At 60.4% G+C, this 55,961-nt stretch carries 54 protein-coding genes (2 of these 54 only partly in view); 21 read left to right on the top strand and 33 right to left on the bottom strand.

Going from position 1 to position 55,961, the window contains the following annotated elements; all coding sequences use genetic code 11:
* Positions 1-1,111, top strand: partial view of a serine hydroxymethyltransferase gene (glyA, locus tag ACSSVC_RS29715; protein WP_492611798.1) — the 3' portion only. Its footprint begins 245 nt before the window's first position; 1,111 of the gene's 1,356 nt are visible here — the last part of the coding sequence; the start codon falls outside the window, past its left edge; the stop codon is at positions 1,109-1,111.
* Positions 1,112-1,216: 105 nt separating this feature from the next.
* Here glyA and ACSSVC_RS29710 read toward each other — a convergent pair whose 3' ends face one another.
* The 9 genes from ACSSVC_RS29710 to ACSSVC_RS29670 all read right to left on the bottom strand — a co-directional run bounded on the left by ACSSVC_RS29710 (position 1,217) and on the right by ACSSVC_RS29670 (position 9,790).
* Entirely contained in the window at positions 1,217-1,918 is a 702-nt protein-coding gene (locus tag ACSSVC_RS29710; protein WP_123724742.1) for a hypothetical protein, read from the bottom strand.
* Between the two features lie 187 nt (positions 1,919-2,105).
* Positions 2,106-2,603: a hypothetical protein gene (locus ACSSVC_RS29705; protein WP_346633890.1), complete on the bottom strand. Its 498-nt coding sequence runs from the start codon at positions 2,601-2,603 to the stop codon at positions 2,106-2,108.
* A gap of 85 nt (positions 2,604-2,688) precedes the next feature.
* On the bottom strand, positions 2,689-3,615 hold the full coding sequence (locus ACSSVC_RS29700) for a CobW family GTP-binding protein (protein WP_492611797.1): 927 nt from the start codon (positions 3,613-3,615) through the stop codon (positions 2,689-2,691).
* Positions 3,615-5,360 (bottom strand): amidohydrolase, encoded by a 1,746-nt coding sequence (locus ACSSVC_RS29695; protein ID WP_404937612.1) that lies wholly within the window; start codon positions 5,358-5,360, stop codon positions 3,615-3,617. The genes ACSSVC_RS29700 and ACSSVC_RS29695 overlap by 1 nt, the downstream gene beginning before the upstream one ends.
* Positions 5,361-5,468: 108 nt before the next feature.
* Entirely contained in the window at positions 5,469-6,650 is a 1,182-nt protein-coding gene (locus ACSSVC_RS29690; RefSeq protein WP_346633893.1) for a pyridoxal phosphate-dependent aminotransferase, read from the bottom strand.
* A 43-nt stretch (positions 6,651-6,693) separates the two neighbouring features.
* Complete coding sequence (locus ACSSVC_RS29685; protein WP_346633894.1) at positions 6,694-7,398, bottom strand: ABC transporter permease; 705 nt, start codon at positions 7,396-7,398, stop codon at positions 6,694-6,696.
* Positions 7,399-7,407: 9 nt separating this feature from the next.
* Positions 7,408-8,121: an ABC transporter permease gene (locus ACSSVC_RS29680; RefSeq protein WP_011063272.1), complete on the bottom strand. Its 714-nt coding sequence runs from the start codon at positions 8,119-8,121 to the stop codon at positions 7,408-7,410.
* Between the two features lie 51 nt (positions 8,122-8,172).
* Positions 8,173-8,946, bottom strand: coding sequence for a transporter substrate-binding domain-containing protein (locus ACSSVC_RS29675; RefSeq protein WP_346633895.1), 774 nt, complete (start codon positions 8,944-8,946; stop codon positions 8,173-8,175).
* A gap of 49 nt (positions 8,947-8,995) precedes the next feature.
* A complete protein-coding gene (locus tag ACSSVC_RS29670) occupies positions 8,996-9,790 on the bottom strand; it encodes an ABC transporter ATP-binding protein (RefSeq protein WP_404937611.1) in 795 nt (264 codons plus the stop codon).
* A gap of 225 nt (positions 9,791-10,015) precedes the next feature.
* Between ACSSVC_RS29670 and ACSSVC_RS29665 the strand changes: the two genes are divergently transcribed.
* The 4 genes from ACSSVC_RS29665 (at position 10,016) to ACSSVC_RS29650 (ending at position 14,070) form a co-directional block, all read left to right on the top strand.
* Entirely contained in the window at positions 10,016-10,936 is a 921-nt protein-coding gene (locus ACSSVC_RS29665) for a LysR substrate-binding domain-containing protein (RefSeq protein WP_492611796.1), read from the top strand.
* A gap of 124 nt (positions 10,937-11,060) precedes the next feature.
* Entirely contained in the window at positions 11,061-12,668 is a 1,608-nt protein-coding gene (locus tag ACSSVC_RS29660) for a 5-guanidino-2-oxopentanoate decarboxylase (protein WP_492611795.1), read from the top strand.
* Positions 12,669-12,794: 126 nt separating this feature from the next.
* Positions 12,795-13,271, top strand: coding sequence for an HIT family protein (locus tag ACSSVC_RS29655; RefSeq protein ID WP_346633898.1), 477 nt, complete (start codon positions 12,795-12,797; stop codon positions 13,269-13,271).
* Position 13,272: 1 nt separating this feature from the next.
* Positions 13,273-14,070 carry a GNAT family N-acetyltransferase gene (locus ACSSVC_RS29650; RefSeq protein ID WP_346633899.1) on the top strand — a complete coding sequence of 266 codons (798 nt, stop codon included), beginning with the start codon at positions 13,273-13,275 and terminating at the stop codon, positions 14,068-14,070.
* Here ACSSVC_RS29650 and ACSSVC_RS29645 read toward each other — a convergent pair.
* The 14 genes from ACSSVC_RS29645 to wbpA all read right to left on the bottom strand — a co-directional run bounded on the left by ACSSVC_RS29645 (position 14,067) and on the right by wbpA (position 31,031).
* Positions 14,067-14,936 (bottom strand): DUF4087 domain-containing protein, encoded by an 870-nt coding sequence (locus ACSSVC_RS29645; protein WP_346633900.1) that lies wholly within the window; start codon positions 14,934-14,936, stop codon positions 14,067-14,069. The genes ACSSVC_RS29650 and ACSSVC_RS29645 overlap by 4 nt on opposite strands.
* A 78-nt stretch (positions 14,937-15,014) precedes the next feature.
* Positions 15,015-15,641, bottom strand: coding sequence for an SMI1/KNR4 family protein (locus ACSSVC_RS29640; RefSeq protein ID WP_492611794.1), 627 nt, complete (start codon positions 15,639-15,641; stop codon positions 15,015-15,017).
* Between the two features lie 246 nt (positions 15,642-15,887).
* A complete protein-coding gene (locus tag ACSSVC_RS29635; RefSeq protein WP_346633902.1) occupies positions 15,888-17,171 on the bottom strand; it encodes a glycosyltransferase in 1,284 nt (427 codons plus the stop codon).
* A 249-nt stretch (positions 17,172-17,420) separates the two neighbouring features.
* Positions 17,421-17,978, bottom strand: coding sequence for an acyltransferase (locus ACSSVC_RS29630; protein ID WP_346633903.1), 558 nt, complete (start codon positions 17,976-17,978; stop codon positions 17,421-17,423).
* A 79-nt stretch (positions 17,979-18,057) separates the two neighbouring features.
* Entirely contained in the window at positions 18,058-19,950 is a 1,893-nt protein-coding gene (asnB, locus tag ACSSVC_RS29625; protein ID WP_346633904.1) for an asparagine synthase (glutamine-hydrolyzing), read from the bottom strand.
* Positions 19,951-19,953: 3 nt separating this feature from the next.
* Positions 19,954-21,417 (bottom strand): oligosaccharide flippase family protein, encoded by a 1,464-nt coding sequence (locus ACSSVC_RS29620; RefSeq protein WP_346633905.1) that lies wholly within the window; start codon positions 21,415-21,417, stop codon positions 19,954-19,956.
* A gap of 14 nt (positions 21,418-21,431) precedes the next feature.
* Positions 21,432-22,700, bottom strand: coding sequence for a glycosyltransferase family protein (locus tag ACSSVC_RS29615; protein ID WP_346633906.1), 1,269 nt, complete (start codon positions 22,698-22,700; stop codon positions 21,432-21,434).
* A 140-nt stretch (positions 22,701-22,840) separates the two neighbouring features.
* Positions 22,841-24,721, bottom strand: coding sequence for an asparagine synthase (glutamine-hydrolyzing) (gene asnB / locus ACSSVC_RS29610; protein WP_346633907.1), 1,881 nt, complete (start codon positions 24,719-24,721; stop codon positions 22,841-22,843).
* Positions 24,722-24,838: 117 nt separating this feature from the next.
* Positions 24,839-25,984 (bottom strand): DegT/DnrJ/EryC1/StrS family aminotransferase, encoded by a 1,146-nt coding sequence (locus ACSSVC_RS29605; protein WP_346633908.1) that lies wholly within the window; start codon positions 25,982-25,984, stop codon positions 24,839-24,841.
* Between the two features lie 5 nt (positions 25,985-25,989).
* The gene (locus ACSSVC_RS29600) at positions 25,990-26,964 is read right to left on the bottom strand and encodes an NAD-dependent epimerase/dehydratase family protein (protein ID WP_346633909.1); all 975 of its coding nucleotides are present in this window, start codon (positions 26,962-26,964) and stop codon (positions 25,990-25,992) included.
* A gap of 13 nt (positions 26,965-26,977) precedes the next feature.
* Positions 26,978-28,069: a DegT/DnrJ/EryC1/StrS family aminotransferase gene (locus ACSSVC_RS29595; protein ID WP_346633910.1), complete on the bottom strand. Its 1,092-nt coding sequence runs from the start codon at positions 28,067-28,069 to the stop codon at positions 26,978-26,980.
* Positions 28,070-28,654, bottom strand: coding sequence for a UDP-2-acetamido-3-amino-2,3-dideoxy-D-glucuronate N-acetyltransferase (wbpD, locus tag ACSSVC_RS29590; protein ID WP_346633911.1), 585 nt, complete (start codon positions 28,652-28,654; stop codon positions 28,070-28,072).
* Between the two features lie 5 nt (positions 28,655-28,659).
* Complete coding sequence (locus tag ACSSVC_RS29585; protein ID WP_346633912.1) at positions 28,660-29,607, bottom strand: Gfo/Idh/MocA family protein; 948 nt, start codon at positions 29,605-29,607, stop codon at positions 28,660-28,662.
* A 110-nt stretch (positions 29,608-29,717) separates the two neighbouring features.
* A complete protein-coding gene (gene wbpA, locus ACSSVC_RS29580) occupies positions 29,718-31,031 on the bottom strand; it encodes a UDP-N-acetyl-D-glucosamine 6-dehydrogenase (RefSeq protein WP_346633913.1) in 1,314 nt (437 codons plus the stop codon).
* Positions 31,032-31,598: 567 nt separating this feature from the next.
* Between wbpA and ACSSVC_RS29575 the strand changes: the two genes are divergently transcribed.
* The 7 genes from ACSSVC_RS29575 to ACSSVC_RS29545 all read left to right on the top strand — a co-directional run bounded on the left by ACSSVC_RS29575 (position 31,599) and on the right by ACSSVC_RS29545 (position 38,130).
* Positions 31,599-32,810, top strand: coding sequence for a glycosyltransferase family 4 protein (locus tag ACSSVC_RS29575; RefSeq protein WP_492612595.1), 1,212 nt, complete (start codon positions 31,599-31,601; stop codon positions 32,808-32,810).
* A 159-nt stretch (positions 32,811-32,969) separates the two neighbouring features.
* Entirely contained in the window at positions 32,970-33,827 is an 858-nt protein-coding gene (locus tag ACSSVC_RS29570) for a dTDP-4-dehydrorhamnose reductase family protein (RefSeq protein ID WP_346633914.1), read from the top strand.
* A gap of 18 nt (positions 33,828-33,845) precedes the next feature.
* On the top strand, positions 33,846-34,856 hold the full coding sequence (locus ACSSVC_RS29565; protein ID WP_072450892.1) for a polysaccharide biosynthesis protein: 1,011 nt from the start codon (positions 33,846-33,848) through the stop codon (positions 34,854-34,856).
* Positions 34,849-35,976, top strand: a complete 1,128-nt coding sequence (wecB, locus tag ACSSVC_RS29560; protein ID WP_346633915.1) for a non-hydrolyzing UDP-N-acetylglucosamine 2-epimerase — start codon at positions 34,849-34,851, stop codon at positions 35,974-35,976. Before ACSSVC_RS29565 ends, wecB begins: the two co-directional genes overlap by 8 nt.
* A gap of 169 nt (positions 35,977-36,145) precedes the next feature.
* On the top strand, positions 36,146-36,976 hold the full coding sequence (locus ACSSVC_RS29555; RefSeq protein WP_492611793.1) for an amidohydrolase family protein: 831 nt from the start codon (positions 36,146-36,148) through the stop codon (positions 36,974-36,976).
* A 124-nt stretch (positions 36,977-37,100) separates the two neighbouring features.
* Positions 37,101-37,541 carry a DUF3592 domain-containing protein gene (locus ACSSVC_RS29550; RefSeq protein ID WP_346633917.1) on the top strand — a complete coding sequence of 147 codons (441 nt, stop codon included), beginning with the start codon at positions 37,101-37,103 and terminating at the stop codon, positions 37,539-37,541.
* Positions 37,542-37,545: 4 nt separating this feature from the next.
* Positions 37,546-38,130 carry a hypothetical protein gene (locus ACSSVC_RS29545; protein ID WP_346633918.1) on the top strand — a complete coding sequence of 195 codons (585 nt, stop codon included), beginning with the start codon at positions 37,546-37,548 and terminating at the stop codon, positions 38,128-38,130.
* A gap of 24 nt (positions 38,131-38,154) precedes the next feature.
* On the opposite strand, the gene ACSSVC_RS29540 is transcribed toward ACSSVC_RS29545, so the two are convergent.
* Positions 38,155-39,402, bottom strand: a complete 1,248-nt coding sequence (locus ACSSVC_RS29540) for a 2-aminoadipate transaminase (protein WP_346633919.1) — start codon at positions 39,400-39,402, stop codon at positions 38,155-38,157.
* A 120-nt stretch (positions 39,403-39,522) separates the two neighbouring features.
* Positions 39,523-40,104 carry a DedA family protein gene (locus ACSSVC_RS29535; RefSeq protein WP_346633920.1) on the bottom strand — a complete coding sequence of 194 codons (582 nt, stop codon included), beginning with the start codon at positions 40,102-40,104 and terminating at the stop codon, positions 39,523-39,525.
* 181 nt (positions 40,105-40,285) lie between these two features.
* Here ACSSVC_RS29535 and vapB point away from each other — a divergent pair, with 181 nt between their 5' ends.
* The gene (gene vapB, locus ACSSVC_RS29530) at positions 40,286-40,519 is read left to right on the top strand and encodes a type II toxin-antitoxin system VapB family antitoxin (RefSeq protein WP_102860368.1); all 234 of its coding nucleotides are present in this window, start codon (positions 40,286-40,288) and stop codon (positions 40,517-40,519) included.
* The gene (gene vapC / locus ACSSVC_RS29525; RefSeq protein ID WP_446439144.1) at positions 40,519-40,917 is read left to right on the top strand and encodes a type II toxin-antitoxin system tRNA(fMet)-specific endonuclease VapC; all 399 of its coding nucleotides are present in this window, start codon (positions 40,519-40,521) and stop codon (positions 40,915-40,917) included. The genes vapB and vapC overlap by 1 nt, the downstream gene beginning before the upstream one ends.
* A 22-nt stretch (positions 40,918-40,939) precedes the next feature.
* Here vapC and ACSSVC_RS29520 read toward each other — a convergent pair whose 3' ends face one another.
* Positions 40,940-41,449: a DUF2938 domain-containing protein gene (locus ACSSVC_RS29520; protein WP_346633922.1), complete on the bottom strand. Its 510-nt coding sequence runs from the start codon at positions 41,447-41,449 to the stop codon at positions 40,940-40,942.
* 107 nt (positions 41,450-41,556) lie between these two features.
* Between ACSSVC_RS29520 and ACSSVC_RS29515 the strand changes: the two genes are divergently transcribed.
* The 3 genes from ACSSVC_RS29515 to ACSSVC_RS29505 all read left to right on the top strand — a co-directional run bounded on the left by ACSSVC_RS29515 (position 41,557) and on the right by ACSSVC_RS29505 (position 45,190).
* Positions 41,557-42,222 carry an ArsR/SmtB family transcription factor gene (locus tag ACSSVC_RS29515; RefSeq protein WP_346633923.1) on the top strand — a complete coding sequence of 222 codons (666 nt, stop codon included), beginning with the start codon at positions 41,557-41,559 and terminating at the stop codon, positions 42,220-42,222.
* 214 nt (positions 42,223-42,436) lie between these two features.
* Positions 42,437-44,485, top strand: coding sequence for a c-type cytochrome (locus ACSSVC_RS29510; protein ID WP_492611792.1), 2,049 nt, complete (start codon positions 42,437-42,439; stop codon positions 44,483-44,485).
* A gap of 135 nt (positions 44,486-44,620) precedes the next feature.
* Positions 44,621-45,190, top strand: a complete 570-nt coding sequence (locus ACSSVC_RS29505) for a hypothetical protein (RefSeq protein ID WP_404937605.1) — start codon at positions 44,621-44,623, stop codon at positions 45,188-45,190.
* A gap of 171 nt (positions 45,191-45,361) precedes the next feature.
* Here the strand turns inward: ACSSVC_RS29505 and ACSSVC_RS29500 are convergent, their stop codons facing one another.
* The 4 genes from ACSSVC_RS29500 to gcvA all read right to left on the bottom strand — a co-directional run bounded on the left by ACSSVC_RS29500 (position 45,362) and on the right by gcvA (position 49,562).
* On the bottom strand, positions 45,362-45,829 hold the full coding sequence (locus tag ACSSVC_RS29500; RefSeq protein WP_346633926.1) for a hypothetical protein: 468 nt from the start codon (positions 45,827-45,829) through the stop codon (positions 45,362-45,364).
* A 37-nt stretch (positions 45,830-45,866) separates the two neighbouring features.
* Positions 45,867-47,795, bottom strand: coding sequence for an alkaline phosphatase D family protein (locus ACSSVC_RS29495; protein WP_492612594.1), 1,929 nt, complete (start codon positions 47,793-47,795; stop codon positions 45,867-45,869).
* 103 nt (positions 47,796-47,898) lie between these two features.
* Positions 47,899-48,507 carry a LysE family translocator gene (locus ACSSVC_RS29490; protein ID WP_492611791.1) on the bottom strand — a complete coding sequence of 203 codons (609 nt, stop codon included), beginning with the start codon at positions 48,505-48,507 and terminating at the stop codon, positions 47,899-47,901.
* Positions 48,508-48,632: 125 nt separating this feature from the next.
* Positions 48,633-49,562 (bottom strand): transcriptional regulator GcvA, encoded by a 930-nt coding sequence (gcvA, locus tag ACSSVC_RS29485; protein WP_492611790.1) that lies wholly within the window; start codon positions 49,560-49,562, stop codon positions 48,633-48,635.
* Between the two features lie 100 nt (positions 49,563-49,662).
* Between gcvA and ACSSVC_RS29480 the strand changes: the two genes are divergently transcribed.
* Positions 49,663-50,823: an MFS transporter gene (locus ACSSVC_RS29480; RefSeq protein ID WP_492611789.1), complete on the top strand. Its 1,161-nt coding sequence runs from the start codon at positions 49,663-49,665 to the stop codon at positions 50,821-50,823.
* A gap of 160 nt (positions 50,824-50,983) precedes the next feature.
* Here the strand turns inward: ACSSVC_RS29480 and ACSSVC_RS29475 are convergent, their stop codons facing one another.
* Positions 50,984-51,256 (bottom strand): hypothetical protein, encoded by a 273-nt coding sequence (locus ACSSVC_RS29475; protein ID WP_346633930.1) that lies wholly within the window; start codon positions 51,254-51,256, stop codon positions 50,984-50,986.
* A gap of 224 nt (positions 51,257-51,480) precedes the next feature.
* Between ACSSVC_RS29475 and ACSSVC_RS29470 the strand changes: the two genes are divergently transcribed.
* Both ACSSVC_RS29470 and ACSSVC_RS29465 read left to right on the top strand, forming a co-directional pair.
* Positions 51,481-52,191, top strand: a complete 711-nt coding sequence (locus ACSSVC_RS29470; protein ID WP_346633931.1) for a response regulator — start codon at positions 51,481-51,483, stop codon at positions 52,189-52,191.
* Positions 52,188-53,528: a sensor histidine kinase gene (locus tag ACSSVC_RS29465; RefSeq protein ID WP_404937600.1), complete on the top strand. Its 1,341-nt coding sequence runs from the start codon at positions 52,188-52,190 to the stop codon at positions 53,526-53,528. Before ACSSVC_RS29470 ends, ACSSVC_RS29465 begins: the two co-directional genes overlap by 4 nt.
* 113 nt (positions 53,529-53,641) lie before the next feature.
* Here ACSSVC_RS29465 and ACSSVC_RS29460 read toward each other — a convergent pair whose 3' ends face one another.
* Together ACSSVC_RS29460 and ACSSVC_RS29455 are read right to left on the bottom strand one after the other, a co-directional pair.
* Positions 53,642-54,379: a hypothetical protein gene (locus ACSSVC_RS29460; RefSeq protein WP_404937599.1), complete on the bottom strand. Its 738-nt coding sequence runs from the start codon at positions 54,377-54,379 to the stop codon at positions 53,642-53,644.
* Positions 54,380-54,430: 51 nt separating this feature from the next.
* A complete protein-coding gene (locus ACSSVC_RS29455; protein ID WP_346633934.1) occupies positions 54,431-55,276 on the bottom strand; it encodes a helix-turn-helix domain-containing protein in 846 nt (281 codons plus the stop codon).
* An 84-nt stretch (positions 55,277-55,360) separates the two neighbouring features.
* Here ACSSVC_RS29455 and ACSSVC_RS29450 point away from each other — a divergent pair, with 84 nt between their 5' ends.
* On the top strand, positions 55,361-55,961 hold the 5' portion of the coding sequence (locus ACSSVC_RS29450; RefSeq protein ID WP_123724719.1) for a glutathione S-transferase family protein. 23 nt of this gene lie beyond the right edge of the window; only the first 601 of its 624 coding nucleotides appear in the window; it begins with the start codon at positions 55,361-55,363; the stop codon falls past the right edge of the window.

The raw sequence follows: 55,961 nt of genomic DNA, 5'->3' as shown, positions 1-55,961 counted from the left end.
CGAGAACGCCGATCGGGTTGAATCCCTGGCGATTCGTCGGGCCCAGGAACTGTTCGCTGCCCAATATGCCGGTGTGCAGTCGCACTCGGCCTCCAATGCCAACTACCAAGTGCTCACAGCCCTGGCCGAGCCAGGGGATACGATCCTCAGCATGGCCCTCGATCATGGCGGGCACCTCACCCACAGTAGCGCTCTCGCCTTCACGGGGGCCAACTACAAGGCGATTCGTTACGGCACCACATCCCAGGGCGTCATTGACTACGATGAGGTGCGCAAGCTGGCGCTCGCCCATCGTCCGCGCATCATCATCTGCGGTGCGACTGCCTATTCGCGGGCCCTGGATTTTCAGCGATTCCGTGCAATCGCCGATGAAGCCGGGGCGATCCTGCTCGCGGACATTTCACATATCGCCGGTCTGGTGGCCACGGGGCGGCATCCAAGCCCCATCGACGCGGCACACGTCACTACGACCTGCACCCACAAGCAGCTCGCGGGGCCGCGCGGAGGCCTGATTCTGTCGGGGCGCGATGCGGACACCAAGGTTCCCGGCTTGAGGTCAACTTTCCGCGTTGTCCTCGACCAAGCCGTATTCCCGGGAATACAGGGGGCACCGGCGGTCAACATGATTGCGGCCAAGGCAGCCGCGCTGGGTTATGCCATGTCTCCCCGATTCGATGCCTGCATGGGCCGGGTTCGGAGCACCGCGGATGAAATGGCCAGCGCGTTCATGGCCCAGACCTATGAGGTCGTGGGCGACGGGACGGAGAACCACACGATTCTGCTTCAGTTGCGAGGGGGCATCACCGGCTCCATTGCTGAGTCGGCATTGGAGGCGTGCGGCATCATCGTGAACAAAAAACGCGCGCCGGGGGAAACCCGATCGTCCTTTGTCGGTGATGGTTTGTGCATCGGCGCCGGTTCTATCGCCCAACGCCACATCGATTCCCAAGGGTGCCGCCAGGTCGTCGATCTGGTTTGCCGGATCCTGGACAAGGTGGCGCCCCTCGGCGAGCACAAGTACAGCCTCGCGCCGGCGTTGCAGGAGATGTTCCGTCTAGAGGTGGAGGCGTTGTGCTTGCGGTATCCCATTGCGGATTATCGGGATAGCTGAGGAGCAGGCCAAAAAAAGCCCCGACTTCAGGTTGAAGCGCGGGGCTTTTTTTGGCCGTTCAGGCAGGGCTGGCGGCTTCGCGAGCAAGCTCGCTACAGGGCCGGGTTACAGCTGTTGTTGCGCGCTGTAGCCGGCAAATGCGGTCTGCTGTTGGATCGCGGTGACGATGTTCTTGCGGGTCGCTTGCTGTTCGTTGCCGTTGCTGTCGAGGAAGGTCTCGCTTTCCAGCTCCGCCTCGTCGCCTTCACCCACAAAGCTGAAGCCGAGAAACTCAAAGGCTTCACGGTCGACGTTGGCCTTGGAGCGCGGGCGCATCGGCAGGGTGACGCTGATGCCGTCCTTGCTGATGGCAAACACTTCCATTTCCTTCTTCGGCCGTGCCTTGCTCTTGCCGCCGCTGGGGTTGCTGATGGCCTGGTGAGTCTGGTTCAGCACTTTCAGGGCCAGGCCGTAGACCAGCTCCTGGAAGTCCGGGTCGTCCTTGTAGCTGGAGAGGATCCGGCTGATGGGGAATTTCTTGCTCAGGTCTTCCAGGGCGGCCAGGTCGGCGGCCTCGGCGTCTTTGAGTTGCTTGAGCTGGCCCATGAGTTCATAGGCAGTGTCGTCGTCAAAGCGGTCGTGGGCCTGGCGAATCGCAGCACGCAGTTCGCGAATCTGGTCACTTTCTTTCGAGCTGTGGAAGGCGTCGAGCACCATCTCGCTGATGGTCTTGGCCTGGGACACGTGCTGGGAAAGATGAATGGCGTTTTCGTATTCGGCCTTGTTGGACAGGGCGATCACGGATTCTTCGGTGTTGGAATCAGGCATTGAACATCCACTACTTGGTTTAACAGGTTTGAGGCGCGAAAGGCCCAGGGGGATTTTCGGGGGCGCCTAATCTATTGGACCCGGGGCCTATTGTCACGGACCAAGCGACCAGCCAACCGCGCTGTCCCTAAAGACCGGCATTTGCGAGGAAGATTCCCCAGCGTCCGCCGCCGTTCTCCCGGCGCCTTCAGGCCTTGACCTGGAGGGTTAGCCAGTGGCGGTACAACTTCAGGGCCCGGCCGCAGAACAGACCCACGGTGAAGCCCGCCGCAGCGCCGCTGATGCTCAGCATCTGGACGCTGGCAACGTGCTCGGGGTGCACTGCGGTCTGATAGCCGATCCAGTATTTAACCGCGAAGAACAGTAGTGAGATGCCAAGGATCTTCAGGGTGCCGGGAACCAGAATGGCCTCGCCGCCCGACTCCAGTATCACCCCGGCGCTGGAAAACAGCAGCATGGCCAGCAGGCTGCCCAACACGGCACCACCGATCCAGGCTCCCAGTGCGAGTAACGGGTGCAGGCCAAGGTTCACTGACCACAGCGACCAGATCAGCAGAATCACCGGGGCAATCATCAGCGAGCGGCGACTCTCACGGGTGGTGGCTCTTGCGCGAAGGCCGTAATAACAGATCAGGGCGAAGACGGCGTACACCCAAAGGGGCGTGCCTTGGAGGATGTCGAGCATGTGCTGCGTCCTTGCTTCAGCGGAAAACGGGCGGCTCATGATGCGCCAGGCCCGTCGTGCCGTGAAGCTTCCCGGTGCTCGCCGTTTACATCACTTGGGTATCGCTGACCCCGGCCTCCAGTTCCTGGCGCAGATCGCTGCCCCGGCGAGCGATGAACACCAGCTGCGCGGCATTCTCGGTGGGCTGATCGGCCGCCAGGGTGAACTGGCTGCGGTTGCCCACATGCTGCAACCAATAGGGTTGTTCATTGCCTTCCAGGCGCACCAGGCCCTTGAGGCGCAGCAGGTCGGCGGGCAGGCGCGCCAGCCAGTCCCGCAGGGCCTTGGGTTGCAGCGGCCGCGAGCTTTTCCACACCCAGCTTTCGAACAACTGGTCGTGAGCCTGGGGCAGGGCCTTGAACAGCACCTCGGTGGAACGCACCGGCGGGGTCAGCAGCAACTCCGCCGGCAGCTCGGCTTGCACCGTATCGAACACCGGGGCGCGGCCGCCGAGGCTGGCGCGAATGCTCTGCAACTGCTCGGCACTCACCAGGTCGGCCTTGTTCAGCAGCACCCAGTCGGCGCAGGCCACCTGGGCCCGGGACAGCCGAGCCATTTCCCCTTCCAGTTCCTGGTAGCCGCTGGCGTCCACCAGGGTGATCACTGCGTCCAGGTGCAGGCGGTTGCGCAGTTGCGGGTAGCCGATGGTCTGCACGATGCGCTGCGGGTCGGAGACACCGCTGCACTCGATGACGATCCGTTCCAGGGCCGGGCGCAGCTTGGACAGGCTCACCAGCTGCGCCAGCAGGTCCTCCTGCACGGTGCAGCAGATGCAGCCGTTCTGCAGGCTGTACACCGCGTCGGTGACCTCGGCGATGATCGCCGCATCGATGTTCAGCTCACCGAAATCGTTGACGATCACTGCCAGTCGGCCGCTGTCGGCGCGCTGCACCATGCGGTTGAGCAGGGTGGTCTTGCCGGCGCCGAGAAAGCCGGCAACCACGGTCACTGGAATGCTCGGGGTGCTGTTCATTATTCCTTGCCCTCGATCACTGGCGGCAGGCCTTCCCAGACCGCTTGCAGCGGTGTGTCGCTGAAGGTGCCCTGGCGGTCGTAGACCAGTTGCCCTTCGACGAAGGTCAGTTGCACCTGGGTGTGGTGGATGTAGTTGCGCGCACCCTGGGCGAACAGGTCACGGTCGAGGACGATCAGGTCCGCCGACTTGCCGGTCTCCAGGCTGCCGGTCAGGTGTTCCAGGCCCATGGCATGGGCGCCGTTGAGGGTCGCCACTTGCAGGGCCTGTTCCAGGCTGATGGGATCGCCGAAGGTATCGGGTTCCTGGTTCCACGGGTTCTGCCGGGTAACCATGGTTTCCAGGGCCAGCCACGGGTCGATGGACGCCACCGGCCAGTCGGTGCCGAACACCGCGATGCCACCGGCTGCCAGTACGCCCTTGAAGTCATAGATGCGCTTGAGGCGCTCCTGGCCGTAGCCGGAGCGGGCACCGCTGGCGAATGGGGTCGGATACCAGGCCGCCGGGGAGAACTCGGCAATCACGTCCAGGCTCTGGAAGCGCTTGAGGTTGCCCGGGTGCAGCAGGGTACTGTGGGCGCATTGGTGACGGATACCGCTGTTGCCGTTGCGCCGACGGGCTTCGGCCACGGCGTCGAGGAACACGTCGGAGGCGCCGTCGCCGGTGCAGTGGGCGATCACTCGCAGGCCGCGCTTGTCCATGTCCACCACCATGTCGGTGATGTGTTCCGGGGTCAGGTTGAGCTTGCCGCGCCAGCTCGACTCTTCCGGCCAGGGCGTCAGCAGATAGGAAGACTTGGGCTCCACGGTGCCGTCGAAGTGGAACTTCACCGCGTTGGCGCTCAGGCGGGCGCTGCGATAGAAATGCCGTTCGCCGCTGAGCAGCTCCCAGCGCCGACGCACCGGGAAGATATCGTCCTGCCAACTGATGGCGGCTTCTACTCGCAGGGTCAGTTCGCCGGCATCGTCCAGTTCCTTGAGGGCCTGCAGACGGTTCTCGCAGACGTGCACGTACTTGGTGGCCGTGACCCCGCGCGAGGTCTGGAAGTGCACACCATCACGATAGGCGCGGCGCAGCACCGACACTGGGGTCGGCGGCATGGCGGCGTGGATCAGTGCGTAGGCGCCGTCGATCAGCAGGCCGTTGGGTTCGCCGGTGAGTTCATCGCGCTCCAGGTAACCGTTGCGCGGATCGCTGGTGTGACGGTCGATACCGGCCAGTTCCAGGGCCTTGGAGTTGACCATCATGGTCCCCCACATGCGATCCAGCAGGGCCACCGGGCGGTCTGGCATGACGCTGTCGAGCCACTCACGGCCCGGGGTCAGGCCGGCTTCGCGGAAGGTGTAGCGCACCCAGTACTGGCCGTAGATCCAGCCATCGCCGGGGTGGCTGTCGGCGTAGGCGTGGATCGCCGCGGTCAGCTGCTCCGGGGTCGGGTCTTCGATGCCTACATCCAGGTCGTCGGCGTAGCGCGGCGCCAGGGCCAGGTCCGGGTGAGTGTGCATGTCGTGCAGGCCGGGCATGCAGAAGGCCCCGTCCAGATCGTGCTGGCGGGTGTTGGGGCCGATCAGAGAGGCCAGGGAAGCGAGGCTGCCCACCGCGATCAGCTTGCCCTGGCGGATGGCCACGGCATCGGCCCAGGGCTGGGCCGGATCGAGGGTGTACATCCGGCCGTTGTGCAGCACCAGTTCGGCATATTGATCGACGGCGCTATGGGTGGAGTTGAATTGGTCGGAAGCGGTCACGGGGTCAACCTCTCAAGCAGGGGGCCCTTCAAAGGTGGGCAAAAAAGTAAGGCGCAGCAGTGTTCTTGTCAGAGGTACGAGGGCCGCGGGGCGGCCCGGGTAATGCGCTCAGCGGGTGGCGCCCAGGGTTTCGACAAAGCCGGCAATGCGTTGGCAGGCGTCCTTGAGCACGTCGTCGGCGACGGTGAAGGAGATCCGCACGAAGCCCTCGGCGCTGGCACCAAAGGCCTGGGCATCGAGCACCGAGACCCCGGTGGCGCGGAACAGCTGCCAGGCGAAATCCATGCTCGACAGCCCGGTGCGGCGCACGTCCACCAGCATGAACATCCCGGCTTCCGGCTCGCGGCAATCGAGCAACTGCACCGGCTTGAGCCCGGCCACCACCAAGTCGCGGCGACGGCGATAGACCTCGCGGGCACTGCCGATCACTTCTTCATCCAGCTCCAGGGCCTTGAGCGCGGCTTCCTGGATAAACCCGGGCAGGCCGTAGAGCATGCACAGCAGCAGGTTGTCCAGGTGCCCGACCAATGCCGGCGGGGCGATGACCCAGCCCACGCGCCAGCCGGTCATAGCGTGGGTTTTCGACAGGCTGTTGAGGATCACAGTGCGTTCGGCCATGCCCGGCATTGAGGCGATGCTCAGGTGTTCGCGGTCGTAGGTCAGTTGCCCGTAGACCTCATCGGAGATCACCCACAGGTCATGCTTGCGCGCCACCTCGGCCACGGCTTCCAGCTCCTCGCGGCTGTAGACGTTGCCGGTGGGGTTGCAGGGCGTAGCCAGGGCGATGCCGCGGGTTTTGTCGGTGAGCGCCGCTTCCAGGGCTGCCGCGGTCAGGCGAAAGCCGTTGGCCGCCGGTTGCTGGACGCAGGCGATCTTGGCCCCCGAGGCGTGGATGCAGGCCTCATAGGTCAGGTACATGGGTTCCGGCACCAGCACTTCGTCGCCACTGCTGAACAGGCACAGCGACGTGGCGAACAGGCCGTTCTGGGCGCCAGCCACCAGGGCCACGTTGTCGGCGCTGACGTCGATACCCAGCAGGCGCCGCTGTTTGGCGGCGATGGCCTCACGCAGGGCCGGGCGGCCAAGGACGTGGGTGTAATGGGTGTCGCCCTGCTCCAGGGCAGCGCTGGCAGCGGCACTGATGCGTGCATCGGTGGCGAAGTCCGGATCACCGACGCTGAGGACGATCACATCCTCGCCGCGACCCCGGGCCTCGATGGCTGCGTAGTGAATATCCCAGGCGCTGACGGATTCGCCGCTGATGCGCTGAACGAAAGGTGAGTAACGCATGCTGTTCTCCTCACGGGCCTCGTTGCCCGCGCAATAAATGGGTTCAGGCCTGACGCTGCGGCCGCTGATTCTGAGAAGCGGTGCCCAAGCGTGCGCACAGATGTTCGATGACAAAGGCCAGGACGATGTAGATCAGCGCCACCGCCAGCAGCGGCTCGTAGACCTTCAGGGTCTGGGCGCGTACCAGGTTGGCCGCGCCGAGCAAATCAGTGACCGCCACGGTGGACGCCAGCGCAGTGGCCTTGAGCAACAGCACGCATTCCCCCACCAGGGTCGGGCGCACCAGTTCCAGGGCCCGGGGCAGCCAGACCCGGCGCAGGGTCAGCCAGTGACCCATGCCATAGGCACGGGCCGCTTCCAGCTCGCCCCGGGGCACGGCCCGCAGGCCGCCGCGTAGTACTTCGCCGACATAGGCGCCGACGCTCAGGGTCAGGGCCAGGGCGACATACCAGAAACCTTCGCGCAGGTAGGGCCAGAGAAAGCTGCCGCGAATCGGCGGGTAGGCGGCGAACAGGCTGCCTACCCCGTAATAGAGGATGTAGATCTGCACCAGCAGCGGCGTACCGCGGAACACACTGATATAGAACTGCATCGGCGCGCGAATCAGAGGGTTGCGCGACACCCGGCCCAGGCCCACCACTACTGCCAGGGCAAAGCCGCAGATTCCGCTCAGCAGCAGGAGCTTGAGGGTGATACCCAGGCCGCGCAGCAGCTCGCTGGAAAAACCGTTGATCCAGGAAAAGTCCATCCGAGTCTCCTAGTGCTGGGGCAGCCAGCGGTTGGTGCGTCGTTCGAGCACGCGGAACACGCTGCCGGACACCAGGGTGATGACGAAGTAGAAAGCCGCGACCGCGAGGTAGAACACCAGGTAATGCTTGGTGGAACCCGCCGCCTGCTTGCCTACTGAAAGCAGTTCGCTGTAGCCGACAATGCTGATCAGCGCACTGTCCTTGACCAGTACCAGCCACAGGTTCGACAGCCCGGCCATGGCGTAGGGCAGCATGCTCGGCAGCAGGATGCGCCGCACCAGCAGCCAGCGCTCGATGCCGTAGGCGCGCGCCGCTTCGATCTGGCCGTGGGGAATGGCCTGGATCGCGCCACGGATGATCTCCGCCGAATAGGCGCCCTGGACAATGCCCAGCACCAGAACCGCAGCGATAAAGCCGTTGACCGTGACACTCGGACGGTCCATGGCGGCCATGGCCATGTTCAACAGGTCGGTACCGGCGTAGTAGAGGAGCAGGATCAGCAGCAGCTCGGGCATGGCCCGGTACAGGGTGGTGTAGACGTTGGCCAGCTTCACCAGCCAGCGCGGCCCCTTGAGCTTGATCATCGCCACCAGCAAGCCGATGCCCAGGCCGAGGACGAAGGCCCCGGCGGAAATCTGCAGGGACACCAGCGCGCCCTGGGCCAGGGCACCGAGCCAGCCGTCGGCGACGAACAGTTGGGAAAGGTCGGACAGAGAAATCATGACGTATCCAGTCAACGCCGGCGGCCCGCCGCAGCGGGCTCGCCGGACGGCTTAGTTGGCAGAAATGTCGACGCTGAAGTAGCGGCTGCGGATCTTGTCGTAAGTGCCGTCAGCCTTGAGCGAAGCCAGGGCGGTGTTGATCCGCTGCTGCAGGGCGCTGTCGCCCTTGCGCAGGCCGACGCCGATGCCCGAGCCGAACAGCGGGTCTTTCGGCGCCAGGCCCTTGTCCGCCAGACCGGCACCGGCCGCGGTCTTGAGGATCGGCTCGATGGTCAGGGCATCGGCCAGCATTACGTCGATGCGCCCGCTCTGCAGGTCGGCGATCATGTCGTCCTGGGTGGTGTAGTAGCGCAGGGTCGAGGTCTTGCCGTAGTAGGTCTTGGCGAAGGTGGCGTTGGACGTGGAACCCTGCACGCCGATCAGCTTGCCCTTGAGGCCTTCGGGGGTGGTCGCAAGCTCCAGGCTCTGGTCGGCGACCCACATGGCCGGGGTCTGGTAGTAGGGCGCGGAGAAATCGATGACCTTTTCGCGTTCATCGGTGATGCTCAGGGAATTGAGGATGGCGTCGATCTGGCTCGATTGCAGGGCCGGAATCAAGCCGTCCCAGGCCACCTCCTTGAGCGGGCACTGGGCCTGCATGCGTTCGCACAGCGCCTTGATCAGCTCCGGTTCGAAGCCGCTCCAGTCACCGTTACCGCTTTTCATCGAGAACGGCGGGTAGGGTTCCAGGGCGATGCCGAAGACGATCTTGTCGGCGGCCACGGCGTGGCTGGCCAGTGCACTGAACAGGCAACCGGTGGCAAGCACCTTGAGCAGGTTTTTCATGGCTTTACCCTTTATCGAAGTTGTTGTTTTCAAGGATTGAAGCGGGACGTCAGACGCGGTTTTCCTGAGCCATGACGAATTGCCGGCAGCGTTCGCTGACCGGGTCGAGGAACACTTGCTGCGGCGGGCCTTCCTCTTCCACCAACCCCTGGTGGAGGAACATCACCTTGCTCGACACATCCCGGGCGAAGGCCATCTCGTGGGTCACCAGGATCATGGTCCGGCCTTCCTCGGCGATGCCTTGGATAACCTTGAGTACTTCGCCCACCAGTTCCGGGTCCAGGGCCGAGGTCGGTTCGTCCATCAACAGCACCTGGGGGCGCATGGCCAGGGCCCGGGCGATGGCCACCCGTTGCTGCTGGCCACCGGAGAGAAAGGAGGGGAAAGCGTCACGCTTGTTGGCCAGGCCGACTTTTTCCAGCAGGTGCTCGGCGTGGGCGATGGCGTCCTTGCGGTCTTCACCGAGGACATACACCGGCGCCTCGATGACGTTTTCCAGCACGGTGCGATGGGGCCACAAGTTGAAACTCTGAAACACCATGCTCAGTTGAGTGCGCAGGCGTGCAACCTGGGCCGGGTCGGCGACCTGGGGATTGCCGGCGCGATCGGTCTTGATGCGCACCTCTTCGCCATTGATGCGCAAGCTGCCGCTGCAGGGAATCTCCAGCAGATTGATGCAGCGCAGCAGGGTGCTTTTGCCCGAGCCGCTGGAACCGATCAGCGAGACCACTTCGCCTTCATTGGCGCGCAGGGCAATGCCCTTGAGCACGTGGTGGTCGGCGTAGCTCTTGTGCAAGTCATCGATCGCCACCACGGGATTGACGGAGTTGGGCTGCGATTGCAAGGGTCGACCCTCTTGTTATTGTGCGATGGCCGGGCAGTACACGGCACAGGGTAGGACTGGAGAATTAGCCATCGATGGCCTGGGGTCAATCGAGCATTTTTAGCCGGACCCGGTAATTTTTTTCAGCAATGGACGTTTTTTTCGGCGACCGACAAGGCTATTGCCGGATCGCGTTTGCAGCTATGGTGCTGGCACTCGTTTTTTTGCAGTCGAGGCCTGATCGGTATGCGTTATCCCTCCATGACCGCCCTGCGCGCGCTGGACGCGGTGGCCCGCCTGGGCAGTGTCGCCGAAGCCGCCAATGAGCTGAACCTGACCCCCAGCGCCATCAGTCACCAGATCAAGAGCCTGGAGCAGATCCTGGGTTTTGCCCTGACCGAGCGCCTGGGCCGCAGCATTCGCATCACCTACCAGGGTGAGCGCTACGCTCGGGACATTCACTTGCTGCTGGCCAACATCCTCGAGGCCGGGCAGCGTTCCGATGGCCAGCAGGTCAGTGGCCGGCTGTGCATCAGCAGCCCGCCGGGGTTCGCCACCTACTGGCTGTGCACCCATATCGCCGAGTTCCAGGCGCTGTATCCCCAGGTGGAACTGCAGTTGGTGTCACCTCGCACGCCAGGTGACACCAGTGACAGCGGTGTCGATCTGTTCGTCGCCTACGGCATGGGCGACTGGCCCAACCAGCATGTGCAGAAGATCGTCTCCCTGCGTTATTTCCCGGTGTGCAGCCCGAGCCTGGTGAACGCCATGGGGGGCCTGAAAACCCTCGACGCGCTCGATCACGCTTTGCTCCTGCACATGATCGACTACTCCGACTGGCGGGTCTGGCTGGCAGCGGCCGGGGCGCCGAATGTCGATGTGCGCCGGGGCATCATCTTCGCCGACGCGCACTTCGTGCAGTCGGCCTGCATCGCCGGCCAGGGTATCGCCATGGGCGACAACCTGATCAGCGGCGAGGCCCTGGCTCGGGGGCAACTGGTGCAGCCCTTCGGCACCGAGATCGAATCCAATCGCGGCTACTACCTGGTGGCCGATCTGCTCAAGGCCGAGCGCCCGGTGGTGCTGGCCTTCAGCGAATGGGTCAAATCCCAGCTGCAGGGCATCACTCGCTTGCACCCGGAGCCGCGACGCAACGGCAAAGCGTGAATTTTATTGAGCAATCGCCGCGATTTTTTTCGATTGTTGCTCCTTGGGTGCAGCGACTAATGTCCCTCGACATCAGCCGGGCGCAGGGTGTCGTCCGGACGCATAAGAACAAGAGGAGTAGTCGATGACCACCTGTGCGCAGTCGCTGGTTCGTTTGCTGGAAGGTTATGGCGTGGACACGGTGTTCGGGATTCCCGGCGTGCACACCGTCGAGCTCTATCGCGGCCTGCACGGCAGTCGCCTGCGGCATGTCAGCCCGCGGCACGAACAGGGCGCCGGGTTCATGGCCGACGGCTACGCCCGGGCCAGTGGCAAACCCGGGGTCTGCTTCATCATCACCGGCCCTGGCATGACCAATATCCTCACCGCCATGGGCCAGGCCTACGCCGACTCGGTGCCGATGCTGGTGATCTCCACGGTCAACCGTCGCGAACACCTGCGCCTGGGCCATGGCCATCTGCATGAACTGCCGGACCAGCGGGCGATGGTGGCCGGGGTCTGCGCCTTCAGTCACACCCTGCAGTCGCCTGCGGAACTGCCGGAGCTTCTGGCCCGGGCCTTTGCCGTGTTCAAGTGCGCGCGGCCACGACCGGTGCATATCGAGATTCCCCTGGACGTGCTGGACATGCCCGCTGCTGACCTCAACCTGATGCCCCGTAGCCTGCCCGGTGCTCCGGCCCCGGCCGGAGCCTCGATCGAGGCGGCCGCGACCTTGCTCAACAGCGCCCACCGGCCGTTGATCCTGGCCGGCGGCGGTGCCCGAGGTTGCGCCGAGGCGCTGCGTCAGTTGGCCGAACGCCTGCAAGCGCCGGTAGCGCTGACCACCAACGCCCGGGGTCTGCTGCCCTGCGCCCACCCGCTGTTGCTCGACGGCGTGCAGTCTTCGACCCATGGCCGGGCGTTGATCGATGAAGCCGACGTGGTGCTGGCCGTGGGCACTGAGCTGGGGGAAACCGACTACGACTTCTTCGGCCTGGGCCCCCTGCGTTTCAAAGGCTCGTTGATCCGCCTGGACATCGACCCGATGCAAGTCATGGGCGTGCAACGGGCCCATGTCGGCCTGGTGGGCGACGCCCTGGAAGGCTTGCAAGCCTTGCTCGGCAAAGTGACGCAACCCAGCTCTCGCGGTCGTTGGGCGGTGGACAGTGTACAGCGGGTCAACCAGGCCGAACGCACCGGCTGGACGCCCAAGCAACAAGGCTTGCAGGGCTTGCTCGACCTGCTGCGGGACACCCTGGGCAGCCCGATCCTGGTGGGGGATTCTACCCAGCCGGTGTATCAGGGCGCCTGCGGCTACCAGGCCCCGGCCCCGGCCAGCTGGTTCAACGCCGGCAGCGGTTACGGCACCCTGGGCTACGGCCTGCCGGCAGCCATGGGCGCCAAGCTGGCACAGCCCGAGCGTCCGGTGGTGGCGTTGGTGGGGGACGGCGGCTTGCAGTTCGCCAGCAGCGAACTGATCGCCGCCCGGGAAGCGCAGATCGGCGTGATCCTGCTGGTGTGGAACAACCAGTGCTACGGCGAGATCCGCGACTACATGCAGGCCCGGGACATCGCGCCGCTGGGGGTGGACATCCTCACCCCGGACTTCCAGGCCATGGCCCAAAGCTTCCATGTGGCGCACCATCGCGCTGACAGCCCGGCGCAGTTGCAGGAACTGCTGCAGAGTCTCAGGGATATCCAACAGCCGGTGATGATCGAAGTCGACGCCGGCGGCTATCTGGCCCTGGACTGATCCGCAGGACTGTTCTGCGGACGGACTCTCGAGAGATCGGGCTTCAAGGGACAGGCCTTCAAGGGACAAGGTGGGTTACATTGACGTAGCCCGCCAGGACGCACCTTGTCACTTGAGGATTCATGGATGAACTGCATTTTCTGTCAGATCGTCGCCGGCACCCTGCCGGCGGCCGTGGTTTACCGCGATGAACACTGCATGGCCTTCATGGACGTGCATCCCCTGGGGGCGGGTCATGTCCTGCTGATTCCCCAGCCCCACGTGGAAAAGCTCGATCAATTGCCCGGCTTCGTCCGTCAGCATCTGTATCAGGTGTTCGATGGATTGGTGGCCGCGCAGCGGCGTGCCGGCTACGGCGTCGAAGGCACCCACCTGCTGGTCAATGATGGTCGGGCCACCAACCAGCACATCCCCCATGCCCATCTGCACCTGATCCCGCGCAAGCGTGGCGATGCCCTGGGGTTTGCCGGGCGCCTGCTGCTGCACTTCAGCGGGTTGTTTGGGCGTCGAGCCAAACTCGAGGTCCTGCAGCAGCAGGCTGCGAGCATTGCTGAACAGGTTCGGGTGCCCTGGGTCAGCGAAACCCCGATAGGCGGTCGCTGATATGGATCGCCGCCGCGCCCTGGCGCTTGAATACGCGGAGCACCAATACCTGCGGGCCCGGGTCCAGGGCGTGGCGAGTCTGCCGGGAAACCCTTATCAGGCGCAGCTCTATGGTGATCAGGATTGCGGAGCCTTTGTCGTGGGCGGCAATCCCAGTCCGATGATGAACCGGGTGCACGGCGACAGGACGCAACAGCCCCGCAGTCTTGTCGATCTGCTACAGACCTGCGCGGCCTACGCCCCGGCGATCGCCTTGATCACCGAGTCAGCCAAGGTGACGCCCACCTTGGATCTGGAGGGGCAGCGCTTGCAGCGCCTCAAGGGCTGGACCCACGGACAGCTGTTCGCCTCGGTGGACGAGTTGGTGGTGCCGCCTTCGGTGCTGGATATCGAGCTGGTGAGCGCATCGACCCTGGAAGGTTTCTGCGTTCTGCACCGCGAAGGCTTCAATACCCCAGCGGCCGCCCGCCCAGTCAACCAGGCGGCCTTCGGCGGCTTGCTCAAGGATGGGCGTGGGCATCTGTACCTGCTACGGGACCAGGGCGCTGCGGTGGCTGGTGCGGCGCTATTCATTGCCGACAACGGCGTGGCCTACCTGGGCACCGCCTTTACCACCAAGGCCGCCCGGGGCCAGGGGTATCACCGGGCCCTGATCGCCCATCGCCTGCAGCAGGCCGTCGCCCTCGGCGCCCAGAGTGTGGCGGCCACCGCACTGGTGAACTCGCAAAGCCGGCGCAACCTGGAGCACTGCGGCTTGCGCCTGTGCCACCTGCAGACCCTCTATAGGGCCGTGCCTTAGTGCGGGTTCTGTTGCGCCGCTGGCACCGGGTCGAAGCGGATCGAGTGCAGGATCGCATCCAGGGTCGCGAAGTCCTGGAAGAACCCCACGCTGTCAGCCACCACCTGACGCCGACCACTGTCGAGCAACGCCATCAGGCAGGTGCCACCATAGGCGTGAAAGCCGGTTTCCTCATCGCTGATGCCGCAGGTCTGATAGGCCCGCAAGCCTTTCCAGCCGTGGCCTGAGATGTCCTGCACCGGGCTGGGTGCATCCCTTCCGGCGCTGCGCATCCAGACGCCGCTTTCCTGATAGAAAAACAGCTCTTCGGCGGCCTGTTCCAGGCTGCCCTGCCGCAGGCACAGGTGGAGGGTGTATTCCTCGTTCGGGCGTTTTTTCGGGTGGTCCAGGGTGAGGCAGTTTTGCGTCTGGCTGAGCTTCCAACCTTGGGGGTACTGCAGGCTGAATCCCGGTCCGTTGAAGCGTGGTGAATCCTTGGGTAATACCGGTATCCCGTCTTCCTCCCGCAAGGGTTCATACAGGCTGGGATCGCTGCGACAGGCGGACAGCGGGCGGGCCTGGGCCTTGTGCAATTGGTCGAGGCGATGGGTCTGTGGATCAGCACTGGCGCTGACGCAGGCACAGCCGTAGCCGTAGTGGTTGTTGGTGCGCACCCATTGCTGGTCGTTGAAGGTGGGCCAGTCGCCCTCGGCCTGATAGCCGCCTTGGGTGGCTATTTCCCAGACGCCGTCGCGGTCGGTGAGGGTGGCATTGGCTGGGGTCGGATTCTCGAACCAGCCACAACGGCGTTCGACCTTGGCTGGCGCGGCGCTGGCGGGTAAGGCAATCAGTGCCAGGAGTGTGCAGATCAGGGCACGCTGAAGCATGGAGCATCCTTGTTCGAGGGTAGGAGTCGCAGATTGTGCACGGGCATCAGCCTCAGCAGAGACCGAGGGCCTTGTTATTCAGTAGCGCCACTTGCGCACCAGGTCCTCTCCGTAGCGCTGGCTGATCAATGCTTCGGCAGCATCATCGTCGTCATACACCTCCGCCAGGCAGAACAGCATCAGCGCATCCAGGTACTCCTCGGGGGAGTCGAAGAAGCGTGTCAGCGCTATGCCTGTGTCGTGATCGAAGTAGTACACCACGCCGCTGTTGCGTTCAAAACAGAACATATTGCCGTTGCCCAAGTAGTCGCCGAAGGCGATCAGCTGTTGGGCCAGGGACAGGTCCAGATCGGTCCCGGGAATGTCCACGATGCCGGGATAGGCTTTCAGCAGTGGCTGGATGGGCATAGTGCCGGGCTCGACGCTACAGAGGATTTCCGCCAGGGACAGCACCCCCAGTTGCCGATGGTAGTCGCGCAGCGACCGCGGCAATGGGCAGCCCAGGCGTTGCTCCAGCGCCTGCAAGGCGTCCTCGCTGACAGGGGTCAATTCCGGCTCGTTGACGTGGCCTTCCCACAGTGCACCGTAGGCGCCGATGACCGCCAGATACCAGCTCAGCCGTGCAGCCTGATCGGGCAGGTCCGGCCAGGCCAGGGGAGGGCAGCCGGCGGGAGGCCATTGTTCTGGGGGGGTTGTATCGGTCATGGAGCGTCCTTGCGAGGGCGGTGGGAGGAGGGAAGGCTTTATCCATTGTCTGGACACTGAAACCATCCTGGCAAACATGGACTTTCGGAGAAAGTTGAAGGCGCCTGCACGAGTATGTGGATGGGGGCTGACGTCTTTTGCGTTGGTCTGCGTGGCAGTGAGTGATGCCACTGACGATACAGGGCAGTTACTTAGGACTAGAGGCCTGGAGAGGGTTCTCCAAGCCGCCAGTGTGTTTGCGTCAGCTCATTTTCCGTTAATTACGGAGGTCAGCAGATCAGCATATTGAAGGGCTTGTGACTGACGAGAAAAGCCTTGGGAAAACTCTGAGAGTGAATCCTCTTGTCTTGGATAAAAGTCAGGGTGGCTAAAGGCGCTGAGGAAACTGTCCTGGTTATCGTCTACAAGACTTGAGGGATGGGCCCTCTTCAATATCGATCCTGCCAGTGTGTCAGCGGAAATATCTGCGAGCACCGGGCGCCCTGAGCCGATGTACTCAAACAGCTTGGTTGTCAAAATTCCTTGTGCGCTCAATGAGCTGCGGACAGAGGTTTCAGCGAACAAAAGATAGTCCGAGTGGATAATCAACTCTAGTGAACGAGTGTAAGCCACCGCAGAGTTGAAGCTGAATGCGGATGCAATTGATGGGTATTGATTTTTAATGGCCTGCTTGACCAGTTCTGCGCGACCATAATATTCGATATTAAACTTCTCATAATTTTCAGGAATGTCTTTTTTTAACTGAACCAGTGCCTTCATAATGTTGTGAGGAACTCTTTCAGGAGAGACTACTCCCATGTAGCGGATAGTTACTTTATCGGCCGAACGTACTACCGGAGTTGATCGAGCCTGACTTAGGACCAGATGATCATAGCCGTTCATGATGACCGACACATTGGTAGTCATAGCTTTATAGTAAGAGGCCATGGGCTCTGAAATGGTAACCACATGATCAGCACTGCGGGCCAACCAACGATCGATACGTAACTCCAGCCATTTGGCAAATGGACCGCCTGGCATACCGTGACATTCGCTGAACTGATCCCTGTAGTCGAGGACGCAAGGCACATTGAATCTTTTTTTACAGAACAGTGCAGCCAGCAACATGGGCCAGGGGGGCGATGATCCGACAACGATATCCGCGGCAGCCAAGGCTGCCTTTGCTTGAGGGTCTAACCATGGACTCAAGAATGAAAAAGCAAAAGGTAGTCTTGGGTCCGGAACCTGTCCCAGTATGTTTTGAATATAGTTTTTCAGTTTTCTCCGCCAGGAGGGAGTGCCTACATACATGGGCTCAAAAGCTACATCGGCTTTTTCCGATGTGGAAATTCGCCCCATCTTGTCGAGTTCCAGAACGTTGACCTTGTCGGGAAGGGACTCACTGAAATCCCCATCCGCAGAGGTTTTCTTGGTCGTGATGACTGTGACTGCATGACCTTCTGCAGCCAAGTATTTGGAGATGGCTTCAATTCGTTTCGCACCTGCACTATTAATAGGTGGGAAATAATGCACGATAAAAACTATATTCATCTTCTGGTCGTCAAGTCCTGGATGGGGCGTATGCAGTATTGCGTTACGTTAATGTTTAGTTTCTGAATATCAATATGAGGCTTTGTTGAGTGCTCAAACTTTAGAGCTCTATTATTGCTTGCACTCAATAGCTGCACAGACGCATTATTTTGCCATTGGAGAGGGAAAATATCCAGAATCAAGAACCGTTCTATCGCGCAGCAATCGGTCAGTAATGGGGTACATACGTATGCTGACCCAGGCGGCTTATTACCCCTGTTGCCGAGCCGGAGCACCGTAGAATTTTGCCCCCGCAGGAACATCGCGGTTTACAAAACTCATGGCGCCGATAATCGCACCGTCACCAATGCTGACACCCATCTGAATGATCGAGTTGGGGCCGATGTAGACTCCGTCGCCTATTTTCGTAGGTTTTCGGCTGGCTTCAACTTGCCCCAAGGATGTACTCCATTCCACGGTGTGGTGGGTGTATATCTGTACACCGCAGCTGACGGACACGTAGCTGCCGATCTCCAACCCGCCGGAGCCGTCCAGCACCACATTGGGGCCAATCCAGGTGTTTTTTCCAACCTTTACATCACCCAGGATCAGCACGTTGTTGTAGCAGGATGTCCCTTCTCCAAATCCGTAGAACCTGGCCGTCTCCCAGCGATCCGAGAGCAGGTCGTTTATCGAGACATGCCTCTTGAACTTGGAGAATATATCGGCGCGTAATTGGTTGATTACTCTTTTTACCTGTTGCAGAAGTGCTTCGTCAGCCTTTGGTGAAGCTCCCGGGTCTTTAGGCGAATCAGTTTTAATCGTCATCACTGTTCTCACTTTTTCAATCTCAAGACTTGGCTGCCATCCCCGGTGGGTTAATCGAGCTTTGGCCGGGTTGCCTCAATCAGCGCAGTTCAAAGTTATGTTGATACCACCGGGTGAAGTTGATCCAGCGCCAGACTTGCCAGGAGAAAGCAGCTTTCCCTGAAATGATTTTCTCGAACTCTTCAAGGATTTGTGGCTGGTTCAGGAATGGCAGTCCAAGATCAATCTTCAGCCAGCCTCGGATCTGCTCGGCCAGTTGTACCAGCCACACCTGTTCGGGGGTAGAGAAGCCGATCTTGTCCCTTCGGTCCAGGATGGCGTCTGGAACTATTCCACGCATCGCTGCCCGGAAGACGGACTTGGTTTCTCCTGATTGCGAGATCAGATAGTTTTCTGGCAAGGAAAGCAGGAAGTCGGCCATGTCGGAGGTGAGGAAAGGCACCCGACTCTCGATGGAAAAACGCATCGAATTCCGATCGCCATGGCGCAACAGTGACTGTAGCCCGCGGTGGGTCAGTGAGAATGCCAGCTCGGAGGCCAGTTTGCGTCCGGGCAGATCGTAGGGTGATTTCTGTTGTGGATAACCGATGTGCACACCGGCGTCACGCAGCATCTGTGTATCTATCCACGAAGGGCTGGCCTGCATGCCGTTTCCACGTCTGAGCAAGTCGTACACGGGGCCTTCGGCGCACTCGGCAACGACCGTCTTGAAGCAGTGCTTCAAACTTCTGTCTGGCCATTTTGACCACTGCCTTGCGAAGTTCAGAGCCTGCCGGTAATGGCCCTGTTCGAGCATGCTCTTGATGCGTTTTCCTGGGTAGCCGTGATAGCCGGCCAGTAACTCATCGGCTCCCTGACCATCGAGCGTTACCGTGATGGCGTTGTCTTTGGCCAGCTTGAAGACCCGGTACTGGGCGTAGATGCTGGTGCTGCCAAAGGGCTCACCTTGAGCGCGAATCATGTCATCCAGGTCATTGGACAGTTCCTGGGGGCTGACCAGTACCTTGTGAGCCTTGGCGTTGACCTTGGCGTTGACCAGGTCGACCCAGGATTCCTCTGATACGGCGCTATCGCGGGCGATATAGCTGAATGTATTGATGGCTGCATCCGGTTCGATCTTGCGCATGGCGCAAACCACTGCCGAAGAGTCCAGTCCACCGGACAATGCCGCTCCCAGGGGAACGTCGCTGCGCAGATGCAGCTTGATGTTATGCAGGAAACGTTCGCGCAACTCATCAGCGGCTGCCGGGAAGCTCAGGGTTGACGTCTGTTCTACCTTCGGTCGCCACCACTGTTGCGGTGCACTGAGCTGGCCGTTGGATAGATCAAGGTGCAACAAGTGCCCGGGCATCAGCTGATGCACGCCTTCGAAAAAGGTCGAGGCCTGGGAATCGTAATCGCCATGCACCAGGTAGTCGTAGGCGCGTTGCCAGTTGAGCTGAACCTTGTTCTGCTTCAACGCTTTCAATGCTGGCATTTCTGAGGCGAAAAGGAAGTTGTCGCCTTCACGGGTGTAGTAGAACGGCTTGATCCCGAAGGGATCGCGAATGCAGGAGAGCCTGTTGGCCACTCGGTCAAAAACCGCGAACGCAAACATTCCGCGCAAGCGTGCAAGGGAGTCGGCTCCCCATTGAATCCAGGCCGCTAGCAACACCTCGGTGTCGGAGTCCGAATGGAACACGTGCCCCAGGGCTTGCAACTCAGTACGCAATTCGCGGTAGTTGTAGATTTCGCCATTGAAGACGATGGAAAAAAGCTGGTCCTTGGAGTGCATCGGCTGATGGCCGGCTAAGGACAAGTCAATAATGGATAGGCGCGTGTGACCCAGCACTAGTTTGTTGGAGGCAACCGGCATCTCTTCGTAGCCGAAGTCATTCGGTCCACGATGGCGCAAGGTCTGAATGGCCGCGTCGATACTCTGGGAGTAAGAGTGGGTTTCGCTGACGGAGAAGAAACCGAGTATTCCACACATAAATTAGCTACTTCTTTGCGAAAAAAGTTTAAGGCGGCTGCGGACCATCTGTCCGGCTTTACGCAGCTCGGAAACCTGAACAAGCCCCAAGGCCACAAAAATCACTGCCGTGCTGCTGATGAACATCAGGTTGACCAACCAACGCAAGTAGCTGTCCAGTTCTGAACCCAATCGCAGTGCCAGAAACAGCGCCACGACCGTTGCAGTCATTGAGCCGCAAAGCGGCCACCACTTATGCGGCACGGGATACAGCCTTTGACTGCACAGCATATAGATGACGAACGTCAGCGAACTTCCCAGGAGCATTGCAATGGCGGCGCCGCTGCCTCCCAAACGAGGAATCAAGATCAGTCCCAGGGCAATGTTGGCAATCAGCCCCGCGAGATTGATCCAGATGGTCATGTGGGTTTTCTTGGCGATGCTGATGCCAGGGGCAAAAATGTACATCTGGGCCAGGAGAATTGACGGTACCAGGAAGACAATCAGCTTGGAGGCTGAGTAGTAGTCTGAGGTTGTCATCAGTACCAGGACGTCATGGGCAAACAGCCCAAGTGTCAGGTAAGTCAGTAATGCAAAGCAGCAGAACACCCTGAAAATACGCGCCAACTGCCTGGGAGTATCGGCTTCGCGGTAGTAGGTATAGATCAATGGTGTCAGGGCCCCTTGGAAACCGACCATGACCAGGCTGACGGCACTGGCCAACCGGACAGCGACTCCATACAGCCCGACCTCGCCGATCGACACAAAGTGGTTGATCAGCAAACGGTCGATATAAATGCTGGCAAGGACCGTCACACTGGCAGGGACCAAGGGGATGGAGAACGCCAGCATCTCCTTGAGCCGGGCCCAATCAAAGCGAAAGCGAAAGCTCTGCCGCAGGTGATACAGCCCGTAGACAGTGCCAATGATGACTCCGGCGCTCATGCCCCATAGCAGCCCTTGCAAGCCCATTCCTGCACCGTAGGTGAGGAGTACTGCAGCTCCAGCAGTGACCAGGGAGACAATGATGCTGACGAGTGCATAGTGCTTGCTGCGCAATTCCCAGCGGAACTGGTTCTGGATGAGGTTGAACAGACCGTTGAAGAAAATGTAGACAATGCCGACCTTGAAGGCGCCAGTCAGTCCTTCGCGCCCCATGATCCAGGTGGACAGATCATCGGCATAGGCCAGGGTGATCACGGCGAACAGCGAGTAGCACCCGGCAGTGAACCAGAAGGCGGACGATGCATAGGCGCAACGGCGATCAGGGTCTGTTTCCGCTGAATAGAAGCGCGCTATGCCCTGGGACACCTCCAGGGCAATGGTCAGTGCGATAAGGCCTGAGAAAACCAGCAACAAGTCCAGAGAACCGTAGTCTTCCGGGCTCAGCACTCGGGTGTACAACGGCACCAGAAATAGCGCGAGCCCCTTCGAAAGCAGTGCGGGGATTGCGTAAATGACACTGTCTCGAATAAAGAGCTTGAACATATGTCGGCAAAACCCTAGCGGTTATCCTGGTTTGAAGGAAAGTAAAAGTACTTGATGAACAGGCGTTGAAGTTTGCCTTTTGCGGCAGCCAGGAGTATTGCCTTCTGCTCAGGTAATGGTGGGAATGTATCGTGTTGGTTGTTCCAGATTTTGAAGTAATTTTTGATAAATGCTTCTTCGCTGTACTTCTCCTGCCAGAATCCCCAGCAAGCGGCCATGACGCTTTCCAGATAAGCGCGATCGGCCAGCAGTTTTTCCAGGCAAGAGGCCAGCAGGTTCGCATCAACAGGAAACTGGATGATGGGAGAGGCCGGCAAGCCAGTAAAAACATCATAGTTTCCTGAAACGATTGCACAGGATGCGGCAGCGCCTTCGATGCCGAATCGACCTGGCCAGGTGGCTGGCTGGTCGACAACTATGTCCGCTGCCAGCAACATGCTGACCACTTGGTGATTGGGGATGTGCTCCAGCAGGTGAAACTCGAACGCGTAGCCCTTTTGTCGGAGCGTTTCCACTGCCTCCAGCACGAGGTCGGTTCGTTTTACTGCCCGGTTCGAGGGGGCGTGAACGAGAACCGGGATCTCTCCCGGACGACGCGGGCCGGTCAGTAGCGACGTCTGGCTGAACGTGAAGTGTCCCAGCATCCCAGTCTGGAAGGTCGCCTGGTTCCTTGAGGAAATCGTCTTGGCAAAGCGCTCGGCCATGAACTGGCGATAGTACTTTCTCAGCATGTCCACCAGGGGGAGTGCGGGATAGGAACCAATCGCTATACCGGGCGTGTACTTTTCAAACAATGCGTCATGCAGGTGGCGGCAACGCACATCATCTCCGCAGTGCTGAACAACCAGGTCAACCCCGGCGAGGCGATAGAGGATGTAGTCGAGGTTCAGCGCGAGTAGGCTGGTGCACCAGATGAACCAGGCCTGATCGGCGCGTAAAAGGATCCAGGGTAAATGTCGGGAACGACAGAGTGGTTCGCTGAACAGGCGGATTTTCAGGGCCAGGGCAGAGGCGCCTTGTGCGTCGGTTTCTCCGTAGAAGACCCCAGCGTGGGAGCGAGCACTGCGCACGGTAATGTGCTGTTTTGCCAATGCGGCAGACAGTTCGCTGATGTTGTTGGCAATCTCGTGTATGCCGACAAAGACATATTCAGGTTTTGCCGGCCGCTTGCTGCAACTGCGCTTGATTCTCATGGCCAGGGCCGGCAGCAGGAATAAGGCAAAGCAAAAAAACGAGAATAAAAAGAAGCATGCAGATTGGGCTATTTTGAAGATGATTTTCATTTTACGTCCTGTGCATTGCTTCTTTCATGCTGACTCTGCAGCCATAGCAGCGCTGGGTCAGTGCTGCTATGGCCGGATCTTGATCGTGATGTTTCACACGGCGGCTTTATATATGACGGGTCAAGGCTGGTACAACAAGATCATGCAAAGCAGCCTTGCATATACTCTTCCATATTCAACAGGGACCAGATCAACAGCCTTCTGTTCTGTTTTCCTGAAAGATGTTCCTCGACAAGCGAAGTCAGTGCGGACTGGTCAAAAACGTCATAGATATGTGCGTTTTTATTCAGCAGTTTCCTTCTGACAAACTCCATGCTCTCGCCTTTGAACCAGCTGGAGTCCGGCGCGGAGAAGCCTTGTTTCTCAGCCCGGGCGATATCGTCCGGAATGTATCGTTTCATGACATCGCGGAAGATCTGCTTGCCGTCTCGAGCTTTTTCAAAGTACTTGCTGACTTTATCGCCCTGATCGTTCTCGTTGACTCTTATCACATCGGCCAGATTGTTCAGCTTCAAATGAACCGGGCAGCGCATGGCGAAATCAACCAGATCGTTATCCAGGAATGGCACACGGCTTTCCAGGCCATGGGCCATGCTGAGTTTGTCTTCGACTACCAGCAAACCATGAAGGAAGGTCTTGGCTTCGAAGTACAGCGAGTGGTTGATATAGTCTTCCGGGGTGTACAGATTGTCTGCGTGGTGTTTGAAGACATCACGGAAGATGTCCCGGGTCCACACATGCTTTACATCTTTCCAGATCGGCGCAAAGACCTGCTTGATCTCATTGTTGGGAATCAGCCGCTGCCAGAATGCGTAGTACTTATCGATGTAGTGTTCGAAGTCATCGTTGACCACGGCACGGTAGTAGCGCCATGGATAGCCGCCAAACAACTCGTCCCCGCCGGCTCCGGACATGACTACCTTGACGAATTTCGATGCCAATTGGGCGGCGTAGTAGTTCGGGTAGCTCTGGCCCACTCTGGGTTCTTCCAGGTGCCAGGCCAGTTTGGGCAGGGCTCTTTCCATGTCTCCGGCTTTCAGGACCATTTGGTAATGTTCGGTCTTGAAGTGGTAGGACATGTATTCGGCTTTACTGCGCTCATCGAACCCCATTTCGATACCCGAGGCGGAGTTGAGATCGAAACCACAGGTAAAGGTTTTCATGTAGGGATAGGACTTGGCCGCGATCGCAGTGATCGAGCCGGAATCCATTCCGCCACTCAGATAACTGCCCAATTCAACGTCAGTCACCAGCTGCCGGTTGACGGCCTGCTGGAACAAACGGTCCAGCTCTTCACGGTACTCTTCGTCGCTGGCTTTGACCTTGGGTTCCTGGAAGTTGTAATCCCAGTACTGGGTGAATTGCAGGGCCGGCGTGCGCCGCTTCATGTCCAGCACGGCATAGTGGCCGGCGGGCAGCAGCTTCACATCGTTGAGCAATGTCTTGTCGGTAAAGATGTTCTGGAAGGTGAAGTATTCCAGCAGGGCTTCCTTGTCCAGGCTGCGCTGAAACTGGGGCATCGCCAGGATGGCTTTCTGTTCAGAGCCGAAGGCTAGGGTCTGCCCTTGATGTGCGTAATACAGCGGCTTGATGCCATAGCGATCCCGGGCCAGCAACAGCGTTTGTTCCTGGCGATCCCACAGGGCCAGGCCGAACATGCCGTTGAAGCGCTCCAGTGCTTGTGCCCCCCAGGCGATCAAGGCATTGAGAACCACTTCAGTGTCAGTGCGTGAACGGAACTGGTAGCCCAGGGTTTCCAGTTCGGTGCGCAGCTCACGGAAGTTGTAGACCTCGCCGTTGTAGACCAGTACATGGCGCTGGGAGAGGGAGGCGGCCGGCTGGTGGCCGGCAGGAGACAAGTCGATGATTGCCAGGCGCCGATGGCCCAGGCCCACATTGCCTTCAATCCAATGCCCTTCGCCATCGGGACCGCGATGGGCAATGGCATCCGTCATGCGCTGCAGAACTGCAGGCGATACCGGGTTGTTATCGAGATGGATGAGGCCGGTAATGCCGCACATGCGTTTTGATGCTCCTTTGGATCGGGGGGAGTGCAGTAGGAAATGCGCAGGTCTGCGCAGTTCCGTTGCCTGAAAAAGGTCATCCCGCTCGAGTGAGCGGGATGCAGGTGCTGTTACTCAGCGCAGTTGGCGAATGGCCTCGACTACGTAGGCGTAGTCTTCTTCGCTCATCCTGTTGTGCAGCGGAATCGCCATGGTGTGGTCGTTGCAGTCGCGGGCGCCCGGGAAGTCTTCGGGTTTGAGGCCGAAACGTTCACGGTAGTAAGCCAGCATGTGCACGGCGTGGGTGCCAGGACGGGTGGAGATGCCCTTGGCCTGGAGAATTTCCATCATGTCGTTACGCGGCATCGGGGCTTTTTGCGGGTCGATGTAGGTAACGAATGCCTGCCAGCCGTGGCGGCTGCCTTCCGGAGTGGTAGGGAGTCGCAGCCAGTCGATATCGGCCAGTTGTTCGCAGTAGTACTGGGCCCAGCGCGCACGTTCGTCGATAAAGCCGTCCAGCTTGCCCAGCTGTACCAGGCCGATTGCACCTTGCAGGTCGGTCATCCGGTAGTTGAAGCCCAGCAGGTTGAACTCCGGCAGCAGATAGGGGCGTGGGCCCAGATGGCGCTGTTCTTCGGAGAGCGAGGCACCGTGGCTGCGCAACTGGCTCATGCGTTCAGCCAGCTCCGGGTTGCTGGTGGTTACCATGCCGCCTTCGCCGGTAGTCACCGACTTGCGCGGGTGGAAGGAAAATGCCGCGGCATCGCCCAGGCTGCCGGCAGGGCGGCCTTTCCAGTCAGCGCCTGCGGCACAGGCGGCGTCTTCGATAATGGCGACCTGCGCCGGCAGCGCCGCTCGCAGAGCATCGATATCCAGGCAACGGCCGAACAGGTGCACGGCAATGACGGCCCGAGTCTTGTCGGTGACCTTGGCGGCGACCTGGCTGATATCCAGGTTGTAGGTCAGGGGGTCGATGTCGACGAATACCGGAGTGGCGCCGCAGTACAGCACCACGTTGGCGGTGGCGATCCAGGTAAAGGTCGGAACGATGACTTCGTCGCCCGGACCGATATCCAGGCCGGCGAGCGCCAGGTGCAGACCCGTGGTGCAAGAGGTCACTGCCAGTGCGTGAGGAACCTGATGGCGCTTGGCAAAGGCTTCTTCAAAGGCTGCCACTTTGGGGCCTTGGGTCAACCAGCCGGTCATCAGCGGCTCACGTGCTGCCTGCCATTCTTCTTCGCCGGTGCTGGGTAACGAGATAGCAATGTTACGCTTTTCCATTGTGTTTACTCCGCCCCGTGCGTGGTGCGCCAATCGATAAGTTTCTGCAGGCCTTCACGCAGCTCGTACTGGTAGGTGAACCCCAGTTCTTCAGCCGCTTTTTTCGGGCAGCCGATACGGTTCTGTACCATGCGACGGGCATCGTCAGCGCTGTAGGGACGATACTGGACGACCAGGTCGGACTCTTTCATGTCGAGAATGGTGTCGCACAGTTCCTTGATGCTGGTCTGTACGCCAGTACCAACGTTGTAGAACTGGTCGGTGACGTCCGCTTCCAACGCCTTGACGTTGCAGCGAGCAACGTCTTCGACATAGATGAAGTCGTAAGCCTGGCTGCCGTCGCCGTTGATCACCGGGCCTTCGTTGGCATCGATCTTGTTCAGCATGATCGGAATCACGCCGGTGTAGGCGGCTGTCTGGTCCTGGTGCGGGCCGTAGACGTTCATGTAGCGCAGGCCGACATAGCTCAGGCCGTAGCGGTCGTGGAACGCGTGGCACATGGCTTCACCGGCAATCTTGGTGGAACCGTAGAAGTTGCGGTTGTTGAACGGATGGTCTTCGGTCATCGGTACTTCCACTGCGTCGCCATAGACCGAGGCGGACGAGGAGTAGACCAGACGCTTGATGTTGTTCTTCACGCAGGCTTCAAGAACGTTGAAGGTGCCTTCGACGTTGACGTGGAAGGCCGTGCGTGGGAAGTCCTTGCAGTGCAGCAGCCACATGGCGGCCAGGTGGATGACGCCGTCCATGCCTTGCATGGCGTCGTTCAGCAGGTCGATCTCGCGAACGTCACCGCCATTGGCGTACAGGCGGCAGCGGGGATCCTTGAGCTGCTCGGAGATGTTGCTGAGCTTGCCCCGGGCAAAGTTGTCATAAACCACAACTTCGGCCACGCCGGCCTTGAGCAGTTCCGAAATCACAAAGCTGCCGATGAATCCGGCGCCGCCGATGACCAGAACTTTTGAACCTTCAATTTTCATGCGTGTACTCCAATCAAATTTTGCTAGCGGTGACCAGCGCTTCGACAATGTGCGACTGATCTGATGCAGTCAGGTAAGGATGCATCGGCAGACTCATGACTCGTGTTGCCACAACGTCACCCACAGGAAGCTGTGCGTGCTCGTCTTTGACCGCCGGTTGGAGATTTAGCGGAATCGGATAGTGAACAGCCGTCGGCACTCCGCATTGCTTGAGGTGCTGTTGCACGGCATCGCGGTTGTCCACCTGTACGGTGAACTGTGCCCAGGCGCTGATATTGTGGGATTCAATATAGGGCGCGACGATTCCCGCTTGCGTCAAAAGTCGTGCGTAATTCTGCGCGACTTGCTGGCGTAATTGAATCTCTTCTTCGAGGATCTCCAGCTTGGGCAGCAGAATGGCGGCTTGCAGAGTGTCCAGGCGGCTGTTTACGCCGATGCGGATGTGATGGTAGCGACGGTCCTGGCCGTGTCGGGCGACCTGGCGAATGATTGTCGCCAGCTCTTCGTCGTTGGTGAAGATCGCACCACCATCGCCATAGCAACCCAGGGGTTTGCTGGGGAAGAAACTGGCGCAGGCAATGGTGCTCAGGTTGCAGGAGGCCTTGCTCTTGTAGCTGGCTCCGAAGCTCTGTGCAGCATCCTCTATAACTGGAAGAGAGTGCTTGCCGGCGATGGCGTTGATGGCGTCGAAGTCGGCGCACTGCCCGTACAGGGAGACCGGAATAATGGCTTTGGTGCGTGAAGTGATCGCCGCTTCCAGCAGGGCCGGGTCCAGGTTGTAGGTTTGCGGGTCGATGTCCACATAGACCGGCTTGGCACCCAGCAGGGCGACTGTTTCCGCCGTTGCTATGTAGGTGAAGCCAGGAGTGATGACTTCATCGCCTGGACCTACGCCCAGGGCCATGAGCGCGATCTGCAGGGCATCGGTGCCGTTGGCGCAGGTGATGCAGTACTTTGCCCCTGCATAGGCGGCCAGGCGCTCTTCCAGTTCAGCCACTTCAGGGCCGAGGATGTACTGGCCGTGGGACAGAACGCGAGCGATTCCCGCGTCAATCTTGTCCTTGAGGCGGGCTTGCTGGGTCTTCAGGTCGATGAATTCGATCATTTACTGTGCGTCCATTTTGCTCAGGTTGTTGCCACGCAACACATAGCGGGCGCCGGTATGTGGGCAGAGGCATTCGGCTTCCCCCTTGACCGGCAGTTCCAGGCGTTCACCAAACTCGCTCATCCAGCCCAGCTGTCGTGCGGGCACCCCAACCATCAGTGCGTAGGCCGGTACATCCTTGTTGATGACAGCACCTGCGCCGACGAAGGCGTATTCGCCGATGGTGACCCCGCAGACAATGGTGCAGTTTGCGCCCAGCGTGGCACCCTTTTTCACCAGGGTGTCGCGGTATTGGTCCTTGCGCTCGATCAATGAGCGTGGGTTGTAGACGTTGGTGAAGACCATGCTTGGACCACAGAACACACCCTCTTCCAGGGTCACGTTGTCATATACCGAGACATTGTTCTGGATCTTGCAATGATCACCGATGACCACTTTGTTGCCGACGAAGACGTTCTGGCCAAGGGAGACCCCTTTGCCGATCTGTGCGCCTGGGCATACATGCACGAAATGCCAGACCCGTGAACCTTCGCCGATCTGTGCACCATCATCGACGATGGCGCTAGGGTGCTGGTAATGGCTCATGACTGTCAGACCAGGCGGGACAGGAAGGGATGGCCTTCGTTGTCCTGAGCTCTGACAGGGTTCATGGTCCGGATGGTCTCGACGGTTTCCACGCAGTGCCGGGTATCCTCGATACCGTAGCCCTTGCCGTCGAGCACTGCTTGGTAGCTGACGGTATGGAGATCGGTGAAACCTTCGGAAAACTCGATTTCCGCGCCGTCGACAGTAATCGAGCGGTAGGTAGGTTTCTTGCCTTTGACCGATTCAGGCAGGTCGTTGGCATCAATGGAAAGGAACCAGCGTACCCGGGCATTCTCATACTCCAGATAGCCGCAGGCCTTGTCGGCATTGCTGAAGTGCACAACGTTGCGCTGCAGCTTGCCGAAAATGAAGTGCAGCATGTCGTAGAAGTGCACGCCGATATTGGTCGCGACACCAAAGGACTTTCGAGGGTCGCCTTTCCAGCTTTCCATGTACCAGCGGCCACGGCTGGTGATGTACGTCAGTTCCACCTCGTGCTTATGGGCGCTGGGTTGCGACTGCACACGGTTCTTCAGGTCGATGATCGCCTGATGGTGACGCAGTTGCAGGATGTTCCAAAGGCGCTTGCCGGTTTCGCGTTCAGTCAGGCTCAGGTCGTCCAGCAGTGCTGCGCTGGGTACCAGCGGCTTCTCGCAGATCACGTCACACCCCAGGCGCAGGCCGGCAGTGATATGAGCGTGATGGAGGTAGTTGGGCGAGCAGATCGAAACGATATCCAGGGCGGTTGCCGGATCCCGCTTGAGACGCCAGGCGTGATCGTAGAAGCGCTCGAACTCGGTGAAGAATTCGCTTTGAGGCGAAAGGCTGTCAATGATGCCGACGGAGTCGTTGATGTCGTAGGCACAAACCAGCTCGTTGCCGGTGTCCTTGATGGCACGCATGTGGCGCGGGGCGATGTAGCCGGCGGCGCCGATCAGGGCAAAGCGTTTCATGGAGTTCCTCGGGGAAGAGTTTCAGCTGCCTGTGGCAGGAGGCATGAAACAGAGGCCGTATGGCTATGGCCCCCTGTCTCATGCAACTCGCTGCGATGTCTCGTGGTCGATCAGGCCTTGATGACGTTGCTCGCTGCAGCACGGTACTTGCCGCGACTGTCGATGATCAATTGCGCGTGATTCTGGATCAGTTCGTAATCGAACTTATCATGATCTGTCGCCAGGACCACCGCGTCGTATGCGGCCAGGTTCTCTGCGGTCAACGGCTCGCTGCTCAGTTCGAAGTGGTGCTCGCGCATTTTCGGGAACACCGGAACATGAGGGTCGCTGTAGGCCACGATGCCGCCCTTGGCCTCGATCAGCTCCATGATCTCCACGGATGGAGATTCACGCATGTCATCCACGTTCTTCTTGTAAGCGATGCCCAGGACCAGGACCTTGCAGCCCTTGAGTGCCTTACCACTGTTGTTCAGGCCATCCATCAGCTTGCTCAGGACGTACTCGGGCATTGCCTTGTTGACTTCGCCGGAGAGCTCGATGAAACGCGTGTGCAAACCGTATTCGCGAGCCTTCCAGGTCAGATAGAAGGGGTCGATGGGAATGCAGTGGCCACCCAGGCCAGGGCCAGGGTAATAGGCCGTGAAGCCGAAAGGTTTGGTTGCAGCGGCATCGACGACTTCGAAGATGTCGATGCCCATGCGGTCGGCAACGACTTTCATTTCGTTGACCAGACCGATGTTGACCGCGCGGTGGATATTCTCCAGCAGCTTGGTCATTTCCGCCGCTTTGGTTGAGCTGACAGGCACTACTTGGTCGATTGCCTGCTCGTAGAGCGCGATACCCACGTCCAGGCAGTTGGGGGTGTGACCACCGATTACCTTGGGAATGGTGCGGGTTTCAAAGTTGGCATTGCCCGGATCTTCCCTTTCCGGTGAATACACCAGGAAGATGTTTTCGCCAACGATCAGGCCGTTTTCCTGTACTCGGGGCAGCAGTTCTTCTTCTGTTGTACCCGGGTAGGTGGTGCTTTCCAGGGAAACCACTTGTCCTGCACGCAGGTAAGGCTTGAGTGCATTGGTGGTGTTGATCACGAAACTCATGTCAGGTTCGCGATACTTGTTCAGTGGCGTCGGTACGCAAAGGATCAGTGCGTCACACTCACCGGCACGGCGAAAGTCGGTGGTCGCTTCAAATCCCGAGTTTCTGGCCTGGCTGATGTGCTCGCTGGCAATGTGTTCTATATAGCTGGTGCCAGCATTGAGCTTGGCTACCTTGGAATCATCGATATCGATACCCAGCACCCGGAAGCCGATCGCGTTGTAACGCAACATCAGCGGCAAGCCCACATAGCCGAGCCCTACGATGCCAATCAGGGCTTCCTTGTTCTTGAACTTGGCGATGCAGGTTTGTTTTTGGTCAGGCATTTTAGCTCCGATGTAATACAGGTTCGATGCATGCAGCAGGCCTTCCGTTACTTTTTCGGCAAGAGCGTGTGAACTAGTTCTTGTTCTTACACACCTGGGTATCAGACCTATCGTAGGATGCGATCAACAGGCGAGCGACTCATTAGAGTCCACGCGTCAAGCCGTTGAGAAACAGAATGCTCCGTCATCCGACAGCGGTGTGATCGGAGGGCGAATTCATTGTGTATGCGGCCAAATTGGCGGCGATTCTACACTGGCAAGGCGCCTCGGGCGACAGGCCGGGCACATTTACTCGATTCCAGCTTCCCCGCCCCCGGTCAAGCCGGCTGCCGAGCCTTGCCAATCAGGAAAAGTAAAATCTCCTTGCCGCTATGGAAGTGGCTGTGGTCCCATCGCGTCAATCAACCGGGCACCTGTGCTCCCGGCAGGTTACTGCCGGCTCACGTCAATGATTGCTGCTTCCGATGAATGGCAATAGGCGTATATGAGGCGCCGTCCTGAGGCCCCGTGAATGAGTAAAGTGGTCGCGCGGACAGTATTGTTTTCACCGAATAGAAAGTGAATTTTTTGAAGTTATTAATTTTTTCTCAGTACTTTAGTCCTGAAAATTTCATCATCAACGATATAGCCAGGACTCTTGTTGCCCAGGGACATGAGGTAGTAGTTGCTACTGGCAAACCTAACTATCCAGATGGTCGAATATTTACCGGTTATCGTGCATGGGGATGTCACTACGAGCGTTATCTGGACTCTATTGATGTACTGCGGGTGCCGTTATGGCCGCGCGGCGACGGTGGTGCAAAGAACATGGTTCTTAACTACCTGTCATTTGTTGTAGCCGGACTGATATTTTTTCCATGGATGTTACGCAAGCGCGAGTTCGATGCGATTCTGGTATTCGCTCCTTCGCCCATCACCCAGGCCATTCCGGCGATTCCTATCAAGTGGTTGAAGAGGGCGCGGCTGGCCTTGTGGATACAAGACCTGTGGCCAGAGAGTCTTGCTGCCACTGGATTCGTGAAAAAACCCTATCTATTGAAAATGGTTGGCTGGATGGTCCGTGGGATTTATGCAGGTTGTGATCGGCTGCTGGTTCAATCTCATGCTTTTGTCGATTCAGTGGCCCGCTACGCGCCCAGAAAGAAGATTACCTATTATCCCAACTCTGTGGATGCCCAGGCTTTTAATGCAGAAGTAGAAGTTGACGAGCAGCTGTTGCAGGTCTTGAAGGCGCATTTCTGTGTAGTGTTCGCTGGCAATCTTGGAACTGCCCAGGCACTGGAGACGTTAGTTGAGGCTGCGAAACAACTGCGTGACGAGCCGGACATTCGCTTGGTTCTGGTGGGCAGTGGCAGCCGGCTGGAATGGCTCAAGGAGCAGAAGCAAGTTCATTCACTGGATAATCTGATACTTCCTGGGCGCTTTCCGGCGGTGGCAATGCCTGCAGTTTTTGCCCAGTCCAGCGCATTGCTGGTGTCACTTAATGATGAAAGCATCTTTGCCCAGACCATCCCCAGCAAGGTTCAATCCTACCTGGCGTCCGGCAAGCCAATCATTGCCAGTCTGAACGGCGAAGGCGCGCGAGTAGTTCAAGAAGCCCGGGCGGGACTCACCAGTCCGGCGGAAGAAGTGGCGCCATTGGTCGCCAACATAAGGAAGATGTATAGCCTGGACGATGCACAGCGGGAGGAAATGGGGCGGTGTGGACGGACCTACTTTGCCGCGCATTTCGAAATGGGCCAGCAGGTCCGCAGCCTGGTGGAGTTGTTGAAGGCTTGAGATGTATCGCTTGCTTGCCTGGCTCGCGGTGGTTTTCCAAGCAGTGCTATTTTTTTCCTGTTGCTGGACAATACGGCCATTTTTGAAGGGGCTAATAGCCCCTCGGTCCCAGTCTGTAGTGCATGGGATACATTCAAGGTCCGGATCTGAGTCATATTTATGAAGGTATTGGTATTGGGTATTACCGGCATGCTCGGTAGTACTGTTTTTAAAGTATTCAGCCAGGATCCACAGCATGAGGTCTGGGGGACGGCGCGCAGTCTGTCCGCCCTGAAGCACTCTTCTCTACCTGACCACGCGCGGGTCCTGTCAGGCGTTGACGTGCTGGATCAGGATGCCCTGACGGCGGCAATGGTCCAGGTCCATCCGGATGTGGTCATCAACTGCGTAGGCCTGATCAAGCAACTTGCAGATGCCAAGGACCCGCTGACCGCGCTCCCGATCAATGCCATGTTGCCCCATCGTCTGGCACAGCTGTGTGCCTTGAGCGGCGCACGCCTGATTCACGTCAGCACCGACTGCGTGTTCTCCGGAACCAAGGGCGGCTACCTGGAAACGGATACTTCCGATGCCGAAGATCTGTACGGAAAGTCCAAGTACATCGGGGAGCTGCATGATGAGCCTCATGCAATTACCTTGAGGACCTCCATTATCGGGCACGAACTGAACTCCGATCATTCCCTGGTGGACTGGTTCCTGAAGCAGCAGGGCAGCGTGCGGGGCTTCACCCGTGCCATTTTCTCCGGTTTGCCTACCGTGGAGCTGGCTCGAGTCATGAAAGACTTCGTCTTGCCGCATCCGCAACTTAATGGGCTGTATCATGTTGCCGCGGAGCCGATTGCCAAGTCCGACCTGCTGGCGCTGATTGCCCGGCAATATGAAAAGACAATCGATATACATCCAGATGCCAAACTAGTGATCGATCGCTCGCTCAACAGCGATCGGTTCACTCACGCTACTGGGTACAAGGCTCCATCCTGGCCTCAGCTCATTGAGCTGATGCATGCCAATCGCTAAAAAATTTGGAAGGTGTACATGTTCGACGACAAGGTATTGATGATCACCGGTGGAACCGGTTCTTTCGGTCATACGGTCCTCAAGCGTTTTCTCAATACCGCCGTGCGTGAAATTCGCATCTTCAGTCGCGATGAGAAGAAGCAGGAAGACATGCGTATCGCCCTGGCCAATGACAAGGTCAAGTTCTACATAGGCGATGTTCGCAACTACGACAGCCTGGCCCAGGCCATGGTTGGCGTCGACTATATCTTCCATGCCGCGGCGCTGAAACAGGTCCCGTCCTGTGAGTTCTATCCGATGGAAGCTGTGCGTACCAACGTATTGGGTACAGAGAATGTGCTCAATGCGGCCATCGCTACCGGAGTCCAGCGGGTCGTCGTGCTCAGCACCGACAAAGCCGTTTATCCGATCAACGCCATGGGCATTTCCAAGGCCATGGCGGAGAAGCTGATGGTTGCCAAATCGCGGATGATTCCGGCCAAGGGGCCGATCATCTGTGCAACGCGTTACGGTAACGTCATGGCCTCTCGAGGCTCGGTGATCCCTCTCTTTGTCGATCAACTGCGCTCCGATGAAGCCTTGACGGTGACCGACCCGGAAATGACCCGTTTCCTGATGTCGCTGGAAGACTCGGTGGACCTGGTCCTGCACGCCTTCGAACATGCACAGCAGGGTGACCTGTTTATCCAGAAGGCCCCCGCGTCCACCGTTGGCGACCTGGCCGAGGCACTCAAGCAGCTGTTCGGTAAAAGCAATGAAGTCAGAGTCATCGGTACTCGTCATGGTGAAAAACTGTACGAGTCGCTGGTCTCCCGAGAGGAAATGGCCAAGGCCGAGGACATGGGTCGTTACTACCGGATTCCTGCGGACAATCGTGACCTGAACTACAAAAAGTATTTTGTTGAAGGTGAGCAGCGTATTTCCGAACTCGACGACTACACCTCTCACAACACCTCCCGCCTCGACGTACCAGGCATCAAGGAGCTGCTGCTCAAGCTCGACTACATCAAGGAGCAACTCGATGCTTAAGGTCATGACCCTGGTCGGTACCCGCCCCGAGCTGATCAAGATGAGTCGGGTGATTGCCGAGCTGGACCGTCAGGTCAACCACGTACTGGTGCACTCGGGACAGAACTACGATTACGAACTCAATCAGGTCTTTTTTGATGACCTGCAGATCCGCAAGCCGGATCATTTTCTCGGCGCTGCCGGCGAGACAGCCGCGCAGACCATTGCCGAGGTGATCGCCAAGTCCGATGCGATCTTCGAGCTTGAAAAACCCGATGCGCTGCTGCTGTATGGCGATACCAACACCTGCCTGGCAGTGATTGCTGCCAAGCGGCGCAAGATCCCGGTGTTCCACATGGAAGCGGGCAACCGCTGTTTCGATCAGCGCGTTCCTGAAGAGCTCAACCGCAAGGTGCTCGACCACCTCAGCGATATCAACATGGTATTGACTGAACATGCCCGTCGTTACCTGATCGCCGAAGGCATCCGCCCGGAAACCATCATCAAGACCGGCTCGCACATGCAGGAAGTCCTCGACTACTACATGCCGGGGATTGAAAGCTCTGACGTGCTGGAGCGCAGCGGCCTGGAGCAGGACAAGTTCTTCATCGTCAGTGCACACCGCGAGGAAAACGTCGACACCGCCGATAACCTGCGCGACCTGCTGGATACCCTGCGAGCGCTGGCCGATCATTACGGATTCCCGTTGATCGTCTCCACCCACCCCCGTACGCGCAAGCGTCTGGAGGCCTTGGGTGAGAGCCTTGACCATCCTCTGATTCGTTTCGTCAAACCGTTCGGCCTGTTGGATTACATCAAGCTGCAAATGTCGGCATTCTGTGTGCTTTCCGACAGCGGCACCATCACCGAAGAGGCTTCCCTGCTGAACCTGCCGGCGGTGACCTTGCGCAATGCCCATGAACGTCCCGAAGGGATGGACGAAGGCACGCTGATCATGAGCGGTCTCAAGCGAGAGTCGGTCATGGACGCTGTGCGAGTCGTGACCAGCCAGCATTCTCGCGATCAGCGCAAAGTGCCTTTGGTGCAAGACTATCAAGGTGGGCCTGTCTCAGTTCAGGTGGTGCGGGTGGTGTTGAGTTACACCGACTACATCAACCGCACGGTGTGGCGTAAAGACTGAAACCAACGACGTTGACCGGGGCCGGGGACGGCACCGGTCATGGAGTTGATCTGTCCTGCGGCTCTTCACCCTGATGGAATCGGTCAATTCCATCGAGCGCTCGGAACATTGTTGTGGCCAACCGTCAAACCTAGGCTGGGGCTTCAATAACTAGCGCAGGAGCAGCGCCATGAGGTCAGCATTCGCAGTCATCGATGCCTGGGCGCAACCGGCCAACGGCCGTGCCCGGGCGCTGTTGCCGGAAGTTGCACGGCTGTTCGAGAAGTCCGGGTCGGCGCACCTGCTGGACCAGGCCCTGAGCATTGAACAGACCGTGGAGCTGATGGATCAGGCCGGGGTGGAGACGCTCATGCTCTCGGCCTGGTGCCGGCCTGAAGGCTGGGTTTTCAGCAATGATGAGATTGCAGCCTACACCCGGGCTTTTCCCGAGCGTTTCGTCGGCGTGGCTACGGTGGACCTGAGCCGGCCGGTGGCGGCTGTGGCCGAGCTGGATCGGGCGGTCAACGAGCTGGGCTTCAAGGCCCTGCGCATCGTGCCCTGGTTATGGAAACTGCCACCCAATCACCGTTGGTATTACCCGTTGTATGTGAAGTGCGTCGAACTGGGTATTCCCTTCTGTACCCAGGTGGGTCATACCGGGCCGTTGATGCCTTCGGAAACCGGGCGCCCGGTGCCTTATCTGGACGAGGTGGCGCTGGATTTCCCCGAACTGGTGATTGTCGCTGGGCACATCGGCCATCCTTGGACCGACGAGATGATCGGCCTGGCCTGGAAGCATGACAATATCCACATCGATACCTCGGCCTACCTGCCTGCCTATTACCCTGCGCAATTGCTGCACTTCATCCGCACTTACGGCCAGGACAAGGTGCTGTTCGGCAGCAACTTTCCCCAGCTGTCTTTGAAAAAATGCCTGGAGCAGGTCCGGGGGCTGGAACTTCCGCCGGCGATTGCGGACAAATTCCTCCAGGGCAATGTCCGTCGGGTATTCGGCTTGTAAGCGCTGGCAGCAGGCGCTCAAGCGGATCTCCTGGGCGCCTGAACGCCGCTGCGGCGGTTTTTCTGGGGGTAGGTTTCTTGCTATCGTGGCCTCCCTCTTTCACGGACGAATATCGAGACAGCCCATGGCTAACTCCACCCCGTCACGCCTCGGCAAGATCCTTCAGGGTCTGCTGTTTGTTCTGATCGGCATCGGCCTGTTGGCCATTGCTGTCAATCTCACCCTCGATCGTCGCGAATTCCTCGCCAGTGCCCAGACCGCCGACGGTATCGTCAGCGACCTGAACGCTGGTGGTTCGCACCCCGAGATCGCCTTTACCACCGGCAGCGGTGAGAAAATTTCCTACCCCCAAGGCGGCTTTATCTTCGGCTACCAGAAGGACCAGCCGGTGCGGGTGTATTACCAGCCCGAGCGGCCGGCCAACAGCGCCATCATCGACGACCCGGCAGCACTCTGGGCCACCCCGGGTGTGCTCGGCCTGATCGGTTTGGTATTTACCCTGGCCGGCCTGGTGGGTGTCATCAGCCAGCGCGGACGAGCCTCACAAAGAGCAAAAGGACTTTGACCCCATGAACCTCAGCATTCCGATTCCGGTCAACGAAAGTAAATGGCTGTACCAGACCGCCAGCGGCGGCGGCCTGACCATCGCCCTCGTGGCCGGCGGTGGTGGATCGATCACCCTGCGTTCGCCCCAGGGCAAGGACGTCAGCTATCGCTACGGCGGTCTGGGGGTGGGCGCCGGCTTTGGTGGGCGCCTGCCGCGTTTCGGCAAGGTCAATATCCAGGTCAAGGGCAAGAGCGTCAGTGGTGCCGGTGCGGCGGAGGCTTTTCCCAGCACCGGCAAGGTCTTTGTCAGCGATGCCCTTCGCAGCCGGGACCTGACCGAGGACGACATCACCGGGCCTTGCTTCTATACCGAAGTCGGGGGCGGACTGGTGGTGGGCGGTTCGGCCACGGCCCTGCTGTTCGGCCTGGACCCTAAGCTACTGGCCCTGGCCGTCGTTTTGGGAAGCAACCCGGCGACCATGATGGCTTCGATCAAGGTCAACGAGCAGCTGCTGCGTTCGGCCAAGGGCGCAGTGGTCATGGCTGGCATGAACGTCGGACCACAGGCCGGTGGTGGCATTGCCGCCTACATGGGCTACCTGTTCTAACCTCGCCCTGAGGCGCGCCGGGAATCACAGGCGTGCCAGGCACTCCTGGAGAATATCCAGGCCCTCTTCGAAGATTTCAGGCTCGGTGGTCAAGGGCGCCAGCAGGCGAATGATGTGCCGCGACTTGCCGCTGGGCATCAGCAGCAGTCCGGCCTCGCGGGCATTGCTGAGCAGAGCGCTCAACTGTTCCGGCGCCGGTTCGCCGCGGGCATCGACCAACTCGATGCCGCGCATCGCGCCGACGCCGGTCAAGCGTCCCAGATACGGGCTCAGCCGATCGGCTTTCCAGCCCTCATAACGTTGCACGATGGCCTGTTCCTGGCGTTCGCCCCAGGCATGCAGATGTGCGTCGGTCATTTCCTCCAGGGTGGCGAGGGCGGCGGCGCAAGCAATCGGGTTGCCTGAATAGGTGCCGCCCAGGCCACCCTTGGGCAGCACGTCCAGCAACTCCCTGCGACCCACCACCGCGCCCAACGGAAGCCCACCGCCAATACTCTTGCCCAGCAGGATCAGGTCCGGCTCGATACCCAGCCGGGAGAAGGCGAAACGCTGCCCGGTGCGGCCGAAGCCGGACTGGATTTCATCGGCGATCAGCAGGATTCCATGGGTGTCGCAGAAGGCCCGCAAGGCCTGGGCAAATGGCCTGTCCAGGGCCAGGAAGCCTCCTTCGCCCTGCACCGGTTCGAGGATGAAACAGGCCACTTCCTCGACATCGATTTCCACACTGAACAGGCGCTGCATGGCCTTCAGCGCTTCGTCGCAGGTGACGCCGTTGTCGGCGCTGGGGTAGGGCAGGTGGTACACAGGCCCGGGTAGTACTCCGACTTTCTGCTTGTAGGGCGCCACCTTGCCATTGAGATTGAGGGTGGCCAGGGTGCGGCCATGAAAACCGCCGTCGAAAGCGATCACCGCACTGCGCCCAGTGGCGCCGCGGACGATCTTCAAGGCATTTTCCGCGGCTTCGGCACCGCTGTTGGTGAGCATGCCACTGACCGGGTAACTCACCGGGATAAAGTCCGTCAGGCGCTGCATGAGCTCAATGTAGGGCTGGTGGTGCGCGGCGTTGAAGGCGTAGTGGGTGAGCCGGGTGGCCTGCTGCTGGATGGCCGCCACGATCCGCGGATGACAGTGACCCAGGTTGAGCACGCCGATGCCGCCGACGAAGTCGATGTAGCGCTTGCCTTCGCTGTCCCAGACTTCGGCGTTGCGGCCGTGGCTGAGGCGGATCGGGTGGACGGTGGAAAGCGAACGGCTGATGTTCTCGTGGCTCATGGATGCGGGCTCTGGGTGCCGGAAACGAGCCCTTATCTAAGCCAACCTCAAGGGGGTGGGACAAACGAAATAAAGTCGTCGGGTCAGTATGAAAATTCCCGATGTGCCGAAAGCGTCGTGTCAACGATCCCCGGTCTTGCGCCGTTTGCGCAGGTGACGGATCAGCGCGGCAACGGCGACCAGTGCCACCACGGCAACGAAGATCGGCAGGCGATAGGGTTTCAGGTCCCCGAGGAAATGTTGCAGGGCTTCTCCGGCCCAGTAACCGGCACCGACGAACAGCGAGGCCCACACTGCCGCGCCCAGCACATTGAGCAGGGCGAAACGCCAGGGGGCCAGGCCGCTGGCGCCGATCACCATGGGGCCGACCAGGCGCATGCCATAAAGAAAGCGCACGGCGAATACCGAGGTCGAGGGGTAGCGCTGGATCAGTCCCTGGACCCGTTCGATGGCCGCCTGATGACGTTTGAGCCTGGGCAGCAGGCGCGCCCCGCCATAGCGGCCGGTCCAGAACAGCAGCTGATCACCGAGGATGCCGCCGAGGGTGGCCCAACCGATCACTTGCGGCCATTGCAGGCTGCCCTGGTGCGCCGCCATGCCGCCGAGGATCAACACGGTTTCGCCTTCCAGCAGGCAACCGATGAAGATCACCCAATAGCCGTAGGCGGCGATCAGCGCGTTGAGGTCGAGGTGTTCGAGCATGGAGATCCCTGTTCAATGTGTGAAGTGCGCCATGACTTCGAGTCTCGATCTTGGCTTTGAGTGCCTTTTTTCTGATGTGCCGGCTGGCATTTACAGTTCAAGTAGCCGGGGATATACCTTGGACATATCCCGTTGTGTCGTTAGACTCAGGATACCTTTGGCCCATTCGACAGGTGATCCTATGGAAACCGGTTCAGTGTTCAAAAGTAATCGCAGCCAGGCCATTCGCATGCCTAAAGCTGTGGCGCTGCCGGATGATGTCACACGGGTAGACATCGTCGCGATTGGTCGCACCCGTATCATTACCCCGGCGGGGGAGTCCTGGGACAGTTGGTTCGACGAGGACGACCGTGTAAGCGCTGACTTCATGAATGAACGGGACCAGCCAGCCGAGCAAGTGCGCGAGGAGTTCTGATGCTTAAGTACATGCTGGATACCAATATCTGCATCTTTACCATCAAGAACAAACCTGAACAGGTTCGCGACGCGTTCAGGCGTCATCAGGGGCGTTTGTGCATCAGCACCATCACCTTGATGGAGCTGATTTACGGTGCGGAAAAATCTGCCATCCCCGAAAGAAATCTCAGCCGCGTCGAGGGTTTTGTGGCGCGGTTGCAGGTGCTTGATTATGACGATGCCGCCGCCATCCATAGCGGCCAGTTGCATGCTGAGCTGGCCCGACAGGGCAAGCAGATAGGTCCTTACGATCAATTGATAGCTGGACACGCTCGATCTTTGGGGTTGACGCTGATTACCAACAACCTTCGGGAATTTGAACGTGTTCCTGGCTTGCGGGTTGAGGATTGGGTCTAGTCGACATTGACTGAATGGCCGGTCACGCAGCCTGCCCCAGTACCTGCACCCAGAACACCCCCGCGCCATACAGCCCCAACCCGAACACCGAATGCGCAATCAGGCTGCGCAGCCGGGCCACATTCGGTTTGGGCATCTTGCTCGCCGCGACGCCTGCGCCCATGCCCGGTTGCATCAGGAAGAAGGGGGCGGCTACCGTCGCCACGCCCATGATCAGCGCGGGTGCCAGGGTCGGTTGCCGTGCCCAGTCCAGGCCGCAGATCAATAGCAGCAGTACGGCAAAGATCACGCCGATCAGGTAATGGGCCACCCAGCCCAAGGCCCGTTCCCCAGAGATGGCAGCGGCCTGGGCGATGCTCTGGTGCACAAATTGCCCTCGAGGAAAGTGGCCGATCCAGCGTCCGACCATGGCCCAGTTAGGCCCAGGAATATTCAATACCCTGGCCAGAAACAACGTCCACAGGTCGAGGATCAGGGTCGCACCGATACCGATCAGCAGCGCCGGCACAATCACCGCCATGACTTCATGCATAAAGACTCCTTGAAGCACGCTGCGCTGGGGTTCAGGCTGTGCTTTGATGTGTTAGAATTACATTCAATTAAGTGATTGAATGATCAATAAAGCAGCAGGAGCTGTCAATGACCGATTCGATTTCCTCTCAGCAGCCTCTGGCCGACATGGCTGAGCTGGCGCGTGTTCTCGGCCACCACCATCGCCTGATCCTGCTGGAGCACATCGCTCGCGGCGAGCAGCCGGTGGAACGCCTGGTGGAAGCCTCGGGGCTCTCGGTGGCTAACACTTCGCAACACCTGCAGCAGCTGCGGCGGGGCGGTTTCGTGCAGACCCGGCGTGATGGCAAACGGGTGCTCTACAGCCTGAGCCCGGGGCCGCTGGTGAGCCTGTTGGGCGCCTTGCGTGAGTATGTGGAGTACAACCATGGACTGATTCGCCAACTGTTGGCCGACAGCGAGCAGCAACCGGCGCGACTGGAGGGCATTTCCCGGGAAGAGTTGCGTCAGCGTTTGCAGGAAGGTGGCATGACCCTGCTGGACGTGCGCTCCCCGGAGGAGTTCGCTCAAGGGCATTTACCCGGGGCAATCAACATTCCGCTGGACGACCTGGAACAGCGTCTGGCCGAACTGCCCGCCGATCAGGAACTGGTGGCTTACTGCCGTGGCCCGTACTGTGTGCTGTCACAGAATGCTGCGGCCCTGCTGCGGGCCAAGGGCTTCAAGGTGCGACGCCTTGATGAGGGTTTCAGCGACTGGCAAGCGGCGGGGTTGGGAGTGGAAACCAGCGAGTAAAAGCGTCACGCAGGCGGGCATACAGGACATTGCCTACAGCGCCATGATCCATATCAACAGGGTTTTCAGAAAAATCCGCTACAAGGGCATCAGGCTCGGACTCACAAGGTATCGAGCCTCTGGCCTGCACCGTGAAGGCCGGGATAACCAATAAAAACCTTTGTGGATATCGGCCGAGGGGACCACCCCAGGCGGATTTTAAAGGAATAACCTGATGGCTTTTTCTCTGTCGCGCCTGTGCCTGCTAGGCGCTGCTCTGCTCTGCGTACCCCCTCTGCAAGCCAGTGAGCCGACCCCGGCAACGGCGGTTACCCCACCCGACGCCGAGCTGATCCAGCGTGGCCTGTACGTGGCCCAGCTGGGTGACTGCATCGCCTGCCACACCGCCAAGGGCGGGGCCACCATGGCCGGTGGCCTGGAGTTGAAGACGCCCATGGGCACCATCTACTCCAGCAACATCACTCCGGACAAAAGCACCGGCATCGGCCGCTACAGCTTCGAAGAATTCGACCGCGCCATGCGCGAAGGCGTAACCCCCGATGGCAGCCATCTTTACCCAGCCATGCCCTATCCGTCCTACGCCAAGATGACCGAAGAGGACATGCGCGCCCTCTACGCCTACCTGATGCATGGCGTGGAGCCGGTGGCCCAGGGCAACCTGGAAGCCGACATGGGCTTCCCCTTCAACCAGCGCTGGGGCCTGTGGTTCTGGAACCTGGCGTTCGTCGACAAGCAACCCTTCAAGGCTGATCCGGCCAAGGACGAGCAGCTCAATCGCGGCGCCTACCTGGTCCAGGGCCTGGGCCACTGCGGCTCCTGCCACACCCCACGAGGCATTGCCTTCCAGGAGAAGGCCATGAGCGACACCGAGTCCGGCGGCCGGCACTACCTGGCCGGCGAGACGGTGGAAGAGTGGCGAGCCCTGAGCCTGCGCAACCTGTGGACCGTGGAAGACACGGTGCAACTGCTCAAGACCGGACAGAACCGCTTCGCCACGGTATCCGGCAACATGGCCGACGTGATCCACCACAGCACCCAGCACTTCACCGACGCCGACCTGACCGCCATCGCTGCCTACCTCAAATCCCTGCCGGCCGGCAAAGATGACCTGCCCATGCCGTCGGTGGCACTGACCCCGGCGGCCCCGCCGAACAACCTGTTCACCTCCCGTGGCGGCCTGGGCTACGCGCAATTCTGTTCCGACTGCCACCGCCAGGATGGCGCTGGGGTGCCGCAGATGTTCCCGTCCCTGGCGGGCAACCCCAGCGTCGCTTCGGCCAACCCGACCTCCTTGCTGCACATCACCCTGACCGGCTGGCAGACCGCGCAGACCGCGGCTCATCCACGGGTCTACACCATGCCCGGGTTTGCCCAACTGGCGGATGGCGAGATTGCCGAGATCCTCAGTTTTGTCCGCAGCAGCTGGGGTAACAATGGTTCGGCCATCAGCGCCGAGCAAGTGAAAAAGATGCGTGCGCAACTGAGCCCGCAAGTGGAAAACACCTTGTTCGAAACCCCGCGCCTGGCCAACCTGCTGGCGGCGCCGAATGCCGAGCAAGTGGTGCGTGGCATGCGCCTGCACCTGGAAACCAAGGCCCTGCTGCCGGACAACGTCGGCAACTCGCTGAACTGCACCAGTTGCCACCTCAACGCCGGCACCGTGGCCGACGGTTCACCCTTTGTCGGCGTCTCGGCGTTCTTCCCCGGCTACGCGCCGCGGGCGGGCAAGACCATCACCCTGGAAGAGCGCATCAACGGCTGCTTCCGCCGCTCCATGCACGGCAAGCCGCTGCCGGTGAACGGTGCCGACATGCAAGCCATGGTGGCCTACTTCGAGTGGATGAAAATGAACACTCGCCCCGAAGACAAGGTGGCCGGACGTGGCGTGGGCAAGATCGACCCGGCCCTCAAGCCCAACGCCGACAATGGCAAGCAGGTGTACGCCAAGCAATGCGCGGTGTGCCACGGCGCTGATGGCGAAGGTCTGAAACGTGCCGACGGTAGCCTGATCTTCCCGCCGCTGTGGGGCGATCAATCCTTCAACATCGGCGCCGGCATGGCCCGCACCTACACCGCGGCGGCGTTCGTCAAACGCAACATGCCGATTGGCTTCCACGAGAAATTCCCCCTGGGCCAGGGCGGCCTGTCGGATCAGGAGGCATTGGACGTGGCCGAGTATTTCTCCCACCAACCGCGTCCGGACTTCCCGGACAAGGTCAAGGACTGGCCTAACGGTGGCCGCCCGGCGGACGCCCGTTACTGAGGGCTTGATCCTGTAGTCGCCGCCTTTGGCTGCGGCTACAGGCCCCGCAGAAAAATCTGCCGACGCTGCGTGGCGCCGAGGTAAGATTGCCATCCTTTGCGTCAGCCTTCGCTGTCGGTTTCTCAAGGATGAATCATGCGGCTCCCCTCGATCCTGTTGCTGAGCCTGTCCCTGGTGCTCGGTGGCTGTACCTTCGTCTCCACCCTCAAAGCCACCACCGTGAGCTACCGGGTGCCGGCCGATGCCGGTGACACCGCGCTGATCCGCATCGTTGCCCAGGGGCTGGTGCGGGGCGTGCCCTACAGCGATTGCATCGACTGGCGCAAACCGGCGTCGGGGCTGATGGTTCGCCCCCATCGTGGCATCGCCAATCCCAACTTCCGCAACCTGGGCATTCCCATGACGGCCGCCACCGACCGCATGCGCCGTCAGGAAGGCTTTGGCGCCAACGAGCTGAAGATCCCGGCCAATCGTCCGTTTGCCTTCATGTTCTACAACACCGAACCCGGGATGGATAAGGACTACCGCTTTGTCTGCGAACAAAGCGTGACCTTCGTGCCCGAGGCCGGCGCGACCTATCAGATGGTGTTTCTCCAGGACCAGATGTGCACCGCCATGCTGCGCAAGATCGACGATCAGGGCGAGATGCTGCCAGAGCGGGTGCCGCTGCGCCCTACCGATTATTGCAGCGCCGATGCCCGATAGAGCGCGAATCTAGGGCGCATAGTGCTCGCAGATTTCCTCCCAGATAGAGGCTCCGCGTAAGCGGATCCAGCGGATCAACACACGGTTGCGAAACGCCTGACAGCGGCCGTAGGGCCGCCGATCCAGACTGTCCTCGATGTTCTCGGCGCCGGATGAGGCGCTGCGACGGGCTCACCAGCGACGATAGGGTTGGCCGAAGGGAACCCCGTTCAAGGTGTGAGTGCAGCAAGGGCAATTGGGGCTCATGGTGGCTGCGCTCAGTTGGGCATTGACCTTCTGCAGCAGGCCCTGGGTATCGACGTACAGACCGCTGAAATAGGCGCAACCACTGAGCCCCACGTAATCCTGTCGTTCGTGCTCATGCAGGGCCACCAACCAGAAAATCGGCTCTTCCCGATCCAGCCGGCCTTTCGCTTCGCTGAATACCCCATCCCACGGCTGGCCGACCCGGCTGAGCAGAAAACGGAACAACGGCGTGTAATCCAGCCCCAGGCGCTTGTCGGAGTGCATGCTGCCGCGTTGCTGTTCCCTGGCCAGGAGGGCCTTGCTGTGGCGCTGTTTGGCGTAGGACGGTGAGTTCTTGTGTCCCACGCCCCGGGTCCGGGTGTTGACCTTGCGGTACAAGGGTTGTTTTTCCATCGGGCTAGTCCTTCCTGGTGGCCGGCGACAGCGGATTCTATCTCGGCGCAATCATCCGTGTCGGCGCCGTGCCATTGGCATTGTGCTGATAGATCGCCACGGGCTGCCCTTGCTCATTGAAAAACACCTGGCCGATCCCCGACGAGTTCCACAGCCGCTCCCCGGCCTCGGCATGCTCGGGCACATGGGGCATCACCTTCATCCGCCGACGCTTGGTGAACCAGTTCAACGGCGAGCGCGGCGAGTAGAGCCAGCGGTTGAGGCGGTCGAACCATTCCAGCAGGGCGGCGGGGAATTCGTTCTTGATGCCGCTGCTGGTGATCTGCCAGATTCGCGGGCCGCCCTGGCGGTGGCGGATCAGCACTTCGTAGACGAAGGAATAATGCACATCGCCGGAGAGAATCACGTAGCTGCCCGGGGTCCGCGAGTGGCGGAAGATGTTGAGGATTACCTGGGCGGAGCCGCGATGGGCCATCCAGTTCTCCGCGTCCACCAGCAGTGGGTAGCCGCACCAGCTGAAGACCTTCTGCACCGTCTCGATCAGCTTGACGCCGAAGATCGGCGCCGGTGAAACGATGATCGCCGAGGGGTGATCCAGCAGTTCATGTTGCAGTTCGCTCAGGGCTTCCCAGTCCAGCAGGCCTGAGGGCTGACCCAGGTTGGACTCGCTGCGCCAGCGCCGGGTGCGGGTGTCCAGCACCACCAGGGCCGGGGTGCTGGGCAATACGTATTGCCACTGCTGGAAACCCAGCAACTGGTCGATCAGGTCGTTTTGGGCCTGACATTCCAGCATGCGTTCCGGAGTTTGTGCTGTGGTGCTCAAGGCGCGGGTCTGCTCCAGCAGTTGGACGAAGGCATCCGGGTTGTTGCCCCAGCCCTGGCACAGCATGTAAGCCAGCAGCGCGTTGCCGATGATGCGTTTGGAGAAGGGGTGACCGTAGGCGGTTTCTTCCCATTGGGCGCTGAGGTTCCAATCGTCGGTGATGTCGTGGTCGTCGAAGATCATCAGGCACGACAGGTGGGCGAAGACCCGCGCGGCACCCTTGAGGCCCTGGACAAAATCGTCGATGCGCTGCTGCTCCCGGGTGTAGCGGGTTTGCTGTTCCGGCGTCAGTTGCGGCGGCTGTGGCGCGATCAGGGTCCAGGGCAGCGGTGACCACACCAGCAGGTACATGGCCAGCACCTCGGCGAACGTCACCAGATGGTTGTCGGCGTTGCTGCTGGTAAAGATCGGTTTTTTCACCCCGCCGAAAAACCGCTCGCGCAGGGTTTCATTGCTCTTCAGCGCCGGGAGCAATTCGGCCCGCTGGTAGTAGCTGGCGCCATGGCGGTACAACACCTGACTGTCGGCCACCACGGCACCGTCCAACTCTTCATCGAACAGCCCGAGGCGCTCGATCAGGGCGTGAACCGCCCGCAACATCGGCCCGGCCACATCGTCGGCGTACACCTGATCGCCGCTCATCATCAACAAGGTCGGGCGTTGTGCAGGCTCGGGCTGTTGCGCCAGCAGGCGGTCGACGCAGAGCAGGCCATCAGTGGACGGGTGATGGGGCTTGCGGCAGGAGCCGTGGAGCAGGTTGTCGATGCGGCTGTGGAGCACGAACTCTGGAGTCCTGGCATCGCCATACAACAGGTGTGGCGCCCAGTCGGCAATGGCTCGGGCGCCGTCCTCGGCGTCATTGATCAGCAAGTCATAGGCAATCGCTTCGTCCTGGGGCAGGGCGGCGTCCAGGGGCACATCGATCAGGTGGATAAAGGCCTGACGGCCCACAGGAATGACCTGGCATTGCTGCTGATTGAGGGGCAGTTCCAATGCCGGATTGCCAGCGCTTTGCAGGCGCAGGGTCAGCGGCAACGCCCTTGAACCCACCAGCCACAGCACCAGCCGCGTCGGTTCCAGGCGGCGCAGCAGCGGGCCGGCGAGAACAGGGGGCAGGGCAGGGGTGGGCGTAGTCTGTGGCATCTGCAGCGAGATCTCTGGCGGTTGCAAAGGGCGCGCAATGGTAGCGCAGCCGATGTCGAAGAAACGTCGGCTGTGGGGGCTCAAGCAAGGCTTTTGTATCCGATTATTTATTAGCGCTGGCCAGCATCACGCCGAACCCGAGAAAGGTAATCCCCGACAGTTTGCCAACGATCCGGGCCCCCCGGCGGCTGGACAGCCAGCCCCGGGCGCCGTTGGCCATCAGCGCATAACCGCTGTGCAGCGCAATCACCAACAGGCTGTAGGACGCCACCAGCATAAAGAACTGGTTGTAGTAATCGCCTTGCTGCTGGATGAACTGCGGGAACACCGCGAGAAAGAAAAAACCGGCTTTGGGGTTGAGCAACTGGATCGACAGGGCCTCGACAAAGCGCCGTGCGGGGCGGCTTTTAGTGTCCTGGAGTGGCGGAATGAAACTCTGCGTGCGCCACATCTTCACCCCCAGATACAGCAAGTACAGGGCGCCGATGTACTTGAGCAGGGTAAAGGCAGTGGTTGAGGCCGCCAGGACCAGGCCCAGGCTGCTGGCGGAAATCCCCGCCACCACAAAGGCGCCCAGGGCGATACCGAGAATGCCCGGCAGTGCCCCGCTCCAGCCGTGGCGCAGGGCGTTGGACAGGGTCAGCACCACCCCGGGGCCGGGGCTGAGAATGGTCAGGGTGGCCAGTAGTAAAAACAGTCCATAACTTGCCATGCAACACTCCAGAAATGAGCCATTGAAGGGGCGCAGCCTGCTCCGCAGTTAGCGGCCTGACAAACGCTTTAATTGCACGGCTGATGTGCCTAAATCAGATCCATGCACAGGCTCTACAAAGCGTCTCAGGCGCCGCTGGCCCGAGTGGGCACCTGGGGCTGATTAGTCACCGCGTCCTGCTGAATCTGCGCCAGCATCCACTCGATAAACACCTGGGCTTCGGGGGCGGCATCCGCGGCGACGGCGTAGTAATAGCGGGTCAGTGGCTGACGCAGTTCCGGCAAGGGGCAGGTCAGGCGGCCGCTGGTCAGATCCTTGGCCAGCAACGAGGCCGGGCACAGCGCCAGGCCCAGTCCGTCGACACAGGCCTGAAGCACGAAGTGCAGATGGTCGAAATGCAAGGTCGGTGGCTGGCGCAGTGGTTTCAGGCCGCAATGTTCCAGCCATTTCTGCCAGTCGTTGGCGCGGGTGCGGCTGACCAGCAGGGTATGGCGTCCCAGATCCTTGGCACTGTTCAGCGCTGTGCTCTGCAACAGCGATGGCGCGGCCACCACCAGGATTTCATCTTCCAGCAAGCGCTGTGGCTGCAGGGCTGCAGCCCAGCCCGAGCGCCCGCGGCGAATCACCAGATCGAAGGTTTCCTTGGCCGGATCGGGAAGCAGGGTGCTGGTCACCACCTCCGGCTGGATCTGCGGGTACAGCGCCATGAACTGCGGCAAGCGCGGAATCAGCCAGCGCACCGCGAAGGACGGCCGCACGTTGACAGTCACCTTGCACAGGGCCGCGCCGCGGCGCAGTGAGACCGCGGCTGCGGCGATCTGGGTCAGGGCCACGCTGACCTGTTCATAGAAGGCTTGCCCGGCGGGGGTCAGCACCGACTGGCGAATGCGCCGCTCGAACAGCAGCACTCCCAGGTGCTCTTCCAGCAACTTGATATGGCGGCTTACCGCGCTGTGGCTCACGTGCAGTTCTTCAGCCGCGCGGCTGAAACTCTCATGGCGAGCGGCGGCGGCAAAGGCGCGGACGGCGTTCAGGGGCGGCAGGTCAGTGATCATGTGTCTAATTTAGTCACCTATACGGCGTAATAAAAGCGTTTGTCAGTGCCACAGCGGAACGTCAGGCTGAAACCATTCGTGACCTGCCGGTTTGCCTGCCATGCCCGATACCCATGTCCGCACCACCGATCAAGCTTCCGCCCGCGCCGCCTCGATCCTCGGCCTGTGCCTGCCCGGCGACACCTTGCTCTACCTGCTGCTGCCCATGCAGCACGAGGCCTTCGGCGTGACCCTGGCCGAAGCCGGCCTGCTGCTGGCAGCCAACCGCCTGGTGCGGATCTTCGGCTACAGCCATGTGATGCGCTTCTACGCCCGCCGCGGTGATCGCCCGGTCTGCGTGCTGGCCGCCTTCACGGCGGCGTTGTGCGCCCTGGGTTACGCCACCTTGTCCGGTTTCTGGTGGCTGCTGCTATTGCGTCTGGGCTGGGGCCTGACCTACGCCGCCCTCAACCTCTCGACCCAGGTCATGGCCACCGCCGAGCCCAGCGGCGCCGCTCGCCGCACCGGTCGTTCCCGAGCATTGATCGCTACCGGGCCGATGCTGGCCTTGCCCCTGGGCGCCCTGGTCAGCGTCGAATACGGCCCGCGGGTGATCTTCCTGCTGATGGCCCTGACCTCGCTGATCGCCATGCTCCTGGCCTTCGGCCTGCCGGCCAAACCTCACCCGCTGGCCAGTTCCAGCCGCCGCTTCCGGCGTCCCGACAGCGTGGCGGTTTGGTCCTTTATCGAAGGCCTGGTGCTGGATGGTCTGTTCATCATTGGTCTTTCACTGCTGGCCGAACAGCTGATGGCGGGTAACGCGGTGCTGGTGGCGGGCGGGCTTCTGGCCCTGCGCTACGTCTCGGAAATGCTCCTCAGCCCCCTGGGCGGTATCGCCGCACAACGCTGGGGCGCGACGCGGATGTTGATCGTCTTCTCCCTGCTGACCTCTGTGGCCCTGGTGGGTTTTGGTTGCCATTGGCTGATTGTCGGCGGCGCCCTGGTGCTGGTGTTGCGGGCCCTGCAACTGCCGCTGGTGGTCACGGTGGTGGCCCAGCGGCATCCGGGGGCGGGAAGGGTGCGGGCCTTGGCGGCCAATGCGGTGTGGCGGGATATCGGTGCCGGGATCGGGCCGTTGATCGCCGGGTTGCTGCTGCCGGTGGCGTCCACGGTGTGGGTGTATTCGCTGGCGGCGGGGTGTTTGGCGCTGAGTGCGTTGGCGTGTCGGGAGGTTCGTATTCGTGGGGACGAGGTTAAGCCGGCGCCTGCCGAAGAGGTTTGAGGGTTTTTGAAGAGTTTCTGCGGGCCCCAGCAAGTCAGATCAGTTAAGGAAATTCTGTAGGAGCGAGCTTGCTCGCGATGATGCTAGGAGCGCCGCATTCTTCCCTGCGAACGCGCGTCATCGTTGACGTCCATCGCGAGCAAGCTCGCTCCTGCAGGCCTCAGGCCGAGGCTTTGTGTTCTTCGCCGCGCTCCACACTCTGCGGTTGGCCTTGCTCTATCACCCAGCGCAACAGCTCGGTCACCGAAACCCGGTGCTTGCGTTCCACCCACTCCATGCCTTCGGGGCTGTAGTGCTCGCTGTAGCGGGTCAGGATCAAATGATTCTGGTCTTCGGACATGCGCAGGCTGACTTCGCGGCAATGCAGGCTGGCGTCGTCGAGTTTGGTCACGCGTTGCAGGAGCATCAGGGCGTGTTGATCGGAGGTGGACATGGGCAGCTCCTTCGCGACTAGAGGGGCTGGGGCCGAGGCGGACTTGATCAGGTGCATGGTCAGGGTTCTCCAGCAGGGGGAAGCCGATGCTGGCAGGCGAATCTTGCGCAAAGATGTCTGCTTTATTGCGCGGGTGAAGGTTTGTTACTGCGTTGAAATATATGACGCAGGGCGGCGAATGGTTTTAGATAAAGGCTCTTTCCGACTTGAAGTGATGCCCGCTGGTGAGCCGCCTGTTGATCGTGGACGACGACATTGAAGTCCTCGCGCTGCTGAAGAAATTTTTTGTCCAACAGGGCTATCAGGTGGCCGTGGCCACCGATGGCGCTTCGCTGTGGGCGGCTCTGGAGCGGGAGGTGCCGGACCTGATCATCCTCGACTTGATGCTCCCCGGCGACAACGGCCTGACCCTGTGCCAGCGCTTGCGCCAGCAGCACGCCACGCCGGTGATCATGCTCACCGCCATGGGCGAGTTGAGCGATCGGGTGGTGGGCCTGGAGATGGGCGCCGACGATTACCTGAGCAAGCCCTTCGATGCTCGCGAGCTGCTGGCCCGGGTGCGGGCGGTGCTGCGCCGGGCCGGAGAGGTCCGGCCGGTGAGCGCGGACGTGCCGCGGCCCCTGATCAAGTTCGCCGACTGGCAGCTGGACCTGACTCGCCGTGAACTGCGCTCGCCGGACCAGGTGATGATTCCGTTGTCGGCGGGGGAGTTCGACCTGTTGCTGGTGTTTGTCGAGCACCCGCAACGCATCCTCACCCGCGAGCAGTTGCTGGACCTGGCCCGGGGCCAGGCCCATGACGCCTTCGATCGCAGCATCGATGTCCAGGTCAGTCGCCTGCGGCGCAAGCTGGAGTTCGACACCAAGCGCCCGGCGATGATTCGTACCGTGCGCAACGGCGGTTACCTGTTCACCCCCAGCGTGACCCGCCAGTGAAGCTGATCAAGCCGTTGTGGCGCTATCGGCTGCGGGACACCGTGGCGCGCTGGATCGCCCTGACCATCATCATGGCCATGCTCACCGCCCTGGCCTTCAATGCGCTGTTCGTGCAACTGGCCGGGGTCTGGGCCTATCCGCCGCTGGCGGAAACCGGGTTGCTGGAAAAGTCCGCGGCCATCGTGCGCATGATCGAAGCCTCGGAACCGGGCCAGCGCCCGCGACTGGCGGAGGCCGTCAGCAGTGACCACCTGAGCATCTCTTGGAGGCCGACGCGCCAAGGCTTTGCCCTGCCTGAGCTGGACGACCCGGAGTATCGGGTCGGCTCGGAAGGCATCCGCGCCATGCTGCAACCGCCCCAACGGCATATCGAGGCCTACCAGCCCAGCGACTGGTCGGGCCCGGACGGGCGCTACGCGCTGCTGGTGCAGTTGACCGATCAAAGCTGGCTGATGTTTTCCTCGGCGTCCCGCAGCTGGGGGCTGGAGGAGGGCACGCGCAATCTGATCGTGATCGCTCTGGTGCTGATCTCCACCGGTCTGGTGGCCTTGATCGCCACGCGCCGTCTGGCCAAGCCGCTGCAACAGTTCGCCCAGGGCGCGCGGCGCTTTGCCGTGGACTTTCGTGCACCGCCCATCGATCCGGTGGGGCCCCACGAGATCCGCCAGGCAATCCTGGCCTTCAACGCCATGCAGGCGCAGTTGCAGCACTTCATCAAGGACCGCACGCAGATGCTCGCGGCCATTTCCCATGACCTGCGCACACCCTTGACCCGCATGCGCCTGCGCGGCGAGTTCATCGAGGATGCCGACCAGCAGCAGCGCCTGTTCCGCGATGTGGACGAAATGCAAGCCATGATCAATTCCGCCCTGGAGTTCTTTCGCGATGATGCGCGGCTGGAACAGGCCACCCATTTCGATCTGGCCGAACTGTTGCAGACCCTGGTGGACGACTATCGCGACCAGTCGATTCCGATCGTTTTCAGCGGCCCGCCGCGTCTGGTGTATTGCGGCCGGCCCCTGGGGCTCAAGCGGGTGATGACCAACCTGCTGGACAACGCGGTCAAGTACGGGGGCGAGCCGGCCATTGTGCTGGAACACGATGCGCATCAATTGCGCGTGCGGGTGCTGGATCGTGGCCCGGGGATTCCCGCCGAGGCGCTGGAGCAGGTGTTTGCACCGTTCTTCCGGCTGGAGTCCTCGCGCAACAAGAGCACCGGCGGCGTGGGCCTGGGGTTGTCGGCAGCGCGGGCGATTGTCCGCGAGCATGGTGGCGAGTTGCGGCTGCTCAATCGTGAGGGGGGTGGGCTGGAAGCGCGGGTGGAATTGCCGGTGTAGTCAGGACTCTGCGGCCAACAAAACCCTGCAGGATTTGGCGAGCTTCTGCAGGACGGCGTTGCAGAGGCAACGCCGCCCAACCGATCACGGCCTGAGGTGGCTACCGGGTCATATCAGGACCAGTCGAAGCAGAACAGCACCAGGCCCTCCACCGGCTCATAGAACATCACGATCAGGTCGGCGCCGCTGATGCCGTAGTGGCTGGCGGGCACCCCCAGTACGTGCTGGAAGCGCCGGCCCGCGGGGCTCAGGGGCCAGACGTCGATATCGCCGCTGTCGTCTGTGGCTTCAACGATATCCATGGGGAATTCCACGGTTTCCACCCAGTTGCCGTAACCCTCGGCCACGCCGCCTATTTCATTGATAAAAGTCAGGCGCTGCTCGTCATCTTCCGGCCAGGTCAGATAGCCCAGTTCCTGGTAACGCTGGCGCGCCGTCTGGTAAGCCGCGTGCTCCAGGGCGTAATGGCTTTGCAGTTGGGCCCGCTGGTTGCGCCGCGATTCGGGCAGTTGGGCATTGTCCGGGTGCAGGAAGAAGTAGCGTGGATCACCGCACAGGCGGTAGCGACCGTTCTCGATCTTGAAGCCGATCCAGTTGGTCTTCAGCAGCTCGCTGCCAAAACCTTCGTCCTGGGTGAGTTCGCCCACCAGGCCTTCATCGGGTTCGATGGGGCTCAGCAGGTGCAGGCGCCCGGACCATTCGGGGTTGATCTGGCTGGCATCGATGGACAGCAGGGGCAGCAGGTGTTCGGCCAGTTCCTGCTGGTCGGCGACGAACAGCTCACGGGCGTCGGGGTAGGCGACGGCGCCGGCAGGCAGTTGTGTGAGTTCCGGGGTTGGGATTGCGGGCATGCAGCGGGTCCTTGAACAAACGGGAATGACAGGGAAAGAAGGCCGCACGCTTCAGGCGCGGCTGTTGCGGAAACTGCCGGGAGTGATGCCCACGACTTTCTTGAAGGCGCGGGTCATGTGGCTCTGATCGAAGAAGCCGCAGCTGAAGGAGGCTTCCGCCAGGCTGGCGCCGGTGCGCAGCAGGTTCTGCACCTGGGCCACGCGTTTCTGGATCTGGTAGCTGTGGGGCGACACGCCCACGGTCTTCTTGAACACGCGGATCAGGTACAGCGGGTCCATGTCCACCAGTTGCGCCAGTTCTTCCAGGGGGATGTGTCGGGCGTATTCGTCTTCGAGTTTTTGCTTGATGAACTTCACCGCGCTGCGTTCGGCGCTGGCGATGGCGGCAATGGGGGCGCCGCTGCGTTCGAAAAGTTGGGTCACCAGGTCCAGGAGGATGGATTCGCGTTCCAGGCTGGGCGGGGAGTTTTCGATGATCTGGTGTTGCTGGAGGAAGGTCAGGGCAAAGCTGGGGTCGAGGTTCAATGCACTCTGGAACAGATGGATATGCTCGGCGCCGAAGCGTCCTTGAAAGATCACCCGGTTGACCCAGCCCGGGTCCAGGTAAAGCATGCGGTACATCCAGCCCTGGTCATGCCCGGGCAAGCCGTCGTGAATCTCCCCCGGGGTGATGGTGACGACGCTACCGGCGCTCCCCAAGTAGTAGCTGCCCCGATAAAAGAGTTTTTCAACCCCGCTGCTTATAACCCCTACTGCATATCGATCATGTGAATGCCGGCCAAAAGACTGAGTGCTGTAACGCGCAGATAACAACTCACAGTCGCCTTCGGGTATTCGCCAAAACTGCACGAAATCCTTGTCTGGCCTAAAGACTTTGCCGGGTTTGTGCTCATCCATGAGTTTGTCCAGTTTTGTGCAATACGTTGGAAAAATGGGCCGCTAAATTTAGCACCCATTTCATAACGCAAGCTAGGGGAAGTGATGCCTACAAAACTAGTTATTGGGGATTACAAAAAGTCTTCATGGTCATTTCGTGCATGGCTGGTTCTTGTAACGGCAGACGTCTCCTTCGAGACCCTTCAAGTCAAGCTGGAACAGGACGACACCCGTCAGCAGATCCTGCGCTATTCGCCGTCGGGCAAGGTGCCGGCGCTGCTGCTGGACAAGGTGGTGATCAACGACAGCCTGGCCATCTGCGAGTACGTCGCCGGTGCCTATCCGTCGGCCAACCTGTGGCCCCAGGACGCGCTGATCAAGGCCCAGGCCCGTGCCGCTGCGGCCGAGATGCACTCGGGTTTCGTCAATCTGCGCACCCAGATGTCCTTCGGCCTGAACACCGGTGACACCCCCGAGCCCCTGACGGCCGACACCCAGGAAGAGATCCAGCGGATCTTCGCCATCTGGAACAACCTGCGCGAGGCCAGCGGCTCCAAGCAGTTCTTGTGCGGCGATTTCGGCATCGTCGATGCGATGTTCGTACCGGTGGTGTTCCGCTTCCGTCGTTATGGCATTGCAGTGCCGACGCAACTTCAAGCCTATGTCGAACAAGTTCTGGCCTATCCGCCGGTGCAGAAGTGGCTGA

The sequence above is a fragment of the Pseudomonas sp. E1BtOHC1 genome, assembly GCF_058744285.1.
The sequence above is the reverse complement of the archived record's forward strand: the minus strand, read 5'-3'. Positions and strand labels throughout refer to the sequence as shown.

Bases quoted from the DNA above. Each gene is read 5' to 3' on its own strand.
- ACSSVC_RS29570 (WP_346633914.1), top strand. From the start codon at position 32,970: ATGAAGGTATTGGTATTGGGTATTACCGGCATGCTCGGTAGTACTGTT.
- ACSSVC_RS29645 (WP_346633900.1), bottom strand. From the start codon at position 14,936: ATGCTTCAGCGTGCCCTGATCTGCACACTCCTGGCACTGATTGCCTTA.
- ACSSVC_RS29665 (WP_492611796.1), top strand. From the start codon at position 10,016: ATGCGTTATCCCTCCATGACCGCCCTGCGCGCGCTGGACGCGGTGGCC.
- ACSSVC_RS29660 (WP_492611795.1), top strand. From the start codon at position 11,061: ATGACCACCTGTGCGCAGTCGCTGGTTCGTTTGCTGGAAGGTTATGGC.
- ACSSVC_RS29615 (WP_346633906.1), bottom strand. From the start codon at position 22,700: ATGAAAATCATCTTCAAAATAGCCCAATCTGCATGCTTCTTTTTATTC.
- ACSSVC_RS29690 (WP_346633893.1), bottom strand. From the start codon at position 6,650: ATGCGTTACTCACCTTTCGTTCAGCGCATCAGCGGCGAATCCGTCAGC.
- ACSSVC_RS29540 (WP_346633919.1), bottom strand. From the start codon at position 39,402: ATGAGCCACGAGAACATCAGCCGTTCGCTTTCCACCGTCCACCCGATC.
- ACSSVC_RS29605 (WP_346633908.1), bottom strand. From the start codon at position 25,984: ATGGAAAAGCGTAACATTGCTATCTCGTTACCCAGCACCGGCGAAGAA.
- vapB (WP_102860368.1), top strand. From the start codon at position 40,286: ATGGAAACCGGTTCAGTGTTCAAAAGTAATCGCAGCCAGGCCATTCGC.
- vapC (WP_446439144.1), top strand. From the start codon at position 40,519: ATGCTTAAGTACATGCTGGATACCAATATCTGCATCTTTACCATCAAG.
- ACSSVC_RS29710 (WP_123724742.1), bottom strand. From the start codon at position 1,918: ATGCCTGATTCCAACACCGAAGAATCCGTGATCGCCCTGTCCAACAAG.
- ACSSVC_RS29635 (WP_346633902.1), bottom strand. From the start codon at position 17,171: ATGAATATAGTTTTTATCGTGCATTATTTCCCACCTATTAATAGTGCA.
- wbpD (WP_346633911.1), bottom strand. From the start codon at position 28,654: ATGAGCCATTACCAGCACCCTAGCGCCATCGTCGATGATGGTGCACAG.
- ACSSVC_RS29475 (WP_346633930.1), bottom strand. From the start codon at position 51,256: ATGTCCACCTCCGATCAACACGCCCTGATGCTCCTGCAACGCGTGACC.
- ACSSVC_RS29640 (WP_492611794.1), bottom strand. From the start codon at position 15,641: ATGACCGATACAACCCCCCCAGAACAATGGCCTCCCGCCGGCTGCCCT.
- ACSSVC_RS29545 (WP_346633918.1), top strand. From the start codon at position 37,546: ATGAACCTCAGCATTCCGATTCCGGTCAACGAAAGTAAATGGCTGTAC.
- ACSSVC_RS29705 (WP_346633890.1), bottom strand. From the start codon at position 2,603: ATGCTCGACATCCTCCAAGGCACGCCCCTTTGGGTGTACGCCGTCTTC.
- ACSSVC_RS29680 (WP_011063272.1), bottom strand. From the start codon at position 8,121: ATGATTTCTCTGTCCGACCTTTCCCAACTGTTCGTCGCCGACGGCTGG.
- ACSSVC_RS29650 (WP_346633899.1), top strand. From the start codon at position 13,273: ATGGATCGCCGCCGCGCCCTGGCGCTTGAATACGCGGAGCACCAATAC.
- ACSSVC_RS29685 (WP_346633894.1), bottom strand. From the start codon at position 7,398: ATGGACTTTTCCTGGATCAACGGTTTTTCCAGCGAGCTGCTGCGCGGC.
- ACSSVC_RS29515 (WP_346633923.1), top strand. From the start codon at position 41,557: ATGACCGATTCGATTTCCTCTCAGCAGCCTCTGGCCGACATGGCTGAG.
- gcvA (WP_492611790.1), bottom strand. From the start codon at position 49,562: ATGATCACTGACCTGCCGCCCCTGAACGCCGTCCGCGCCTTTGCCGCC.
- ACSSVC_RS29505 (WP_404937605.1), top strand. From the start codon at position 44,621: ATGCGGCTCCCCTCGATCCTGTTGCTGAGCCTGTCCCTGGTGCTCGGT.
- ACSSVC_RS29490 (WP_492611791.1), bottom strand. From the start codon at position 48,507: ATGGCAAGTTATGGACTGTTTTTACTACTGGCCACCCTGACCATTCTC.
- ACSSVC_RS29520 (WP_346633922.1), bottom strand. From the start codon at position 41,449: ATGCATGAAGTCATGGCGGTGATTGTGCCGGCGCTGCTGATCGGTATC.
- ACSSVC_RS29480 (WP_492611789.1), top strand. From the start codon at position 49,663: ATGCCCGATACCCATGTCCGCACCACCGATCAAGCTTCCGCCCGCGCC.
- ACSSVC_RS29600 (WP_346633909.1), bottom strand. From the start codon at position 26,964: ATGAAAATTGAAGGTTCAAAAGTTCTGGTCATCGGCGGCGCCGGATTC.
- ACSSVC_RS29495 (WP_492612594.1), bottom strand. From the start codon at position 47,795: ATGCCACAGACTACGCCCACCCCTGCCCTGCCCCCTGTTCTCGCCGGC.
- ACSSVC_RS29585 (WP_346633912.1), bottom strand. From the start codon at position 29,607: ATGAAACGCTTTGCCCTGATCGGCGCCGCCGGCTACATCGCCCCGCGC.
- ACSSVC_RS29500 (WP_346633926.1), bottom strand. From the start codon at position 45,829: ATGGAAAAACAACCCTTGTACCGCAAGGTCAACACCCGGACCCGGGGC.
- wecB (WP_346633915.1), top strand. From the start codon at position 34,849: ATGCTTAAGGTCATGACCCTGGTCGGTACCCGCCCCGAGCTGATCAAG.
- asnB (WP_346633904.1), bottom strand. From the start codon at position 19,950: ATGTGTGGAATACTCGGTTTCTTCTCCGTCAGCGAAACCCACTCTTAC.
- ACSSVC_RS29565 (WP_072450892.1), top strand. From the start codon at position 33,846: ATGTTCGACGACAAGGTATTGATGATCACCGGTGGAACCGGTTCTTTC.
- ACSSVC_RS29535 (WP_346633920.1), bottom strand. From the start codon at position 40,104: ATGCTCGAACACCTCGACCTCAACGCGCTGATCGCCGCCTACGGCTAT.
- ACSSVC_RS29655 (WP_346633898.1), top strand. From the start codon at position 12,795: ATGAACTGCATTTTCTGTCAGATCGTCGCCGGCACCCTGCCGGCGGCC.
- asnB (WP_346633907.1), bottom strand. From the start codon at position 24,721: ATGTGCGGCATTACCGGCCTCATCCATCTCGATAACAACCCGGTATCG.
- wbpA (WP_346633913.1), bottom strand. From the start codon at position 31,031: ATGCCTGACCAAAAACAAACCTGCATCGCCAAGTTCAAGAACAAGGAA.
- ACSSVC_RS29455 (WP_346633934.1), bottom strand. From the start codon at position 55,276: ATGGATGAGCACAAACCCGGCAAAGTCTTTAGGCCAGACAAGGATTTC.
- ACSSVC_RS29460 (WP_404937599.1), bottom strand. From the start codon at position 54,379: ATGCCCGCAATCCCAACCCCGGAACTCACACAACTGCCTGCCGGCGCC.
- ACSSVC_RS29555 (WP_492611793.1), top strand. From the start codon at position 36,146: ATGAGGTCAGCATTCGCAGTCATCGATGCCTGGGCGCAACCGGCCAAC.
- ACSSVC_RS29630 (WP_346633903.1), bottom strand. From the start codon at position 17,978: ATGACGATTAAAACTGATTCGCCTAAAGACCCGGGAGCTTCACCAAAG.
- ACSSVC_RS29675 (WP_346633895.1), bottom strand. From the start codon at position 8,946: ATGAAAAACCTGCTCAAGGTGCTTGCCACCGGTTGCCTGTTCAGTGCA.
- ACSSVC_RS29595 (WP_346633910.1), bottom strand. From the start codon at position 28,069: ATGATCGAATTCATCGACCTGAAGACCCAGCAAGCCCGCCTCAAGGAC.
- ACSSVC_RS29550 (WP_346633917.1), top strand. From the start codon at position 37,101: ATGGCTAACTCCACCCCGTCACGCCTCGGCAAGATCCTTCAGGGTCTG.
- ACSSVC_RS29620 (WP_346633905.1), bottom strand. From the start codon at position 21,417: ATGTTCAAGCTCTTTATTCGAGACAGTGTCATTTACGCAATCCCCGCA.
- ACSSVC_RS29510 (WP_492611792.1), top strand. From the start codon at position 42,437: ATGGCTTTTTCTCTGTCGCGCCTGTGCCTGCTAGGCGCTGCTCTGCTC.
- ACSSVC_RS29700 (WP_492611797.1), bottom strand. From the start codon at position 3,615: ATGAACAGCACCCCGAGCATTCCAGTGACCGTGGTTGCCGGCTTTCTC.